This is a genomic window from Sorangium sp. So ce128 (genome assembly GCF_051525245.1).
Taxonomy (GTDB): Bacteria; Myxococcota_A; Polyangia; order Polyangiales; family Polyangiaceae; genus Sorangium; species Sorangium cellulosum_B.
On record NZ_CP150313.1, the window covers coordinates 3,732,501 to 3,790,171 of the forward strand.

At 71.6% G+C, this 57,671-nt stretch carries 38 protein-coding genes and 1 tRNA gene (2 of these 39 cut by a window edge); 20 read left to right on the forward strand and 19 right to left on the reverse strand.

Annotated elements, in window-relative coordinates; genetic code table 11:
* Nucleotides 1-1,746, forward strand: the 3' portion of a protein-coding gene (locus WME82_RS14545; RefSeq protein ID WP_438043315.1) for a transglycosylase domain-containing protein. It extends 543 nt beyond the left edge of the window; the window shows 1,746 of its 2,289 coding nt (coding positions 544-2,289); its start codon lies beyond the left edge, outside the window; its stop codon occupies nt 1,744-1,746.
* Between the two features lie 24 nt (nt 1,747-1,770).
* On the opposite strand, the gene tadA is transcribed toward WME82_RS14545, so the two are convergent.
* The 3 genes from tadA to WME82_RS14560 form a co-directional block, all read right to left on the reverse strand.
* Nucleotides 1,771-2,295 (reverse strand): tRNA adenosine(34) deaminase TadA, encoded by a 525-nt coding sequence (tadA, locus tag WME82_RS14550; protein ID WP_438043316.1) that lies wholly within the window; start codon nt 2,293-2,295, stop codon nt 1,771-1,773.
* A gap of 43 nt (nt 2,296-2,338) precedes the next feature.
* Nucleotides 2,339-2,412: transfer RNA gene (locus tag WME82_RS14555), tRNA-Arg, on the reverse strand.
* A gap of 861 nt (nt 2,413-3,273) precedes the next feature.
* Nucleotides 3,274-3,903, reverse strand: coding sequence for a hypothetical protein (locus WME82_RS14560; RefSeq protein WP_438043317.1), 630 nt, complete (start codon nt 3,901-3,903; stop codon nt 3,274-3,276).
* A gap of 69 nt (nt 3,904-3,972) precedes the next feature.
* On the opposite strand from WME82_RS14560, the gene WME82_RS14565 reads away from it, so the two are divergent.
* From WME82_RS14565 to WME82_RS14585, 5 genes are all read left to right on the forward strand, one after another.
* Complete coding sequence (locus WME82_RS14565; RefSeq protein WP_438043318.1) at nt 3,973-4,782, forward strand: redoxin domain-containing protein; 810 nt, start codon at nt 3,973-3,975, stop codon at nt 4,780-4,782.
* Between the two features lie 39 nt (nt 4,783-4,821).
* Complete coding sequence (locus WME82_RS14570) at nt 4,822-6,225, forward strand: VWA domain-containing protein (protein WP_438043319.1); 1,404 nt, start codon at nt 4,822-4,824, stop codon at nt 6,223-6,225.
* A gap of 16 nt (nt 6,226-6,241) precedes the next feature.
* Nucleotides 6,242-7,774, forward strand: coding sequence for an acyl-CoA carboxylase subunit beta (locus WME82_RS14575; RefSeq protein WP_438043320.1), 1,533 nt, complete (start codon nt 6,242-6,244; stop codon nt 7,772-7,774).
* An 89-nt stretch (nt 7,775-7,863) separates the two neighbouring features.
* Nucleotides 7,864-10,299, forward strand: coding sequence for a S8 family serine peptidase (locus WME82_RS14580; protein WP_437871627.1), 2,436 nt, complete (start codon nt 7,864-7,866; stop codon nt 10,297-10,299).
* Nucleotides 10,300-10,428: 129 nt separating this feature from the next.
* Entirely contained in the window at nt 10,429-11,697 is a 1,269-nt protein-coding gene (locus tag WME82_RS14585; RefSeq protein WP_438043321.1) for a pyridoxal phosphate-dependent aminotransferase, read from the forward strand.
* On the opposite strand, the gene WME82_RS14590 is transcribed toward WME82_RS14585, so the two are convergent.
* The 6 genes from WME82_RS14590 to WME82_RS14615 form a co-directional block, all read right to left on the reverse strand.
* Nucleotides 11,684-13,369, reverse strand: a complete 1,686-nt coding sequence (locus tag WME82_RS14590; RefSeq protein ID WP_438043322.1) for a L,D-transpeptidase — start codon at nt 13,367-13,369, stop codon at nt 11,684-11,686. The genes WME82_RS14585 and WME82_RS14590 overlap by 14 nt on opposite strands.
* A gap of 94 nt (nt 13,370-13,463) precedes the next feature.
* The gene (locus WME82_RS14595) at nt 13,464-13,622 is read right to left on the reverse strand and encodes a hypothetical protein (RefSeq protein WP_157906653.1); all 159 of its coding nucleotides are present in this window, start codon (nt 13,620-13,622) and stop codon (nt 13,464-13,466) included.
* A gap of 196 nt (nt 13,623-13,818) precedes the next feature.
* Nucleotides 13,819-14,553 (reverse strand): AgmX/PglI C-terminal domain-containing protein, encoded by a 735-nt coding sequence (locus WME82_RS14600; RefSeq protein WP_437746031.1) that lies wholly within the window; start codon nt 14,551-14,553, stop codon nt 13,819-13,821.
* Between the two features lie 86 nt (nt 14,554-14,639).
* Entirely contained in the window at nt 14,640-15,473 is an 834-nt protein-coding gene (locus tag WME82_RS14605) for a metallophosphoesterase family protein (RefSeq protein ID WP_437871634.1), read from the reverse strand.
* A gap of 203 nt (nt 15,474-15,676) precedes the next feature.
* Nucleotides 15,677-17,845 carry a DUF1565 domain-containing protein gene (locus WME82_RS14610; RefSeq protein WP_437746033.1) on the reverse strand — a complete coding sequence of 723 codons (2,169 nt, stop codon included), beginning with the start codon at nt 17,843-17,845 and terminating at the stop codon, nt 15,677-15,679.
* An 83-nt stretch (nt 17,846-17,928) separates the two neighbouring features.
* Nucleotides 17,929-19,635, reverse strand: a complete 1,707-nt coding sequence (locus WME82_RS14615; RefSeq protein WP_438043323.1) for a hypothetical protein — start codon at nt 19,633-19,635, stop codon at nt 17,929-17,931.
* A gap of 263 nt (nt 19,636-19,898) precedes the next feature.
* On the opposite strand from WME82_RS14615, the gene WME82_RS14620 reads away from it, so the two are divergent.
* Nucleotides 19,899-20,270 (forward strand): hypothetical protein, encoded by a 372-nt coding sequence (locus tag WME82_RS14620; RefSeq protein ID WP_437746035.1) that lies wholly within the window; start codon nt 19,899-19,901, stop codon nt 20,268-20,270.
* Nucleotides 20,271-20,532: 262 nt separating this feature from the next.
* On the opposite strand, the gene WME82_RS14625 is transcribed toward WME82_RS14620, so the two are convergent.
* On the reverse strand, nt 20,533-20,973 hold the full coding sequence (locus tag WME82_RS14625; protein ID WP_438043324.1) for a hypothetical protein: 441 nt from the start codon (nt 20,971-20,973) through the stop codon (nt 20,533-20,535).
* A 229-nt stretch (nt 20,974-21,202) separates the two neighbouring features.
* Entirely contained in the window at nt 21,203-21,928 is a 726-nt protein-coding gene (locus tag WME82_RS14630) for a hypothetical protein (protein WP_437746037.1), read from the reverse strand.
* A 112-nt stretch (nt 21,929-22,040) separates the two neighbouring features.
* On the opposite strand from WME82_RS14630, the gene WME82_RS14635 reads away from it, so the two are divergent.
* The 3 genes from WME82_RS14635 (at nt 22,041) to WME82_RS14645 (ending at nt 29,442) form a co-directional block, all read left to right on the forward strand.
* Entirely contained in the window at nt 22,041-23,045 is a 1,005-nt protein-coding gene (locus WME82_RS14635) for a 3-oxoacyl-ACP synthase III family protein (protein ID WP_437746038.1), read from the forward strand.
* Between the two features lie 181 nt (nt 23,046-23,226).
* A complete protein-coding gene (locus tag WME82_RS14640) occupies nt 23,227-25,440 on the forward strand; it encodes a glycoside hydrolase family 3 N-terminal domain-containing protein (RefSeq protein WP_438043325.1) in 2,214 nt (737 codons plus the stop codon).
* A 102-nt stretch (nt 25,441-25,542) separates the two neighbouring features.
* The gene (locus WME82_RS14645; protein ID WP_438043326.1) at nt 25,543-29,442 is read left to right on the forward strand and encodes a DUF2169 domain-containing protein; all 3,900 of its coding nucleotides are present in this window, start codon (nt 25,543-25,545) and stop codon (nt 29,440-29,442) included.
* A 132-nt stretch (nt 29,443-29,574) separates the two neighbouring features.
* On the opposite strand, the gene WME82_RS14650 is transcribed toward WME82_RS14645, so the two are convergent.
* Genes WME82_RS14650 through WME82_RS14660 form a run of 3 tightly spaced genes read right to left on the reverse strand, consistent with a single transcriptional unit; the run spans nt 29,575 to nt 32,823 of the window.
* The gene (locus WME82_RS14650; protein WP_438043327.1) at nt 29,575-29,985 is read right to left on the reverse strand and encodes a PAAR-like domain-containing protein; all 411 of its coding nucleotides are present in this window, start codon (nt 29,983-29,985) and stop codon (nt 29,575-29,577) included.
* Nucleotides 29,986-30,013: 28 nt separating this feature from the next.
* Nucleotides 30,014-30,889 (reverse strand): DUF3540 domain-containing protein, encoded by an 876-nt coding sequence (locus tag WME82_RS14655; RefSeq protein WP_437871645.1) that lies wholly within the window; start codon nt 30,887-30,889, stop codon nt 30,014-30,016.
* On the reverse strand, nt 30,886-32,823 hold the full coding sequence (locus tag WME82_RS14660) for a pentapeptide repeat-containing protein (protein WP_438043328.1): 1,938 nt from the start codon (nt 32,821-32,823) through the stop codon (nt 30,886-30,888). The genes WME82_RS14655 and WME82_RS14660 overlap by 4 nt, the downstream gene beginning before the upstream one ends.
* 268 nt (nt 32,824-33,091) lie before the next feature.
* On the opposite strand from WME82_RS14660, the gene WME82_RS14665 reads away from it, so the two are divergent.
* Nucleotides 33,092-33,886: a TPM domain-containing protein gene (locus tag WME82_RS14665; RefSeq protein ID WP_438043329.1), complete on the forward strand. Its 795-nt coding sequence runs from the start codon at nt 33,092-33,094 to the stop codon at nt 33,884-33,886.
* Between the two features lie 378 nt (nt 33,887-34,264).
* The gene (locus WME82_RS14670) at nt 34,265-35,977 is read left to right on the forward strand and encodes a hypothetical protein (RefSeq protein ID WP_438043330.1); all 1,713 of its coding nucleotides are present in this window, start codon (nt 34,265-34,267) and stop codon (nt 35,975-35,977) included.
* A 58-nt stretch (nt 35,978-36,035) separates the two neighbouring features.
* Here WME82_RS14670 and WME82_RS14675 read toward each other — a convergent pair whose 3' ends face one another.
* Nucleotides 36,036-38,978: a type VI secretion system Vgr family protein gene (locus tag WME82_RS14675; protein ID WP_438043331.1), complete on the reverse strand. Its 2,943-nt coding sequence runs from the start codon at nt 38,976-38,978 to the stop codon at nt 36,036-36,038.
* Between the two features lie 423 nt (nt 38,979-39,401).
* Between WME82_RS14675 and WME82_RS14680 the strand changes: the two genes are divergently transcribed.
* Nucleotides 39,402-40,262, forward strand: a complete 861-nt coding sequence (locus WME82_RS14680; protein ID WP_438043332.1) for an SDR family NAD(P)-dependent oxidoreductase — start codon at nt 39,402-39,404, stop codon at nt 40,260-40,262.
* Between the two features lie 57 nt (nt 40,263-40,319).
* Here the strand turns inward: WME82_RS14680 and WME82_RS14685 are convergent, their stop codons facing one another.
* The gene (locus tag WME82_RS14685; RefSeq protein ID WP_438043333.1) at nt 40,320-41,729 is read right to left on the reverse strand and encodes a hypothetical protein; all 1,410 of its coding nucleotides are present in this window, start codon (nt 41,727-41,729) and stop codon (nt 40,320-40,322) included.
* Nucleotides 41,730-42,644: 915 nt separating this feature from the next.
* On the opposite strand from WME82_RS14685, the gene WME82_RS14690 reads away from it, so the two are divergent.
* From WME82_RS14690 to WME82_RS14710, 5 genes are all read left to right on the forward strand, one after another.
* The gene (locus WME82_RS14690) at nt 42,645-43,409 is read left to right on the forward strand and encodes a hypothetical protein (RefSeq protein ID WP_438043334.1); all 765 of its coding nucleotides are present in this window, start codon (nt 42,645-42,647) and stop codon (nt 43,407-43,409) included.
* A gap of 295 nt (nt 43,410-43,704) precedes the next feature.
* The gene (locus WME82_RS14695) at nt 43,705-44,946 is read left to right on the forward strand and encodes a hypothetical protein (RefSeq protein WP_438043335.1); all 1,242 of its coding nucleotides are present in this window, start codon (nt 43,705-43,707) and stop codon (nt 44,944-44,946) included.
* On the forward strand, nt 44,943-45,182 hold the full coding sequence (locus tag WME82_RS14700) for a hypothetical protein (protein WP_437871662.1): 240 nt from the start codon (nt 44,943-44,945) through the stop codon (nt 45,180-45,182). The genes WME82_RS14695 and WME82_RS14700 overlap by 4 nt, the downstream gene beginning before the upstream one ends.
* A 367-nt stretch (nt 45,183-45,549) precedes the next feature.
* Nucleotides 45,550-46,308: an SDR family NAD(P)-dependent oxidoreductase gene (locus tag WME82_RS14705; protein ID WP_012235241.1), complete on the forward strand. Its 759-nt coding sequence runs from the start codon at nt 45,550-45,552 to the stop codon at nt 46,306-46,308.
* A 98-nt stretch (nt 46,309-46,406) separates the two neighbouring features.
* Entirely contained in the window at nt 46,407-47,402 is a 996-nt protein-coding gene (locus WME82_RS14710) for an aldo/keto reductase (protein ID WP_438043336.1), read from the forward strand.
* Between the two features lie 36 nt (nt 47,403-47,438).
* Here WME82_RS14710 and WME82_RS14715 read toward each other — a convergent pair whose 3' ends face one another.
* Nucleotides 47,439-48,830: a sigma-70 family RNA polymerase sigma factor gene (locus WME82_RS14715; RefSeq protein ID WP_438043337.1), complete on the reverse strand. Its 1,392-nt coding sequence runs from the start codon at nt 48,828-48,830 to the stop codon at nt 47,439-47,441.
* Nucleotides 48,831-49,076: 246 nt separating this feature from the next.
* Nucleotides 49,077-50,720 carry a ribonuclease J gene (locus WME82_RS14720; protein ID WP_438043338.1) on the reverse strand — a complete coding sequence of 548 codons (1,644 nt, stop codon included), beginning with the start codon at nt 50,718-50,720 and terminating at the stop codon, nt 49,077-49,079.
* A gap of 181 nt (nt 50,721-50,901) precedes the next feature.
* Here WME82_RS14720 and WME82_RS14725 point away from each other — a divergent pair, with 181 nt between their 5' ends.
* Together WME82_RS14725 and WME82_RS14730 are read left to right on the forward strand one after the other, a co-directional pair.
* Nucleotides 50,902-51,444, forward strand: a complete 543-nt coding sequence (locus WME82_RS14725; RefSeq protein ID WP_438043339.1) for an SPW repeat domain-containing protein — start codon at nt 50,902-50,904, stop codon at nt 51,442-51,444.
* A 270-nt stretch (nt 51,445-51,714) separates the two neighbouring features.
* The gene (locus tag WME82_RS14730) at nt 51,715-56,661 is read left to right on the forward strand and encodes an AAA family ATPase (protein ID WP_438043340.1); all 4,947 of its coding nucleotides are present in this window, start codon (nt 51,715-51,717) and stop codon (nt 56,659-56,661) included.
* A gap of 59 nt (nt 56,662-56,720) precedes the next feature.
* Here WME82_RS14730 and WME82_RS14735 read toward each other — a convergent pair whose 3' ends face one another.
* Nucleotides 56,721-57,671 carry the end of a YncE family protein gene (locus WME82_RS14735; protein ID WP_438043341.1) on the reverse strand. 1,761 nt of this gene lie beyond the right edge of the window, so 951 of the gene's 2,712 nt are visible here — the last part of the coding sequence; the start codon falls outside the window, past its right edge; its stop codon occupies nt 56,721-56,723.

Genomic DNA, 57,671 nt, shown 5'->3' on the forward strand with positions numbered 1-57,671 from the left:
GCCAACGTGGCGCTCCCGGAGGGGACCCCTGAACCTCAGGTCGTGCCTGAGCAGAGCGGGCGCACTCATCCGGCACAGCTGACGAGGACGCCCGAGCGCAGCGACGGGGCCGATGCGGGGCGGAATCGAGGGGCTGCGGTTCGAGATGCCCTTCTGCGGGCGGCGCAGGGCATCGATCTGGCGCTCGGCAAGGACGCCAAGGTCGACGTCGCAGGCGTCACCGCGCGCCTCCGGCGCGACGCCGATCACCTCAACCTGGGACCGGGGCACCTCGCTGTGCGGCGCGAGGCAGGCTCGCTCGTGGTGGAGCTCTCGCCTGGAGAGGCCGCGATCGCGGCCGCCGGCGCCGACGCCCAGCAAGCGCTCACCTTTCGCCTTCGCGTGCCGCTCAGCGACGCGAAGGAGACCCCGCAGGAGATCGTCGCCGACGTGCAGGGCGGACCCATCTGGCTCTCCACCCTCGGCGTCCATGAAGGGGACATGGGCCTGTTTGATGTGGCGCGGACGTCGATCGTCAGCCGCGCGCGGGTCGTCCTCTCCGCCGACGGCCAGACGCTTGGCGTCGACGGCGAAGGAAGGCTGAAAAACCTCTCCCTGCGGAGCGCGGCCCTGGCAGATGAGCCCATCGCAGGCCTCGACCTGGCATGGCGAGCGAAGGCGAACGGCAAGCTCGACGGATCCAAGCTCGTCGCCGAGGACGCCGAGGTCGACCTCGGTGCGCTGAGGCTGATCGCGCGCGGCGAGTACGAGCACGCCGGGAACTCACACCGGGTCCGCGGCACCTTCGAGGTGCCTCTCACGGCTTGCCAGTCGATGCTGGATTCGGTGCCCAAAGGGATCGTGGCGAAGCTCCACGGAATGAGGCTTGCCGGCTCGTTCGGTATCGAAGGGAAGCTCCGGTTCGATACCGCGAACCTCGACCGGAATTTTTTGCTTGACTGGGGGGTCTCCAACACCTGCCGCGTGACGGAGATGCCGCCGGAGCTCAGCGTCGATCGCTTCAAGCGCGCGTTCCGGCGCCTGGTTTACGGGCCCGGGGGCAAGCGCGTCGACATCGAGTCCGGGCCGGGGACCGCCGATTGGGTCCCCTACGAGGACATCTCCCGCTTCATGGAGGTCGCCGTGCTGACCACGGAGGATGGCGCCTTCCACCGGCACCACGGGTTCGACGAGGAAGCCATCAAGAACTCGATCCGCGAGAACCTTCGGAAGAGGAGGTTCGTGCGGGGGGCGAGCACCGTCAGCATGCAGCTCGCCAAGAACCTCTACCTCGAGCGGACCAAGAGCGTGGCGCGCAAGCTCCAGGAAACCTTGCTCACCATGTACCTCGAGCAGGAGCTCACCAAGGAGCAGATCATGGAGCTCTACCTGAACGCGGTGGAGTTCGGACCGCTGGTCTACGGTATCGGCGCCGCCGCGCGGCACTACTTCAACGCGTCAGCGGCGCAGCTCTCGCTCGGACAGGCGCTGTACATCGCGTCGATCCTGCCGAACCCGAGCGTGCAGCACTTCGATGCGAACGGTGAGGTCACCGCTGCATGGAGCGGGTACCTGCGCAAGCTCATGCAGATCGCGCACAGGCGGCGGCGGATCTCCGACGAGGAGCTGGAGAAGGGGCTCCAGGAGGTTGTGGTGCGAGGCTCCCCTGCGCCCCATCTGGCGCCCCGTCAGCCCTCCGAGGACGGCGGTGAAGCCGGCGAGGAGAGATCGGGAGAGGACGAGGGGGGCGCCTGGGCGGCGCCTTGACGCCTGCACGCGCGGGCTGGGCTGTCAGCGCTTCGAGGCGGCGGTCCGGAGCTTCGCGAAGAACGCGCGGAGCACGCCGGCGCACTCGTCTGCGAGCACGCCCGACGTGACCGCGAAGCGATGGTTGAGCCGGTTGTCGCGCCCGATCGCGAAGAGCGTGTCGACCGCTCCCGCCTTCGGGTCCGGGCAGCCGTAGACGAGCCGCGCAATCCTGGCATTGACGAGCGCGCCGGCGCACATGGGACACGGCTCCAGCGTCGCGTAGACGGTCGCCCCTTCGAGCCGCCAATGACCAAGCCGCCTGGCCGCCGCCCGCAGCGCGTCCACCTCGGCGTGACCGGTCGGATCCTGGTCGATCTCGCGGCGGTTTCGACCGCGCGCCAGCACCGTCCCCGCCGCGTCGACGACGAGCGCCCCCACGGGGACGTCACCGGCACCTGCCGCAGCCTCGGCCTCCGCGAGCGCTTCGCGCATCCACAGCGCGTCGACGTTCGCTGGTTCCTCCGGCTGTGCCACAGGGGAGAGGAGCAAATCCGCTCCGTCATCCATGACATCCATGAGAGGCTCAGGACCTTTTACACGACCGATCAGGCGCGCCCAGGAAGATTCGAACTTCCGACCCCCGGCTTCGTAGGCCGATGCTCTATCCAGCTGAGCTATGGGCGCTCTGGTGAAGACAAGTGCAAGACGTGGCTACGCCACCGCACTCCCGCGTCGCGCTCGGTTGCGCGAAGTGAGTGCCGGCGTTTATACGCCCCCGAGCGAGCTGTCAAAGGAAAAGTGATCGATGCCTGAGTGCGTCTGCTCGAATGCGCGGCGTTTGCCGCCGAGGTCGTTGCGAAGTTCGCTCCTTCGTCGCCCTCTCGCCTCGCGCCCTGGCGACTCCCCCGAATGGTCGAGCCTTCTCGCCCGCGAAGGCTGATCCCATCCGCAAGGTTGAGCCGCCGTAGGGCGAAGCGGGCTAGCGGCGCGGGCCATGCCGGCGACGCACACGAAGCCGGCGGCGGGCAACGAGCGCAGGACAAAAACAGGGCGCGCGGCGACTCCGTCACGGAATGGCCGCGCGCTTTCACACGCTCTCGAAGGGCAAGCGAAGCTCTAGAAGCGCACCACGAGATGAGCAGGCCAAGCTGACGAAACGGGAAGAAGCCGTAAGCCAAGCAGCAGCGGCGCCATGGAGAGGCGGGATGGCGCCCGCTGAACGACCAAGCACAAGCTAGTGAGGCCCGTTACGAGGGGAGGAGGACCGAGACACGCTGCAGCCCACAGCGCAGAACACGGTCAATTCCGCCTGGAGCAGCCTCTGTGCCATCTCGCGGCCTCCTCGTCGCTGCGTCCTCGCGCGCGCGTACGTCCAGCGGAATACTCACGTTTCGCCGCGGTTTCTTCGGCTGTGTGGATCCGTGTCCGACGAGGTGCTCGGGCAGCGGTGTCGCGTGCCATGCCGTGTTTCGCAATCTTTGCGGACCAAGAGCCCCGGCCATTGGACGCTGTGACGCGTCGCGCTGTCGAGGGCCACGCGAGCGCCTATCGGGGGCCGCCGAAGAGGTGGTCGTGCGGGGCGTCGGCATGACAGCGCTTGCAGAGGGGCAGAGCGCCGCGGTGGGTGGAGGTGCCCTGGGGCGTGAGGACGAGGTACTCCCAGTTGCCGCCGTCGGGGTCGTAGCCAGCCGGTCGCTTCACCATGGCCAGGAGCGTGTCCGGCTCCGATGCGCCCGCCCGGTAGTGGAACTCGACCACGGCCGCGCCGGAGGGGAGAACGCGATCCGGACCGAGCTGCGGGTAGGGCGCAGCCGCCGCGTTGATCCTCACCTCCGCCTCCATCTCGCCGGTGAAGTGCTGGGAGCGAGCTCGAGCCGTGACGGGCTGGAAGCTCGCGAGCTGCCCGGCGAGCTCCCACGCCGAGGGCGCCGCGGCCGGCGGTGCAGCGGGCGCCGGGGCCGGCGCCCGCGCCTCGGGGATGGAGCTGGAGCCGCGCCCGATCCATTCCGTGGTCTCCGCGACGTGAGCGGGGGACGCGGACGGCGGGGGCGGCGCACAGCCGAGCGGCAGGGGGGCCCACCCGGCGCGGACCCGCGCCTCCGTCGAGAGCGTCATCGAGGCGAGCGACGCCGCAGCGAGCGCGCACCACGCAGAGAGGCGGGTTCGGGACCGCACCGGTCGAGATGCTACACTGCCCGGATGTACCTGGCCTCTTCCAGGCGAGGCCGCGCATGGCGCGCCCTCTTGGCCGCCACGCTGGTGTCGCTGTCGGGCGCTGCGCTGCTGGGAGGCGCCCCGCACGCAGCCGCCGAGGAGGCGTCCCGCCGCGCCTGGCTGGGCGTGGAGCTGGAGCCAGGGCCGGCCGGGGGGGTGGTCGCGAAGCACGTCGTCACCAGCTCGCCGGCGGCCAAGGCGGGCATCGTGGACGGGGATCAGGTCATCGCGGCGGATGGCGTCGAGATCGACGAGCCAAAGCAGCTCGTCGCGCGTGTCGCGCTCGCGGGGCCTGGAAACGTGGTGAACCTCCGGATCCGGCGCGGCGGACGAGAGCGAGACGTCGCGCCGACGCTGGTGCCGTTCCCCGGGCACGATCAGATCCTTCGCCTCGACAAGATCGGCACGTTCGCGCCAGCCTGGAAGTCGCTCACCACCGTCGGAGGGACCGTCCCGGCGAACATCGGGACCCTGCGCGGAAACGTGGTGCTGCTCGATTTCTGGGCGACCTGGTGCGCGCCATGCCGCTTGATGGCCCCGCAGCTCTCGGCGTGGCACGCGGCGCACGCCGCGCAAGGGCTGCGGGTCGTGGGCGTGACGACCGACGACGTGAGCGTCGCGACGAAGACAGCGCAGGCCCTCTCGATGCGCTACGCGGTCGCGGCGGACGCGTCGGAGTCGACCTCCGCGGCCTACGGCGTCAAGGCGCTCCCCACGATGTTCGTGATCGACAAGAAGGGCGTCATCCGGGACGTGGTGGTCGGGTACGACCCGACCCGGCACGCCGAGGTCGAGAAGCTCCTCAAGGCGCTGCTCGCGGAGCCCGCGCCGGCGCCATAGCCGCCGCGGGGTCGCGCCGGCTGGACCGGTACGCTCTCCATGCTCCTCTCCATCGACGAGTTCCTCTGGGCGCTGCGCCGCGACGGCTTCGCCGTCTCGACGGCGCAGGCCATCGATGTCACGCGCGCGTGCGCCCTCGTCGGGTTCGGCGACCGAGGGACGCTGCGCGACGCCATCGGCGCGGTGGTCGTCGAGCGCGCCGCCGATCTCCGCCGGTACCGCGCCTGCTTCGACCGCTTCTTCTCTCCCGCGGGCGCGCACGTCGGCGATCTGTGGGGGCGCCTGCGGGAGCGAGGGTTCTCGGATGGGGAGCTCTCCGCCCTGCGCGATCTGCTGAGCGCGGCGGCGGAGCGGAGCGGCGCCTCGGGCGACGCGATCGCGTTCCAGGCGCTCGCAGGGACCGCGGGGGAGCTCGACCGAGCGCTCCAGGCGGCCGGGATCGCGCGCGTGCTCGCGCCGATGACGAGCTCGCTCCAGATCGGGTTCTTCGCGCAGCGGGTGATGGATCAGCTCGGGGTGCCGGCCGCCGCCAGCGCGCTGCGGCGGATCCGGAGCGCGCTCGAGGAGGCCCTCGGCGAGGAGCGGGGGAGGGCCCTGGCGGAGGCGCTCGCCGCCGAGCTGGAGCGGATGCGGCACCGCGTGCGCGAGCACGTGACGCTGTCGCTCCGGCGCTTCGAGGGTGAAGAGCCAGCTGCCCAGGGCCGCATGGATGTGCCGTTCGCCTCGCTCGGCGAGGGCGAGATGGAGGAGGTGCGCCGCGCCGTGAAGGAGCTGTCCGTGCGGCTCCGGGGCGCGGAGCGGCTCCGGAGGCGCCGCGCGCGACGCGGGAGGATCGATCCCCACCGGACGCTGCGGCGCAGCCTCCAGACCGGCGGCGTGCCGTTCCAGCCGGCGCGCCGAGCGCGGCGGCGCGACAAGCCGCGCCTGATGATCCTGTGCGACGTGTCGGACTCGGTCCGCGTCGCCGCGCGGTTCATGCTCGAGTTCGTCTGCGCGGCGCAGGAGCTCTTCGACCGGACGCGATCGTTCGTCTTCGTGAGCGAGCTCGCCGAGACGACCGAGCTCTTCGAGGCGTTCCCGGCGAGCTCGGCGCTCGAGCGGATCCAGCGCGGCGAGGTGGTGAGCCGGGCGCACAACTCGAATTACGGGCGCGCCCTGCTGGCCTTCGAAGAGCGACACGGGCGTGACGTGGACCGGCGGGTAACCCTCGTGATCCTGGGCGACGGGCGCACGAACTACTTCGCGGACGAGGCGGAGGTCGTGAGGAAGCTCCGTGACCGGGCGCGGGCGCTCCTGTGGCTGTGCCCCGAGGGGCCGGGCGCCTGGGGGACGGGGGACAGCGCGATGCCGCGCTACGCCGCGGCGGCGACGAAGGTGCTGGTCGCCCGGACCGCGCGGGAGCTCGAATCGGCGGCGCGGGAGGTGGTCGCCCGGCGCGCTTAGGGCTATGGGTCGCGCCATGTCGCTCGATCAGAAGCTGCGGGATCTCACGGCGCGCATCGAGAAGGGAGGCGCGCAGAAGTACCACGACAAGAACGCGGAACAGGGCAAGCTGTTCGCGCGGCAACGGGTCGCGCTGCTCGTCGATGAAGGCAGCTTCATCGAGGACGCGGCGCTCGCCAACGCGCTGGATCCCGAGCTGCCGGCCGACGGCGTCATCACGGGCACCGGGACGGTGGGCGGGCGCCCCGTGTGCGTGATGGCGAACGACTCGACGGTGAAGGCCGGCTCGTGGGGGCGCCGCACCGTCGAGAAGATCCTGCGCGTGCAGGAGACCGCGCGGCGCCTCCGGTGCCCGCTGCTCTACCTGGTCGACTCCGCGGGGGCGCGCATCACCGACCAGATCGAGATGTTCCCCGGGCGGCGCGGCGCGGGCCGGATCTTCTACAACCAGGTCGAGCTGAGCGGCCTCGTCCCGCAGATCTGCCTGCTGTTCGGCCCGTCGGCGGCGGGGGGCGCCTACATCCCGGCGTTCTGCGACGTGGTGTGCATGGTCGAGAGCAACGCGAGCATGTACCTGGGCTCTCCGCGCATGGCGGAGATGGTGATCGGCGAGAAGGTCACGCTCGAAGAGCTCGGCGGAGCGCGCATGCACTGCTCGGTCTCCGGGTGCGGCGACGTCCTGGTGAAGACCGAGGAGGAGGCGATCGCCTTCGCGAAGCGCTACCTCGCGCTGATGCCGCAGAGCTCCGCCGAGACCGCGCCCCGCGTCGAGCCGAGGCCGGAGAAGCCAGGGCAGCGGCCGCTCGAGGACGTGATCCCCGCCGACGAGAACAAGCCGTTCGACATCATGGCCGTGATCGACGCGATCATCGACGAGGGCAGCTTCGTCGAGATCAAGAAGCTCTACGCCCGAGAGATCGTCACCGGGCTCGCGCGCGTGGAGGGACGCGCGGTCGGCATCATCGCGAACCAGCCGAAATACAAGGGCGGCGTGCTGTTCGTGGACTCCGCCGACAAGGCGGCGCGGTTCATCTGGCTGTGCGACGCGTTCAACATCCCGCTCCTGTACCTCGCCGACGTGCCCGGCTTCATGATCGGGACCGTCGTCGAGAGGCAGGGGATCATCCGGGCCGGGGCGAAGATGATCGCCGCGGTGAGCGAGGCGAGCGTGCCGAAGCTGTCCGTCGTCGTGCGCAAGGCGTACGGGGCCGGGCTCTACGCGATGTGCGGGCCGGCGTTCGCGCCCGACGAGTGCATCGCCCTGCCCTCGGCCTCGATCGCCGTGATGGGGCCGAGCGCCGCGGTGAACGCCGTCTACTTCAACAAGATCCAGGCGATCCCGGCGGGGCCCGAGCGCGAGGCGCTCGTCCAGAAGCTGCGCGACGAGTACCGGGCCGACGTCGATCTGGAGAAGCTCGCGAGCGAGCTCGTGATCGACGCGATCATCCCGACGGCGAACCTCCGCCGCGAGGTGGCGCGCCGCTTCGAGCGGTACGCCGGCAAGGTCGAGGAGAGGCCGCGAAAGAAGCACCTCGTGCCGCCCGTGTGAGCGGCGCGCGGCGCGCTCCGGAGAGCGCGCGGCGAGGGCAGCGCCCTTCGTGACCTCGGCCGCGCGCGGACGTGGTGTAGACTCGCGGCGTGCTCGCCCGCAGGTTTCCGCTCTCCATCGCGCTGCTCGGCCTCGCTCTCGCGGCGGGTGAAGCGCGCGCCGACGTCCCGGCCCCGGCGGTGGCGCGCCTGCTCGGCTCGCGCCTGGGTCGGCACCCGCTCGCCGATCCGCGCGGGCGCATCCCCGTGACGGTGCCGCTGCCCGCCGGCGCCGACGCGCGAGCGCTCGGGCTGCTCCCGGTCGCGCCGGGCTTCGGGGCCATCCGGCTCGCGCCCGGCGACGTCGGCGCCTTCTCCGCCGCGCACCCGGAGCTCAGGCTGCTCACAGGGCCGCCGCGGCGGCCCCTGCTCGATCGCTCCAAGGGGTGGATCCGCGTCGAGCCGTACAGGAAGGCGACCGGCGCGGACGGCAAGGGGGTGGTCGTCGGCGTCGTCGATACCGGTCTCGACGTGACCCACCCGGATTTTCGAGACAAGGACGGCAAGACACGGATCCGATGGATGCTGCAGGCCGGAAGCCCGAAGGGGCTGCACGCGGCGCTCGAGCACACCTACGGGTGCGATGATCCGGACCAGTCGGCGTGCGCGATCTTCTCCGACGCCGACATCGACGCCATGCTCGCGCAGAGCAAGCCCGGCATCCTCCGCGATATCGCGGGGCACGGCACGCACGTGGCCTCCATCGCCGCGGGCAACGGCGGGCCGATGGTCTCGGAGCGGCCGCGGTACGTCGGCGTGGCGCCCGCCGCGACGCTGATCATCGCCGCGCCCGCGCGGCCCGGCGAGGGCTTCGACGATCCGGACATCCTCAAGGCGGTGCAGTTCATCTTCGACCGCGCCGAGGAGCTGAACATGCCGGCGGTCGTCAACCTGAGCGTCGGGAGCGATTTCGGGCCCCACGACGGGACGAGCCCGCTCGAGGCGGGGCTCGCCGCGATGGTCGGCAGCGCTCATCCGGGGCGGGCGATCGTCGTCGCCGCCGGCAACAGCGGCGCGATGTACGAGCTCGACGGCGAAGGGCCGCTCGGGATCCACACCGAGGCCCACGTGTCGGCGCACGCCGAGACGCGCGTGCCCATCCGGACGCCGAGCGCGGAGCGCGGCGAAGGATACGTCTGGATCACCTTCCGGCCCGGGGACGAGGTGTCGGTCGGCCTCGACGGGCCAGGCGGCGAGGCGTGGATCGGCCTGATCGAGCCCGGAGATGACGCCGGCTACACCGGCGACGACGGCGAGACGACCGGCGCGGTCATCAACCGGCTCGCGAACGGGAAGTCGCCCATCACAGCGGCGACGAACAGCGCCGTCGTGGCCTTCAGCGGGGCGTGGAAGGCGGGCGAGTTCGCGATCCGCCTGCGAGGCCAAGGGGACGCGCAGCTCTGGGTGACGGGGCTCGGCGACGTCTCGCCGTCGCACGATCTCGGGCTCCTGTTCCCGCGCGCCATCAAGCAAGGGACGATCAACGTGCCCGCGAGCCACCCTGGGCTGCTCGCCGTGGGGTGCACCATCAACCGCGTCCGCTGGCAGCCGCAGGGGAGCTCCACGAGCGTGCGCCTCACGAGCCTCGACGGCGTGGACATCGAAGAGGACAGCGCCTGCTACTTCAGCGCGGCTGGCCCCACGCCGTTCGGCGTGGCCAAACCGGAGATCAGCGCGCCCGGCGGCCTGGTCGCGGCCGCCATGGCCAGCGGCGTCGACCCGCGCGACGATCCCGGAGGGCTGTTCGATACGCCCGGGTGCCCTGGCGACGAGCCTTGCTTCGTCGTCGACGACCACCACGCGATCGCGTCAGGGTCGTCCATGGCGGCGCCGCAGGTCGCAGGGGCGATCGCGCTCCTCTTCCAGGTCAACCCGAACCTGAGCCAGGCGGAGGTCACGGAGGCGCTCCAGGCAGGCGCGAGGTATCCGAGGGGCGCCGTGCCGCTCGACGCGCAGCTCGGTCCCGGCGTGCTCGATCTCGAAGGCGCGCGCCTCGCGCTCGAGGCCGCCGAGACCGGCGGCAACGAGCCGGCGCTCGACAAGAGCTGGTACGTCCTGTCGAGCACCTACGCGAGGCCCGACCCGTCGTGGCCGGTCTGGGGGACGATCGAGCTGCGACGCCCTGACGGCGCCCCGGTGAGGGGCGTCGATGGGAAGCTCACGGTCGCCGTCCGCGGCGGGGTGATGCACACGCCGCTCCGGGAGGTGCGCCGCGGGCTGTGGCAGTTCGCGGTCGCCGCGCCGCGCGGCTCCGGAGGGGCGACGCTGGCCGTCGACGTGCTCTACGACGGCGCCTCGCTCGGCGCGCGCGAGCTCCCGGTGGGGAGCGACGTCTGGATGGCGAACGGAGAGCTCGAGGCGACCAGCGGCGCGTGCACCTGGGCCGCGGCTCGCCCGGACGGGACGCCGCCGTCGAGCCGTGCCGCCTGGGGCCTCGCGAGCCTCCTCGTGGCGGCGTCGGCGGCGCGCCGGCGGCGCCGCGGCTGAGCACCCCCGCAGGCAGCCCGCGCGCTTGCGTTGCCCGGGTGCACGTGCGGCTGCCGTCCGGCGCCGTCCGTGTCACGGTGGCCGACCGGCGGGGCGGGGTAGAGCACGACTGCGATGGAGCACGGACGCATGGATAAACGGGTGATCCTGGATCGACCTCCCGCGGCGGAGGCGGACGCGGAACACGCGCGCGCACCCAGGCCGCTGCGGTTCGCGGCGCGCACAGGCTGGGATCTCTCGGGCAACAGCCTCGCGTCCGTGCTCGCCGAGGCGCGCGGGGCGGGGCGCGCGCTCGTCGACTTCACGGAGTCGAACCCGACGCGCTGCGGGATCGTCGAGGCGGCTCACCTCATCGCGCCGCTCGGCGAGCCGCGCGGCGAGCGGTACGCGCCGCTGCCGCTCGGCGACACCGCGGCGCGCGCCGCGGTGTCGCGCTACTACCAGGAGCGCGGGCTCGACGTGGATCCGTCGAGCGTCGTGCTGACGGCCAGCACCAGCGAAGCGTACGGATGGCTGCTCAAGCTGCTCGCCGAGCGCGGCGACGACGTGCTCGTCCCCGTGCCGTCGTACCCGCTGCTCGAGTACCTGGCCTGCCTCGAGGACGTCGCGCTCACGCCCTACCCGCTCCTCAGGGAGGAAGGATGGCGCATCGACCTCGGCGCGCTCGAGCGCGCGGCCGGCGAGCGGACGCGCGCGGTGGTGCTCGTCCATCCGAACAACCCGACCGGCTCCTTCGTGCGCCGCGACGACGCGGCCGCGCTCGAGGCGTGCGCCAGGGAGCGCGGGCTCGCGCTGATCGTCGACGAGGTCTTCGGGGACTACGCCCATGGAGACCTCGCCCCGGACCGCTTGCCGAGCTTCGCCGGCGCGCGGCAGGCGCTGACGTTCGTGCTGAGCGGGCTCTCCAAGGTGATGGCGCTGCCGCAGCTCAAGCTCGGCTGGATCGCGGTCTCGGGGCCGCCGGAGCTCGCCGCGGCGGCGCTGGAGCGGCTCGAGATCATCGCGGACACCTACCTCTCGGTCGGCACCCCGGTGCAGCTCGCGCTGCCGGAGATCCTCGCCTCACGGGCGCCCGTCCAGCGCGCGATCCTGTCGCGCGTGCAGGCCAACCTGGCGGCGCTCGACGCGGCGATCGCCGCGCGCGCCGGGGGTGCGGTCCGGCGGCTCCCGATCGACGGCGGCTGGTACGCGACGCTGGAGGTCCCGCGCGTGCACGACGAGGACGGCTGGGTCGAGCTCCTCGTGCGCGACGAGGGGATCATCGTCCACCCCGGCTACTTCTTCGATATGCCGCGCGACGGCTTCCTCGTGGTCGGCCTGCTGCTCGATCCGGACGTGTTCGCGGAAGCCGCGCTGCGGCTCGTGGGCCGGATCGCGCGCGCGATCAGCGGTGAATGAGGACCACCGTGGAGCGGCCGGCGTCACGGGAGGCCCGCAGGCCGTGCCACCCCTCCGGCACCGGCGGGTCGGTCCAGGCGAACATCTGCTTCGCGTCGATGGGGGAGAGGTTGACGCAGCCGCCGCTCTTCGGCTCGCCCCAGGCGTCGTGCCAGTACGCGCCGTGCAGCGCGTGAGGTCCGCTGAAGTTCTGCACGAACTGCACCTCGGAGTGGACGATCTTGTCGTTCGTGCTCGAGACCATCGTCGCCGTCACGAACTTCCCGTCGATGCGGAAGCGCCCGGTCGGCGTCGCCGCGGTCTCGATGGCGGGGATGCCCTGCCTCGGGACACCGCCGCGCCCCGGTGAGATGAGCGTCGCGAAGACCGGGGTGAGCTCTTCATAGGCGACGAACCAGCCGCCGAGCACGCTGACCTCGATCCACTTGCGCGGCGACGACGGATCGCCGTCGCCCTCGAGCGGCGAGCTCTTCGCCGCCTCGATCACGACGGCGTCGTCCGCGCGCACGTAGACCCCCGGCTCCTGCGTCTCGAGGAGCCGCTCGCCGTCCTCGCTCTCGGCGCGACCGGTGAGCCCGACCGAGGCGAGCCGCGCGAACGACGCGCCGGTCGGCTCGAAGCGGCCGCCGGCGCCCCGCTGGTACTTCGGCCGATCGGTCTTGCGGAAGAACGCGAGCGGGAGCGAACGCCCGTCCTTCAGCCAGACGCCCTGGAAGCTCGAGCGCGGGTAGGGCTTCAGGCGATCCTTCGGCATGTACGCCTGGTCCGAGGTCACCACCCAGGTCCGATCCTGCGCGTCGAACGCGCGGGTGAACGCCACCGTCGAGCCGTTCACGATCCGGTCGCGCCCCTCGCGCACGAGGCCGCCGAATGGAAACAGCGCCGGGGCGGCCACCCCCGCAGGCTTCAGGTCGACTCCTACGAGGGCATCGTCGAGCTTGCGGATGGCTTCCTCGCCGGCACCCTCGGCGGCGCGCACCTTCGCGATGTTCGCGAGGTGCTCCTCGAGGTCCCACTCGGAGCGCCGCTGCTCCTTCGCGCTCGGGAGCTGCGGGTAGCGCGGCGCGCCGGTCGACTCCGCGTAGTCATAGGGCCACGGGGAGTCGACCCTGGGCGCGTGCGGCCGCAGCGCGGCCACGACCGGGTCGTTCGGGTCGACCGCGGCGCTGGCGCCAGCGCAGACGTAGCCCCGCGGCTCGATGGCGTACCACGCGTCGCACCCTTCGCCCGGCGTCCGCGCGGCCTCGACGCTGCCGCCGCGCAGCGCGACGGAGCCGCCGAGCCCCAGGTAGCCGCTCCAGCCCCGCGTCGGGTAAGGGCCAGGGTTGATCCACGCAAACCGCGCCTTGGAGTAGATGCGCGCGCCCTCCACCGCCGCGATGGCGGGCGGCGCCGTTGCCGCCGCGCTCGCCGCGGGCGGCGCGTCGGCCTCCGCCTGGGCCTGGGCCGGGGCCTTCGTGACGTGCGCCGCCTCGACGAGCGCGGCGCGCGGCGCGGCCGCTCCCGAGGACACGCGCGGCGCGTCCGCCTCGGGGGGCGTCCGCAGGGAGTCCGCCTCGAGCGAGGCAGGCGCCGCATCGGCGGGGCTCTCTTCGGAGCAAGCTGCGGCGCCCCCCGACGCGATCGCGCACGTCAGGGCCGCGAGGAGGAAGGAAGGCGGTGAGCTAGCCATGCAAGCGGGAGAGACTAGTTGCCGGATGCGACCGCGGACAAACGAACGACAGCCGCGCCGCCCGCGGCTGCCAGCCGGGGAGCCGCGCTCGCCGCTAAAGCCTGCCGAGCACGGCCACCACGAGCAGGATGACCCCGACGAGCGCCGCCGTGATCATCGCGAACCTCATGAGGCGCGGCTTCAGCCACTTCCACAGGACGAGGCGAGCCACCTTCCACAAGAGCACCAGGATCTGCCGGAGGACCTTGCCCACGACGAGAGCGTAGCGCAGTCCCGCGGCGCGCGCTGCCAGCAAGGGCGGTAGAATTCGCGGCCAATGGACGAGCCCTGCGACCCTCGCCGCGTCGGACAGGGCGGGACGCAGCGCGCAGCGGCACGCCTGCCGGACACCTCCGCCAGCGGCCAGCCCGGCGTGCAGGCGATCGCTGCGGGCGGTGCGTGGCGTCACGTCAATCGATGTCGACGCTCACCTTCGATGCATAGCTGCCAGGAGAGGGGAAGGTGATCTCGCGCAGCGCGCCGGCGACACACTCGGCCGCCTCCTCGCCCCGTTCGTCGTTGCTGGACACGCCCACGCTGAGCGGCTTGCCGTCGGTGTCGATGTAGAGCGTGGCCTTGAGCTGGCTGGCGCCCGCCTGGCTCCGGCACGACGCGAGCGCCGGCCTCGCCTTCTTGTACGGCGTCCCGAGCTGGTCGGGCGTCCAGGGCACGGGCAGGCGCTCGTCGCTGCTCGGCTCGAAGGTGAAGCTGTTCTCCGCCAGGCCCTCTCCGCCGACCGGCTTCGGCCACCTCGTCGCCTTCAGGACGCTCAGCATGCACGCCTCGGTCTCGCGATCGCCCAGGTTCGAGTCCTTCACGAACGCCCAGCGCGCCGTGCCCTCCTCGGTCACCCGGACCTTGAAGCGGATCTCGCCCCCGAGATAGGGGATCCGCTGGACGCCTTTCTGGTAGCAGCGCGAGAGCCGAGACGACGCGCGCTCGAACGCCGCTTGCACCTTCTCCTCGTTCATGCCGCCGATCTCGGAACGCGAGTTCATCTTCGGGCTCGACGTCTCGACAGGCTCGGCGTCGACCATCACCGGCGCGACGGACGTGGGCGCGGCGCCGCCGCAGCCCAGCTGGGCCGCGAACGTCGAGAGAGCAACGACGGTGATCGTACCCCTGAGTAAGCACGTGAATTTCATGATCGAACGAGGACTCTATACGAGCCGCGTCTTGGGCGAAAAGAGCGCGATGAGGGGAACGCGCGCTGCAGTGCGTGTGAGAGATTCTACGCCAGCGCGAACGCCGACGCGCCGCTCCGAACGCGGGCCCGCTCGGACAGGAGGCGTCCGCAACGCACACGGTAGAGGCGTAGCGGTGAAGGTCCGTCCACGAGCGCCTGAGCGCAGAAGATGCGAGGCGGCGCGCCTGAGCGCACCGGCGCGTCGTGCGCTCGGTGCGTATGGCCGTGGATCACGTGAAGGTGATCGTGCTCGTGGAGCAATGCCATGAGCTCAGCGCTGTTGATGAGCCCGTCCAGCCATTGCATCGCTCCGATCGGATGGCGGAGCGGCGGGTGGTGCTGGGCGAGCACGAGCGCGTCGCCCGAGCGGCGCGCCTCGGCGGCGAGCGAGGCGATCCACGAGAGCTCGCGGGCCGCGATCGCGCCCGCCGAGCGGGTCACCGGTTGCATCATGGCCGTCGAGACCCCGGCCACGACAGCCCCAGGCAGCGCGACGGCCGTCCCCTGCCTGCTCGTCGCCGCGAAGGGGCGGAGGCAGCCCTCCAGCGCGCGCTCCCACGCGCCTTCGGTATACGCGTCGTGGTTGCCAGGCACCAACGTGACGCGGGCCGGGTCCCAGCCGCTCTCCGCCAGGACGGCGGCGAGCACCTCGAACTGGGCAGGGGTCCCGTCTTCCGTGAGGTCGCCGGTGAGCACCAGGTGGTCCGCCCCGGTCCGCCACGCCTCGATGAGCGCCGCCAGCGTGCGACGGCGCCGTTGCGCTGCGTCGATGGGGCGGCCGAAGCTCAGGTAGCGAAGCCGCCACCGCTCGGCGCCGCGGCGCCGGTCGTGATCCGCCTCGAGGAGATGGAAGTCCGTGAGGTGCGCGATCGTCGTCATCGACGCGATCGTGAGCCCTGACCGACGTCGTTCTCGCGACATCGACGCAAGCTCTCGGCGACGCAACCCATCGCTGCGCGAGGCGCCTCGACGCGCGCTTCGCGATCTCAACACGACATCCGCGAGCGCGTCGTGCGCGTGTCGCCGCGGCGGCTCGACGTCCGTCCGGGCCGGGCGGGGCCGGGCCTTTCGGTGAGCGATCGTCACGGGGCGGGCGTGGCGCTGCTCGGGACGGGGAGCGCGCCTTCGGCGAGCTGATCGCTCTCCTGGTTGCCCTCGAAGCTGTTGTCCTCCGACACCGACGGCGCCTGCGCGCCCTGCACGACGAGGCCAAACCGGTTGCCGGTGGACTCCGAGCTCGCGAGCGCGCCGCCGCTGTCGCTGAACAGCAAACCGGCGCGCGCGCAGCGCTGCACCTGCACCGTGCTCACCTGCGCCGTCGAACCCAGGACCACGAGGCCGTCGCCCAGGTCCGGCACCGATTCCGTCTGCCCACCGGAGCTCAGGGCCGAGAACGTGCCGCCCTCGACCCCGAGGATGACCGTGTCCTCCACCGTGCTCGGCGAGGCCAGCAGCAGGCCCGCCACGCGGCTCTCCAGCACGGCCGACCTCTGGACGAGGACATGCGCCGCCCCGGCGCTCAGCAGGCCGACGCCGCCCGTGCCGTCGCGCTCCTCCGGCAGCGAGCGCTCGATGAGGCTGTCCGCGATCTCGAGGGTCGCGCCCCGGGACGCGGACACGCCCGCGACGTGGGGCTCGACGATATACGTCGACGCAAGCGTGGCGCGGCCACCCTGCACGAGCACGCCGGCGGCGCGATCCCGGTGCAGCGGGTTCGCGCGCGTGCCCTCGATGACCACGCCGCTCGCCGAGAGTGTCCCGCCCGAGACGAACAGCCCGGCGTCGCCGGCCTGGCGCACGAGGCTCGACGACAGCGAGAGCGCTCCGCCGCGCTGCTCGACGGCGACTCCGAGGTGACCGCTCTCCGAGGCGGCCGCGCCATCGAAGAGGTTGCCAGATGCCTCGACCTCCGTGCCGGCGTCCGCGACGGCGAGCAGCGCGTCGCACGCGCCGGACAGCACGCTGGACGCGAGCGACGCGCGCGCGCCCTGCTCCACGGCCAGGCCGCCGGCTTCGGGCGCCGGGTCCGCCGCGGCGGCGATGAGGTTGCGCGCCGCCACGAGCTCCGCGCCGGCGCCCGTCACCAGCGCGCCCAGGTGATGGTGGACGAGCGCGTTCGCGTCGAGCCGGAGCGTGCCGTCCTCGAGGTGCACGCCGACGCCGTCTCTCGTCGCCGACGGCAGCGCCGCGGCCTCCAGCAGGTTGCCCTCCGCGACCACCTCCGCCGCCTCGGAGCTGATCCGCAGGTTGATCGTGCCGCCGACCAGCGCGTTCTCGGTGAGCCGCGCCTCGGCCCCGGAGACGACGAGCACGCTGATCCAGCCCTCGCCCGTTCCATCGTCCGCCCACGACGACTGGACGAGGCTGCGCGACAGATCGAGGCTCGCGCCAGGGAGCGCGACCACGAGCCCCTTGCCGCTCTCGCCCGTCACCCGGATGTCGCGCACCGAGACCGCCGCTGACTGGATCAACACCCCGATCGATGGGCTGAGCAGGCTCACGCCGCGCACACCGGCGTGGTCGACGTCGTGGATCCAGACCGCGCTGACGTTGCCGTCGGGATCGCTCTTCTCGCCCCGGAGCACCACCCGCGAGGCGCACCGCCCGACGATCTCGATGGGCTTCGCGATCTCGATCGGCTCGTCGTACTCGCCCTCGGCCAGGACGACGCGCCCGTCCGCCTGAACGCCCGCCAGCGCCTCCGCCAGCGTCGTGAACGGCCTCTCCCGCGACCCGTCGCCGTCTCCGCCCTCGTAGCCAGGATCGACGTGGAGATCGCCGGGCGCCTCGACGATCTCGCCCCACGGCGCCGAGCCGCAGCCGTCCGGGCCGTCGATGGAAACACAGCCCTTCTGCGGGACCGCGAATGTCCCCTCCGGGCACCTGGCCATGGTGGGATGGCAGGCACCGCCCTCCACGAACTCCGCCGCACAGCCGGGGATCCCGACTTCGATGCAGCCCTCGTCGTGCTTCGGGATCGTCCCGGGCGAGCACTTCGCGAGCGCGGGGCGGCAGAAGCCGTCCTCGTCGACGAAGGCGTCGGCGCAGCCCCGAATGCCCACCTGCGCACATCCGCTGGCGCCGCTGATCTGCCCCGGCGCACACCCCGAGCCGCCGCCGCCTTCCCCCGGGAGGTGGGTATACGGGGGCAGGTCGGTGCTCTCACAGCCGAAGAGCGAGACCGCGTACAGGCTGGAAGCGAGAGAAAAAAGACACCAGGGCGCCGAGTGTCCAAGCTTTGCGCGCAACACCCCACCAACCTAGCAGATGGTCCGATGCGCACGCCGGCAATGCGCGCCTCTCTCGCCGTCTCTAGCCGCTCGAGACCGGACATTCACGGGCGTGACCCGGACAGCCGCACGTCGGCTCGCGCCCAGGCGCGCTTGAAGCGCGCGTGTGCGGCGTCCGCTTCCTCTTCCCTGCCCTGTGCGCGGAGGCTGCGCTCGAGCCCGCACAGCGACCAGCCGTTCTGCGGGTGCTGGAGCAGGTCCTCCCGGTACGTCGCCTCCGCGTCGCGCGCGCGGCCCGCCGTGAGGAGCACCGCGCCGAGCGTGTGGCGGACCGGCTCGGGCCAGTCCGGCGGCTCGAAATAGCGCAGCTCGTCCTCGATGCGCGCGGCGTCCTCGAGCATGCGAGCAGCGGCGCCGGTGTCGCCGCGCTCGGACGCGATCTGGCCCTCGAGCACGAGCGAGGCGATCTCGAGCAGATCCTTCGCGCGGTTCCTGCCGATCGTCGTGTCCTCCCGGCTCTCGGACGCTATCGCCCGGAGCACCGCCGCCTCGCGCGCGGCATCGTCATGGCGCCCCGTCGCGGCGAGCGCGCGGCCGCGCGCATAGCGCCATATCCCCGCCGTGTACCGCAGCTCGGGCGGCGGCGCCGGCTCTGCGAGGACGTCGTCCCACCGTCCGAACCGGACGAGCGCGAACAGAAGCGCAGGGCGGAACATCTCGAGCATCGGCATGTGTCGGACGTTGTGGTCGGGCACCGCCGCGGCCAGCTCTCGCGCGGCGCGCACGGCGACGGCGCTGCGCCCCTCCATGCTCGCCGAGACCGAGAGGAAATGGAGGTTGTGCGGGAAGTACATCATCGGATAGATGCCCTCCGGGCGCCGCTCGCGGATGTACCGGCGATCGGCCAGCACCGCCTGCTCGTTCGCGTCAGAGGCGTCGGCGTAGCGACCGACGCGCATGAAGATGTGCGACGCCATGTGCACGAGGTGCCCAGCGCCAGGGGCCAGACCGCCGAGCCGCTCGGCGCTCGGCAACGCCCGCTCCGGCGCGCGCGACGCTTCGACCGCGTGGATGTAGTAGTGATTCGCGCCGAGGTGCTCTGGATCTCGCCGGAGGACGCCCTCCAGCGTGGAGACGATCTCCTCGGTCCCCGGCTGCGGCCGGCCGTCCTGCGTCCAGAGATCCCACGGGCGCAGATCCATGAGCGCCTCGGCGAAGAGGACACCCGCGTCGAGGTCGTCGGGGAAGCGACGGGCGAGCTCGCGCATCGCGCTCGCGTAGGCGCGGTCGAGGTCCGCGCGGTCGCGGCCCGGCGTGCGGCCCGACGTTGAAGCGTGGCGCTCCGCCAGCGCGTCGATGTACGCGCGCTCGCGCTCGCTGGCGGGCGCGGCGAGCGCGCGCGCCTCCTCCACGGCCTCGAGGGCGGCCCGCTCCCGCGCCGCGTCGGCCGGCTGGTTGATGTTGGGGCCGAGCGTGAGCGCGATGCCCCAGCGGGCCATGGCGAGGCCGGGATCGAGGCGGGCGGCCTCCCGGAATGCCTTCCTCGCCTCGTCGTGGTTGAACGCGTAGACGAGCCGCAACCCCTGATCGAAATAGCGTTGCGCGAGCTGCGATGACGTCGTCACGGGGTGATGGAGAGCGCCGATGTCCTCGAACAGAGGGATGCGCTCGGCGTCGGGGGCCTCCGTAGGCGCAGGGCCGGTCGGCGGCTCCGCTCCGGGCGAGGCTGGGCGTGGCTCCGCGCCGCACGCCGCGAAGACGGCGCAGGCGCAGAGCAGGGGCAGGCTGAAGAGCGCGCGTCGAGCTGTCATGGGCAACCTCCCTGGAGCCCGGATCGCCACGGGTTCCGACGGTCCAACATCCCCTCGCGGGGTCGCTTTGCCTCGGGCGCCTCCCTCCGGCGCGATCGCGGAGGTCGAGCCGAGCGAGGGCCATGCACGCGCGGTTCCCGCGGCGCGGGAAGGCAGCGCACAGAAAGCCCGGACGTGGCCGGGCCATCGACGCGCCCGCGCGGTCAGCGCGGTCAGCGCGGTGCTCGATGGACGGACGGCGCGACTTGCGGCAACCTCGGGATATGACGACGTGCAGGGATGAAGCTCTCCGCTGGGTTCACCGCTACGCGATCGGCGGGGCGGCGTTCGCCGCGCTTCCGCTCCCGATCTCGACCTCCACCGGGCTCGTCGCGATCGAGACGCACATGATGGCGATGGTCGGCGAGATCTACGGCGAGAACATGGGATCCGTGGTGACGACCGCCGCCGGCGGGAGCTTCGCGATCCTCGGGCAAGGCCTGAAATTCCTGGCCACCCGGGCGGTCGGCTTCGTCCCCCTGATCGGGCCGGCCATCAAGATGGGCATCGCAGGGCTCACCATCGAGGCGATCGGCCGGGGCGTGGTGGGGCACTTCGAGCGAAAGTACCCGGGCAAGATCTTCGACAAAGCGTGAGCCGACGTGGCGTGCCCGGCGCGCGTGCGAGGCGCGCTGCGCGCGACGCGCTGCCTGCGGTGCACACGAGGCGCGGCGCGCGGACGAGGCGCGCTGCGCGCAGTGCGCCGGCGCGCGGAGCTGCCTGACGCGCACGAGCGGCAGCCCGCGCACGAGGCGCGGCGCGAGCAATGCGCCGCCTGCCGTGCGCACGAGGCGCGGCGCGAGCAATGCGCCGACGCGCGGCGCCGCCTGGTGCGCCGCGCGCCGCTATCGACGTCCGTCAGTTCTCGCAGCCGCTGCAGGCGAGCGGGCAGGTGCCGTTCGCCGTCGCCTGACAGTGAAGGTCGGGCGCGCCGGCGCTGTCGCCGTAGTCGCAGCAGATCTCGCCAGCGTCGCAGCATCGCACGCCGCAGCAGAGGCCTTCTTCGCAGCCGAAGCCGGGGGCGCACGCATTCGCGCACTCGCCCTGGATGCAGACCTGAGTCTCGGTGCAGGTCGTGCCGCACGACCCGCAATTGCGCGGATCACCGGCCAGGTTGACGCACTCCGCTCCACAGCACGAGAGCCCGGGCTCGCACATGCACATCGTGCCGCCCTCGCCGCCCATGCCGCCCTCGCCCCCCGTGCTCGTCGTCGCGACGGTGGAGGTCGCTCCGCCTTCTCCGCCCGCGCCCCCGCTGGAGGAGCTCGATGCGGTGACGTAGATCGGCAGAACGTTCACGGTGCCCGGGTCAGCTTCACATCCAGCGACGGCGAACAATGCGGCCCACAACAGCAACGTGATCACCCGATGACAGGGCATGAGCACCTCCAAGCCGAAAATCACACTACCACGGAGGGGCGCGGCCACACGAGGGGGGCATGGCACACGGCGAAGCGCCGGCTGTATGCACTGCGTCGTACGCCGCTTCACGCGCGTCACGACGATGAACGCAGCGGCGCCTGCGACATCAGGGGGTGATGAGCTTGCAGTCTGACAGGAGCCCCGTGTACCAATCATCGGTCCTGTCGAGCCATGCGCCCTCGCTGGACCAACGGATGCCGGGCCGCTTCATCCTGCCTTCGACGGTGTAGGTGCATTTCACCGCGAACCGTGCGGACGGCAGCTTGCCTGCGGTGAGCGCGGACTCGCTCCAGAGGCCGGCGGCGAGGAACTGGACGCGGTCCGTGGTCGTGTAGGGACGGAGCAGCTTTTTGTCGTCCGCATCCCCCTTGGACCAACCCTGGGTGGGCGACTCGAACGCGCAGTGCCGGCCGCTGACTTCCTCGGCCGACCAACAGGCGAGATCCTTGATGTCGGTGGACACGAGGGTGACCTCGACCTGGGACTTGTCCCCGGGTTTCCACTTGGGGCCGGCCGTGCCGGCCGCAGGCTCACGCCCGAAATAGGCGAAGGCCGCGGCGAGGCCGCCGATGATGATGAGGAACAGGATCATGCTCTTGCCGAGCGAGCCGCCCTGCGGTTGGGCGGCGGCGCGAGGCCGCGCGCCGGGCTTCTTGCCGGCCGGGCGCCGCGCTGCGCCAGCCTGCTTTGCAGGACGCGAGGCTCTGGCCGGCGCGGCGCCGTCGGCGCGGCCCTCGCCGTCCTCCTCGCTGCGGGTGTCCTGCGCGTCGGCCTCGCCGGGAGGCGCTTCGTCCGTGTCGGGGCGGTCTCTGTCTTCGGAGCTCGTAGCCATCGAGGCGCTTTATGTACCGGAGCGCGCCCGCGACTCAAGCATTCCGTGGACCGAGCGGCAGGGCACGATCGCCCGTTCCAACGAGCAGCCCTTGATGTAGGCTGCGGCCGCGATGACGTTCGATGCCAGAAATCCACGCGCGCGCATCCTCGGCACGGGCCGCTCCCTGCCGCTCGCCGTCCCGACGAGCGAGGCGCAGGCGGGCGCGCCGCCGGCGGACGGCGCGGCGGGCGACCCGGGCGCGAGCGACGAGCGGCGCCGCGTCGCGCCCGGCGAGCGGACGAGCGACCTGGCGGCGCGGGCGGCGAAGGCGGCCCTCGAGGCGGCCGGCGTCGGGCCGCGCGATCTCGAGATGATCATCCTCGCGACCTCGAGCGGCGACGCGCCGATGCCGGCGACCGCGGTGTACGTGCAGCAGAAGCTCGGCGCCGAGCACATCCCGTCGTTCGACCTCTCCGCGTCGCTGACGGGCTTCCTCTACGGGCTGTCGGTGGCGAACCAGTTCGTGACGGCGGGGACCATGAAGCACGTGCTCGTCATCGGCGCGGACCTGCTCTCCCGCCGCCTGGATCCGCGGGACAGGGTCTCGGCCCAGCTGTTCGGCGATGGCGCCGGCGCGGCGGTGATCGGGCCGGCGACCGGCGACGGTCGGGGGATCCTGAGCGTCGGCTTGCGCGCCGACGGGAAGAGGGCCGATGTGCTCCAGGTGCCCGGCGGAGGATCCGCGGAGCCGCTCACCGTGGAGCGGCTCGCCGACCGGCGGCACTACCTGCGCGTGAAGCAGCACGAGCTGCGGCAGGCCGCGGAGGAGCACCTCGGGGCCCACGCCCTCTCGGCGGTCGCGGCCGCCGGGCTTGCGCCCGCGGACGTCGACTGGGTGATCCCGCACCACGCCGACCCGCACCTCGTCGCCCTCCTCGCCGAGCGCCTCGGGTGCTCGCCCGAGCGTGTCCTCGGCGCGGTCGACGGCGCCAGCGCGGCCGGGACCTGCGCGGGCTCGGTGGCCATGGCGCTCGACGAGGCGCTCCGCGATGGCCGGATCGTGCCCGGGAATCACGTGCTGCTGTGTGCGCTCGGCGGCGGCCTCACGTGGGGCAGCGCCGTGCTCCGCGTCTGAGTCGACGAGGGCCGGGGTCTCTGGCGGCGGGCGGCCCGGCGGGCACACGGCCCTCGAGGGAGCGCGCGCGCTGCGCTCGGCGGCGGGGTGGGGGGATTTCCCCACCGCCACGCTCGCGACGAAGGCGACGAGCGCGACGGTGGACTTGTCGCCGTGCGCTCCCCATCGTGCAGGAGAACCCATGAACGACGCTCCTCTCTACAAAGATGCCAAGCAACCCGTGGGAAAGCGGGTGGAAGACCTCCTGAGTCGGATGACCCTGGACGAGAAGGTGGGGCAGCTCATGCAGCTCGACGCCCAGGGAGATCTGGAGGACGCGATCGGGCGGATGAAGGTCGGCAGCCTCCTGCACTGCAACGGGAAGGACGCTGACACGGCGATCCGGCGCGCGCTGGACACCCGCCTTGGCATCCCGGTGCTGATGGCCGACGACGGGATCCATGGCCATTCCTTCTGGGCGGGCGCCACGATCTTCCCCACGCAGCTCGCCATGGCCTGCAGCTGGGATACGGGGCTCCTGGAGCAGGTCGCGCGGGTGACCGCCGCCGAGATGCGGGCGACGGGACTCAAGTGGACGTTCTCTCCCGTCCTGTGCCTCACACGGGATCTCCGCTGGGGCAGGGTCGGGGAGACCTTCGGCGAGGATCCCTATCTGATCGGCGAGTTCGCCTGCGCGATGATCAAGGGCTATCAGGGCAAGGGCCTGGACGATCCGGACGCGGTGCTGGCGACCGCCAAGCACTACGCGGGGTACTCGGAGACGCTGGGCGGCCGTGACGCCTCGGAGGCGAACATCTCGCGGCGCTACCTGCGCTCGTATTTCCTGCCGCCCTTCGAGCGGGCCGCGAGGAGCGGCTGCATGGCCTTCATGACTGGATATCAGTCCATGGACGGGATCCCGGCCACCGCCAACCGCTGGCTCCTGACGGAGGTCCTCAAGGAGGAGTGGGGGTTTGAGGGGATCCTCGTGACCGACTGGAACAACGTGGGCAATCTCGTGCTTGATCAGAAGGTCTGCAAGGACATGGCCGAGGCGGCCACGGTGGCGGTCCAGAGCGGAAACGACCTGATGATGGCGACACCGCAGTTCTATGAGGGCGCCCAGGAGGCGGTGCGCCGCGGGCTCCTCGCCGAGGCCGAGATCGACGCGGTCGTGCGGCGCGTCCTGTCGCTCAAGTTCTCCCTGGGGCTCTTCGAGGACCCCGGGTACAGCAGCGAGCAGCGCATCCAGGAGATCATCGGGTGTGCGGCCCACCGGGAACTGAACCTGGAGGTCGCGCGGGCGTCTCTCGTGCTGCTCAAGAACGACGGCCTGCTGCCGCTCGCGGAGGCGGCGGCGTCGAGACCCTTGCGGCGGATCGCGGTGATCGGCCCCAACGCGGACGACACGATCGCCCAGCTGGGCGACTGGTCGCTCGGCTCGGGCCAGATGAGCGGCGGCAACGGGCCGCAGCACCCTCGCTCGAGCATCGTCACGATCGTGGATGGGATACGGGAGCTCGCGCCCCTGGGGTGTGAGGTGGTCTATGCTGCGGGCTGCTCGGTTCTCGGCGAGGACGAGTCGGGCATTCCTGCCGCGGTCGAGCTGGCCCGGGGCGCAGACGCGGTGGTGCTGGTCCTGGGGGACAGGATCGAGCTCATCGGCGAGACGAAGAGCACGGCGACCCTCGAGCTCATGGGCGGACAGAGGGCCCTCTCGGACGCGATCGCCAGGACCGGCGTGCCCACCGTCGTTGTCCTCGTCAACAGCAAGCCGCTGGTCCTGCCGCGCTCGGCGCTCGGCGCGGCGGCGATCCTCGAGGCGTTCAATCCGGGGATGATGGGCGGGCGGGCCGTGGCCGAGGCGGTGTTCGGGACGATCAACCCCTCTGGCAAGCTGACGATCTCGTTCCCCTACCACGTGGGCCAGCAGCCGATATTCTACAACCAGGCCCGCGGCCAGCACGGGAGTCGCTACGCCGACCTCACGCAGGAGCCGGCGTTCGCCTTCGGCTTCGGCCTGAGCTACACGCGCTTCACCTACGGCGATCTGAAGGTCCTGACGCCGAGCGTGGAGCGAGGCGGCACGGCGTCGTTCGAGGTGACGATCACCAACGCTGGCGGGCGCGATGGCGTCGAGATCGCCCAGCTGTACGTCGAAGATCTGGTGACGTCGTCCACGTGGGCGCAGAAGGAGCTGAAGGCCTTCCACCGCGTGAGCCTGGCCGCGGGGGAGGCGCGCAAGGTGCGCTTCGACCTGCCCGTGGCGGAGCTGTCCCTGGTCGACGCGGAGGGGCGCCGCGTGGTGGAGCCGGGGGATTTCCGTGTCCACATCGGCTCGTCGTCCCGGCCGCAGGACCTGCTCAGCGCCGGCTTCGCCGTGCTTGGCGTTCCGCTGGCTCAACGTATCTTCTGAGGATCACTGCCCCTCACCGCACGCAGGTCGAAGCGCGGAGCGGCCCCGCGTCGCCGAGGGGGCGCATCCGCCGGCGCTCTCGGCTAGGGTGCCGGGCCGTTCATGCAGCTCATCTCCCTGTCCCCCCTGGCCGCGTCGGCGTTGCTCTGGCGAACGGCGAACGGACCCTGTGTGACCGTCGCCGTGAAGGCGACCTTCCAGCTCTCGCTTGACGGCGTCGCCGCGCTGGCCGCGCCGCTGCCGCTCTTCCACGACGTCCTCCACGAGCAGAACGCGGGCCGGAGCCTCTATGTGGCCTCGGATGCCGTGCCCCACAAGCCCCGCGCCGACGTGCTGCTCACCGGCAGCGCGTACGCCCCGCCCGGCCAGCGCGTGAGCCACCGGTGGGTGCGCCTCGCCGTCTTCCACGCGCACGCGCAGGCGCCCGCGGTCGTCGACAAGCGGCTCCAGATCGTGGGCGAGCGGCAGCGCGATCCCGCGACCGGCCAGGCGACGGCGCCGGCCCCGTTCTCCAGGCTGCCCGTGCGCTACGAGCTCGCCTTCGGCGGCGCGCGCTGCCCCGAGAACCCTGTCGGAAGGGGGGCCGATCCCGCCGACCTCCGGCTGCCGAGCATCGTCAACCCCGCTGCGCCCGACGCCCCCGACGGCTTCGGGCCCATCTCGAGCGCGTGGCCGCAGCGGCGGCGCGCGCTCGCCGCGTGGGATCCCGCGAAGCTCCTGCTGCCTGTCCCGGAGCTCCCGATCGCCATGGACTGGGGCTACTTCAACGCGGCCCCGCGCGACCAGCAGATACGCTACCTGCGCGGGGACGAGTGGATCCTGCTCGAAGGCCTCCACCCCACGGCCGCCCAGGTGCGCTCTCGCCTGCCCGGCGTGACGGCGCGCGTGCTCCTCCGCGCGCCGCGGCTCGCCGACCCCGCCGGCGTCGAGCTCACCGTGCGCTGCGACACGCTCTGGATCGACGCCGACGCGCTCCGGTGCACCCTGACGTGGCGCGCGTCCCTGGCCGTCGCCGAGCGCGCCCTGGAGGCCGTCGAGCGCGGCAGGATCCTGGTGACGCTGACGCCCCTCGACGAGCGCGCGGCGTGGCCTGCGCCGGAGCCCGCGGCCGCGGCCGCGCCGCCGGTCGGCGCGACGACGGCGCCGCTGCCGGAGGGCGTGAGGCCGCCCGCGGGCGCGCGGCCGTCGCTCCCGATTCCCGAGCCGGATCCGTCGGTTGCCCGCGGCATGAGCGCCGAGGAGTGGGCCGCGCGCGGCGCGGGCGCGGAGGCGTTGCGCCCGTCGCTCGACCTGACGCAGACGCGCCCCCTCGACCCCGCTGCCTTCGCCGAGGCCCTCCGCGCGTTCGACCCGGCGCCGCCCGGCGCCGTCGCCGCGGAGGCCTCGCAGGCGGGTCCCGGCGCCGGGGAGGCGGCCGGAGGCGCGGGCGCGCCGCCGGTGTCCGGGCAGCCGCCGGTGTCCGGGCAGCCGCCGGTGCTCGCGGACACGCGCGAGTTCAATCTCCAGGACGTTCTGCGCGGCGCGCGCCAGGAGGACGCGCCGTTCCCGGTCGCGCCGCCCCGGCCCGCGGAGCAGGCCGAGCCCGCGCGGGCCCCCGCCCAGGTCTCGCTGGAGGCCCTCCGGCAGGCCTTCCCCGCCATGGCCGCGCACATCGCGGCGCACGCCGGCGCGCCGCTGCCCACGGCCACGCTGCCGCTGCCCGAGCCGGAGCCGTCGAAGCCGACCAGCGAGGATCTCGCCGGCTCGCCCGACCTGCCGCCGCCCGCGAGGACCACCGAGCACGTCCCGATCCTGAACCTCACCCCGTTCGCCGCCTTCACCATCCCCTGGCAGGCCCGGCCGCCGAGGGACTCGCTCACCGTCGTGGTCAAGGGCACCTTTGACCTCGTGCCCGGGGCGCCGGCGGCGATCGCGGCCGATCAGGAGCTCCCCGGCGGCGACGTCCACGTCGACGACGACCCCGCGAAGAGCCTCCGCTACCCGTCCGATTTCGCGATCTTCAAGCCGAGAGCCGACGTCCTGCTGGTCGGGCACGCGCACCGCGCCAGCGACGGCGACGCCGCGGCGCTCGTCCGGCTGCGCCTCGGCGACGCGCTCGACCGCGCCGTCGCGGCCATCGGCCCGCGCCGCTGGGACGCGCTCGGCGCGCCCACCGCGCCCGGGCCGTGGGACCGCATCCCGCTCCGCTTCGAGAGCGCCTTCGGCGGCGCCGGGTTCGGCCCGAACCCCGTCGGGACCGGGTACGGCGCGCGGGCAGGCGGCCCGCTCCCGTCGCTCGAGCTGCCGGATCGGGTGATCCGCTCGGCGGGCGACAGGCCCTCTCCGGCGTGCTTCGCGCCGATCGCGGCGACGTGGGGCGATCGCCTCGAGAAGATCGGGTCCTACGGCGAGCGCTGGAGGAAGACGCGCTGGCCGTTCTTTCCCGACGACTTCGACTGGACCTTCTTCAACGCCGCGCCCGCGGAGCAGCAGATCGCCTATCCCCGGGGGGACGAGCCGTTCGAGCTCTGGTCCGTGCGCCCGGAGGGCGAGGTCGTCCGGGGGCGGCTGCCCGAGCTGCGGGTCCGCGCGTTCAAGCAGGCGACGGAGGAGGCCGGCGGCGGGTTCTCCGAGGTCCCGATGCGGCTCGACACGGTGTGGTTCGACGCCGACGCGCTCCGGCTCGTGCTGGTCTGGCGGGGCCTGCTCGACGTGGCCGACGAGGACGCTTCCGAGATCGCGTCGCTGTTCGTCCTGAGCGAGCCGATGGCGCAGGGCGGGGCGAAGAGCGAGCCGGCGGCGAAGCGCGACGCGCGGGCGCGCTTCTTCGCGGAGCTCGCGGCGCGCGAGGCGGCCGAGGCGCCGGCGGCAGGCGAGGAGGGGGCGGCGAACGACACCGCGGCCGAGGAGGGCGAATCGGCCCTCGAGGCGCGCATCGCCGAGGCGCTCGCCCAGGCGCGCGCGCGGCGGCGCACGGCGGCCGGGAGCGGCGCGGCGGCGGCGGGGGCCGCCGCGGCGGCGGCTGCCGCAGCGCCGGCGCAGGCGGAAGGCGGCGTCCCCCCGCGAGGAGAGGCTGCTCCCGGCGATCCCGTGGCGGCGCCGCCGACCGCCGGCCGCGACGCCATCCTCGAGCTCCTTCGCCTCGGCGAGCCGCTCGCCGCCATGGACCTGACCGGCATCGACCTGTCCGGCGCGGACCTCGCCGGGGCCGACCTGGGCGGCGTCATCCTGAAGCGGGCGAACCTCCGGGGCGCCCGCATGGACGGCGCGCGGCTCGTCGAGGCCGTGCTCGCGGAGGCCGACGCCGAGGGCGCGCGCTTCGAGGGAGCCGATCTCACCCGGGCCGACCTCACCGGCGCGAACGTCAAGGCCGCGCGCTTCGCCGGCGCCGTCCTGGAGCTCGCGGCCGCGGCGGAGGCGCGCTGCGAGGGCGCCGTCTTCGAGGGGGCCCGGGCGCCCGGCGCCAGCTTCGCGGGGGCCACGCTCACGAGGGCCTGCTTCGATCGCGCGGACCTCACCGGCGCCGAGATGATGCAGGCCGCCCTCGACGAGGCGAGCTTCCGCGACGCGACGCTCGATGATGTGAAAATTTACGGTGCTACCGGGGCGCGCGTCACCCTGGACGGGGCCTCGCTCGCCGACCTCCGCGCCGACGACGTGGTCCTCCGGAACGGGTCGTTCCGTCGCGCGCGGGGCCCGGGCTCCGTGTGGGAGGGCGCCGACCTCACCGAGGGCGTCTTCGCGGGCGCGGCGCTCCCGGAGGCGAGCTTCACCCGGGCGACGCTCGACCGGGCCACCTTCGAGGGCGCCGACCTTGTCGACGCCCGCTTCCGCAAGGCGCGGCTCCGCGGCGCGCGCCTGCGCCATGCGAACCTGATGCGCGCCGCCTTCGACAGCGCCGATCTCGAGGGGGCCGACCTGCGCGGCGCCAACCTGTATCAGGCGGAGACCTGGAAGGCGCGCACGGCCGAACTCCACATCGCGGAGGCATTCACGGCAGGGACCAAGCTGGAGGAGCGATGAGCGGAACAGCCATGCTGAACCTCCTTCTGCGCCTCTCCCCGCTGCGCCCCGCCGTCCGCCTCGAGACCGCCGGGCGGCGCGACCTCACCGAGGACCCGCTCGCGGGTGGGCTCCTCCGCGGCGCGCCGCGGATCACACCGCCACGAACACCTTCACCTGCGAAGGCGCGACGTGGGCGCCGGCGGGCATGTTCGCGTTCGAGCCGTTATGGGCCGACATCGCGGTGTGATAGACGATCTTCTTCCCCTTGGCGTAGACCTTCGAGCTCGCGCGCTTGAAGGTCACCTGCCCTCGGTTCACGTTCGAGACCATCCCGCCGAGCGTGCCGGCCTCATCGCCCTTGCTGCTCGGCATCTTCGATGCCTCGGTCACGGTCTCCTTCTTCTGGACGAGCACCTTGGAGACGGTCGACTCGCAGCCGTTCAGCGTGCCGATGTTCGGGAACGGCGTCGGCACGGGGGGCGCCGGCGGCGCTGGCACCTTGCACACGTCCGGCATGGCGAAGCACATGCCGCCGGCCTTCGTCGCTGCGGGCAATCTCATCTCGGGATCCCTCCACTTCCACGCTGGCTCATCCGAGCAGCACGCGCTCGCCGTCGATCGATGTCTCCTTCTTCGAGACCATCGATGTCCGTTCGCTGACGAGCTGATACGCCTCGCGGATGAGCGAGCGCGCGCGCCTCGCCCGGGTCTGGAGCAGCCCGTCGACGTCGCGGTAGGCGTCCCTTGCCCGCTCGATCAGCCGCTCGGCCTGGATCTCCATCCGGCCGGCGGTGGCGGCGATCTGCGCGGCGGTCGTGGCGATCCGCTCGGCGAGCACGGTCGCCTCGGTCGCGTGGAGCGACGCCCTCTCGGAGGTGACGTCGACCGCCGCCGCGGACACGCGCACGGCCGCCCGCTCGATCACGAGCGCCGGCTCGCCGCCCTCACCGACCTCGCTCGCCACGCGCCGCCCCGCCCGGTGCCGGACATCGCGCCGCGCGCGGAGCTCCACGTCCGTGGCCGCCTCCACGACGACCTTCCCTCGCGGCGCCGCGAGCGTCAGGTCCCCCGCGGGGGCGGCGACGCGCGCCGCGCCCGTCGCGGCGTCGTACGTGACGGCGACAGCGCCCGACGCGTCCCGGATCGCGATCGTGCTCCCCTCGGCCGACGCCGTGGCCCCCTCGGCCGTGTGGATCACGGGCCCTCGGGCGGCGAGGAGGATGCCAACGATGTAAAAATCTGATGTGGTTGCGTGTTTTGAGACGAGCACCCGGTCGCCGGGGGTGGCCTGGTAGCCGGGCACGGCGAGCCGCGCGCGCGCCGTGGCGCCCTCGGCGCCGGGGGCGCCGGGCCGGACGAGGCGCACGACGGCGCGCGCGGCGTCTTCCAGGTCGACGAGGGTGGCCTCGAGCACGCCGCCCGGGGAGGGCTCGTGTTCCAGGGCGACAGCGTCGTTCGCGTTCATCGGGGCTCCGTCCGGAAATCTTCCGCGCGCGCGCGGTCAGGGTCGGTGTTCTTCATGTTGCGGGTGCGCGCCCCGAGCAGCTCGGCGTCATCGAGCCTGGCCCGGTGCAGGTCGGCGCCCTCGAGGTTGGCGTTCACGAGGTGAGCGCGCTCGAGGCGCGCGTGCGAGAGATCGGCCAGCGAGAGATCGGCGTTCGCCATCACCGCGTCGCGCAGGTCCGCGCCCGGGAGCCTCGCCGCGCCGAGGCTGGCCTCGCGCAGGTGGGCGCGGCGCAGCACGGCGTCGTTGAGCGCGGCGTCGGAGAGGTCGGCGCGGGAGAGATCGGCGCCGTCGAGGAACGCCCTCCTGAGGTTCGCGGCGGGGGCGCGCAGGCCCGCGAGCTTCGCGCCCTTCAGATCGGCGCCTTCGAGGTTGACCTGAGAGGCCTCCACCGAGGTGAGGTTGGCGCCGCGGAGGTTCGCGCCCGACAGCGTGGCATTCGTCAGGACGCAGCCGCGGAGATCGGCGCCCTCGCCGTTCGCGTCGCAGAGGAGCGATTGTTCGATCACCGCGCCGGCGAGCTGCATGGCGCGGAGATCGGCGCCGGAGAGGTCGGCCGCGAAGAGCCGTGTCCGGCGGAGGTCGGCCCCGGCGATGGCGGCGGTGGACAGGGCGGCTTCCGAGAGATCCGCGTCGGAGAGATCGGCCCCGGTGAGGTCGACGTCGGCGAGCTGCGCCCCGCGGAAGGTGGCGCCGCCGAGCTTCGCGCCGGCGAGGCAGGCGCCGGAGAGGTCGGCGTCCGAGAGGTCGGCGCCCGCGAGGGAGGCGCCGCGCAGGTCGGCCTCGGCGAGATCGGCGCCGGAGAGGTTCACGCCGGTCCACGAGAGGCCGCGGAGAGCCGCCTTGCCGAGGGACACGCCGGCGAGGTCGAGGCCGCGCAGATCGACGCCCGCGAGGCGGACGCCCTCGAGCGAGCAGCCCTCGAGCTTCGCGCCGGCGAGGGACGCCTCGTCGAGGGTGGCGCCGGCGAGGTTGGCGTTGCGGAGATCGGCGCCGTCGAGGGAGGCGCCCGTGAGGTCCGCCCCGGCGAGCGAGGCGCCGCGGGCCCGCCAGCGCTGGAGCTGGGCGCCCCGGAGCGAGGAGCCGTCGAGGACGAGCCCGTCGCAGCTCGCGCCGGACAGGTCGGCCCGGGCGAGGTCGCACTGGACGAGGCGCGCGCCCTCCAGGGCGGTGCGGCGGAGATCGATCGCGGTGAGCCGGGAGGCGTGGAGCTCGGCGCCCGCGAGGGACGCCGGGGGGCCCGAGGCGGAGAAGTCGAGTCCGGTGGCGGCGGCGCGCAGGAGATCGGCGCCGCCGAGGAGGAGGCCTGTCGTGACGGCGGCGCGGAGATCGACGTCGCGGAGCGAGGCGCCGGTGAGGTCGGCGGAGGAGAGATCGGCGCCGTCGACGGCGGCGCGGTCGAGGCGGGCACCCTGGGCGTCGCAGCGCTGGAGGCGCGCGCCGGAGAGGACCGCGTCGAGGAGCTCGGCCTTGTGGAGGCGCGTGGCGCCGAGATCGGCTCGCTCGAGCAGGGCGCCGGAGAGCTTGGCGCCGGTGAGGTCGACCTGGTGGAGGGAAGCGCCGGTGAGGACAGCGTCGCGCAGATCGGCGCCCGCGAGGCGACAGGCCTCGCCGGGAGGGCCGCCGAGGAGGGCGCCGGTGAGGTCGGCGTCGATGAGGTCGGCGCCCTCGAGGTTCACGTTGCGGAAGATGGCGCCGGAGAGCGTGGCGCCGGAGAGGTTCGAGCCGCGCAGATCGACGTCCTGCCAGAGCGCCTTCGAGAGATCGGCGCCGCGGAGATCGATGCCGGGGGCGACGGTGCCCGAGATGCGGCTGCCGGCGAGCTCGCCGCGCTGGCTCTTCTGCAAGAGCTCGGCAGGCGTCGGGGCCGATCCGTGGTTGCGCTCCGCAGGCATGGTTCGGGCGAGGCTAGGCCATCGCGCGGCGGGTGTCACTGAGGTAGCGTGCGCGCTGGCACGGGTTCGTCGGAGTTGTCCGGGAGGGGCCGTGGCAGGGGCGCGGGAGCGGGGGAGGTGGGGAGAGCGATGATCCGCGGACCCCGCCGTGGCTCACGGCTGCCGGAGAGCGAACTGCTCGGGGAAGAGCGGAGCCGCTCACTATCATGAGGTGGCGGCCTACGCGACTCGGGGTACGATCTGCTGGAGCGTGCAGGAGTGACTCAAGATGAAACGATTCCTCTGTCGAGCACGCATTCATCCCGCCGCATGGCTCGCATGGTTGGCCCTCACGCTTGCCGTGCTTCTGGTCTTCGAATCGGTAGGGGCGACCGCCATCCCGCCGCTGAACGGCTACGTGATGGACGCTACGGGCACGCTGACGGAGGCCGAGCGTGCAGAGCTCAGCCTTCGGCTCAACCGCGAACGCCAGCGGGGAGGGCCCGAGGTCGTGGCACTCGTCCTCGGCTCGCTTGGACGTGAAGGCAGGAGCATCGAAAGTGTCGCGGATGCGGCCTTTCAGCAGTACCGGATCGGAAAAGCCGGTGCGGATGGCGGTGTCCTTCTGCTTATCGCTAAGGAAGAACGTAAGGTCTGTATTCGTACAAATGCGATCGCCAGGGTCGTCTTGACGGACCAGGTGGCCGCGGCCGTCATCGAGACCAAGATCGCGCCGCTGCTCCAAGCGGATAGGCTTCGCGAGGCTATCGCCGTCGGCACAGAGGCCATCCTGGAGCCGCTGCGTGCCGACCGCGAGGCGCGAAGCGGAGAGCAGAAGCGCCGTGCCATGACCGGCTTGTACATTCTTGCCGCGATCATAGGTGTTCCCATCATACTGGTGGTTGCTCTGCCGAGGCGGTTTCTGCCGAAGGGCAACAGCCGCACGGAAGGAACGGACCGGTGGGACTATCATCGGCATAGAGCATGGACGCGAAGCGTCGGAACTCCTGGCGGTGCACCGCACCAACGCGGCTCCAGCGACGGTGATGATCCCCCGGTCGGAGGAGGGACAGGTTCATACTGACCTGGCCGTCGGGCACGTTGTAGCTGAGGGGGGCCATTGCTTGGAAAGCATGCCCCCGATATGGGCGAGCGTGTGCGCCTGCTCGCCGTCGAGCCCGAACCGGAGGCGGAGCACCTCGCGCTCGCGCAGCGTCAGCGACTCGAGCAACGCGCGGACCCCCCGAGATGTGGCTGCCGGTGAGCTCGTCGCGCTGGCGCCTCTGCAAGAGCTCGGCAGGCGTCTGGGCTGAGCCATGGTTGCGGTCCGCGGGCATGGTTCGGGCGAGGCTAGGCTATCGCGCGGCGGGCGCCACTGAGGTAGCGTGCAGGCTCGAGTGCCTTCGCCGGGTCGCTGGGGGGCGTTGGCTGGGAGCGGGGGAGGGGAGAGGAGCGGAGAGGCATGATCAGCGTCGCGGTGAGGATCGAAACGGAGTGCGGCACCTGCAGGATGCCGATGCCGGTCAACACATTGGCTCGCGAGGTGGGCTGCCCGAGCTGCGGGAGGCCGACGGAGGTGAGCGACGACGTCTGGCAGGCGCTGCTGCGCGATCCGGTCTACGACGGGCCGAGGATGCTAACGAACGAGGGGCGGCAGTGCTCTGCGAGGAAGCTCTCGGCCGCTTACACCCGGCGCGGCCCGTGCTGCCAGGGATGCGAGGAGGAAATCTCCGTCGCGAGCATCGTGGAGGTGCGAGAGCAGGCGATGCTCCGGTGTGACCGTTGCGCCAAGCAGACCTGGGTGCGAGCGGTGCCGGTGGAGCTCGCGGGAGCGCTCCCGAACATCACGCACCTCGTGGGCGAAGATCCTGACTCGCCCGCCATGGCGCAGGCAAATGCGGCGGAGGCAGCGACGTTTCCATGCCCGCAGTGCGGCTCACCGGTCGCGTTCGACGGCGTGAACCGAGCGTACACGTGCCGGTTCTGCAGCGCGAACGTGCACGTGCCGGACGACTTCGTATATCGCGGGCGAAGGAAGGTGGCGGCGGACTGGTTTCTCATCTTTCATCCGTCGATCGCCGACAGCGCACCGGCCCCGCAGGCCGTCGCCGCAGGGCTGTTCGACTGGGAAGAGCCGCCTATGGCGGCGGTCGACGCGGAGGGCAACCTCTACTGCGCGGCGAGGCAGCTGCACTGGGTCTCCGTTGGTACACATCTCGCCCGGGAAAAGCACGAGAGCGTACTCTGGTGCATCGATCCATCGATGAACGTCCGCTGGCTGCAGCGCGGTCGATCGCGCGCTGTGCACTTCGTGCTCTCTCCGAAAGGCACACTCCTCGTCACGGATCGGCAGACGTCAGTCCAGCCCTGGCTTTCGGGCAGAACCGGTACGCCTACCGGAGAACCAGCACGTATGGTGAAGGAGAGCGATGGCGGTTTGTCCGATTGTGACGACTTGGCTTGCGATCGCGATGGCTCCCTCTTGATCCTGGACGGTGGTGTCCTTCGGCGGCTCTCGCCGGATGGGGCGGAGTTGCCTCTCTGGACTGGCGGCGCTCCAGGGAGTGTGGATCTCACCGAGATCACAGGCGGGCTCAAGCGTCTTCAGTGCGGGACGGACGGGTCGATCTTTCTCCTGTGTAGCGCGTCGATCGTGCGTTTTGCTGCGAATGGGCGCGAGATCTACCGCGCGGAGTTCTCCTCGGAGCCTCCAGAACCTCGATATCGCACGTTCGGCGTCGACCGCAACGGCAACGCCTACGTCCTCAGGAGCGGACAGCTCGCGCGGATCAGCGCGACGGGTGAGCTTTCCGTCGTCTTGGAGTCAAAGCGCGACAGGCTGCCGCAATCAGAGATGAGCATTGCTGTGTGTCCCGATGGATCGTACTGGCTCTTTGGTAGGGAGGGGCGCGCCTGGAGGCTTGACCGCGACGGCGAGCTTCTCTTCGCGAGTGAAAAGGAGTCCAGACCCAAAAAGTTGACGTACCAACAAGTCGTCGAGCGACAGATGGATGCGGTTAAGGCCAAGACCCAGGCAGAGCACGAAGCATCGGAGCGGCTCATGGGTGAGCGGAGAGCAGAGGCGGCGAGAGTTGAGCGGATCGTTGGGATTGTTGCAGCTATCGTTGTGCTGGGGCTCTTGGCGCTATTGATGGTCGCTGCTGCAATGTCGTAGATTGGTCTCTGGTGCAGGAGCGTGGGGCTCCTGTTCAATCAGATCCTGTACGCGTCCGCTAGCCGAGGTCGATCCGGCCGCCACTGATAGTTACCCTGGAAGAAGAGCACGCGACGCTGGTCCCGCCTTTTACCAGCTTGGCTGCGCTGGCCCCCAGGACACACTGGGAACCTCCGTTCTTTACCGACACAGTCCCGCCCTTGACTGACAGACCGTCGGTCCTTGAGCCGACCATGACGTTGCCAGGCTTTGCGCTCATTCCCCATCCGCCGCCCATGACTTCCGCGAATTTCCCCCCGTGGACCTTCGCGTCGCCGGCGGCAGCGAGATGGATGTTGGCTCCCTTTTCCTGGAGGTCTCCCGCTGTCTTTATGCTCGTGTTTCCGGTCGCTTGTATGTCGAGAGTGGCCTTCGACTTGAGTTGAGCGCCGCCCACTGAGCTTATGGTGAGCGAGGAGGCTGTCGTGATTCGCATGACACCTCCGCTGTGCGTCTTGGAAGTGCCCACTGTTTTGGATACGTAACTGTCGAGCGCGAGGATGTCGACCTTTTTCCCAGTGATGAGCGCCGCGGCGGCGCCTGCAACGGAGACTTTGCCCAAAGATTTCAGCATGGCGATCGCGCCGCCAGAGACGATGGCGTTGCCAGCGGAGGAGAGCGCAGCCGACGCGGCGCCGCCGACGAACGCGTCGACCTTGCCCATCAGCACCGCTGAGTTGTCCCCGCCACCGAGGAAGAAGGGGGCGCCCATGCCAGGTATGACCGCCGAGACGCGAGGGACCGCGGCGATCCCGTTGGCCGCGCCAATCATGCTGTTCGCAATTCCGACTTGCGCGGCTTCCATCGCCTTCCCGGCCTTCTTCGCGGCGTCGCTCAGCAGTTCGACTCCGGCCTTCTTGCCCTCGCGGATCGCCTTCGCGGCCCCGCTGGTCCCCGATACGATGTCATGCAAGATCCCGGCTTTTCGTCGCGTCTGTTCTTCTTCGGCGATCTTCTTCGCCAGGTCCTCGGCTCTCTTCTTCGCGTCAGCGTGTTGTTTTGTGGCTTCAACCGCTGCCGCGTATTCGGGGGTCTCCTTCTCCCATTCTTCCTTCGTCATGGCCCTGAGCAACCCGTAATGATCCTTCTTCGGCGGCGGGTTGGTCTCCGGGTAAGGAGCCTTCGCCTGGGCCGCCGCGAGCACCCTCTTCATGTGCTCCTCCGCGATGACGACCTCCTCGTTCGCCTTCGCCTGCTGCATCGCGTCCCATTTCTTCGGTATGTCGAGCGCGGTCTTCGCGACGCCGAGGATGTCGTCCACGATCTTATGATGCTTGTCATCGGTCAGCGCCTTTGAGAACGCTTGCGCGGCAGTTGCGTACTGTGTGATGCTCGAGGAGGCCACGACGGACGCGATGTCCGTGAGGGTCGTGGCGACCGACGTCAATGTGCTGACGCCGGCAGCGCCGAGCGCCGTGATCGCCTCCTTCGTGGTGAGCGCCGCGCCGGACTCTGGCGTGTTCGGGGATCCGAGCTGGAAGGTCGCGCCGCCGTACGGCGTCGAGAGCTTGATCCGCTCCTCGCCCTCGTTGTCATCGATGTTGATCTCGTTGCCGCCGCCGGTCCGGATGACGTTCCTGCGCCCGTTCTTCGCGTCGACGGTGCTCGGTGTGCGGGGGTTCGGCACGGCGCCTGCGATGATGGGCCGGTCTGGATCGCCATCGATGAAGGTGAGGATCACCTCCACCCCGCTGCGAAGCGGGAAGTGGAACCCGTAGCCTGCACCGGTATGGGGCTGGGCCATGCGGATGAGCCTCGATGCCTTGCCGTCCTCGGCGCTGCTGGTGTCGAACAGGAAGCGCACGCGGTAGCGGCCGCTCTCGTCGACCTCGGCGTACTGGCCTTTGGCCGCGGCGTCGATGACGCCCGTGATCACGCCGTGAACCTTCGGCTTCGGCGTCACGCGCGGCGGGCGGTACGTGGTCGCATAGGGGATCGCCCGGAAGTCGTTCTCGTAGGCGCGCTCCTCGCCCGTGCCCGCGTTGAGCGTGGCCTGCTGGAGCCGGTGGCGCACCTCGACGAGCAGCAACTCGATGTCGCCGCGCGGGTGTCCCTCGAGCGTGAGCTTCGCCCCGGCGCCGAGGGCCTGCACGTCGCTGGCGCCCTCGAACACCCTGCGGCCGGCGCGCAGCTCCTCCGCGCGGAGGACCGCGATGCGCTCGCCCTCATCGGGGGTCTTGAAATGAGCGCCGTACTCGACGATGTCGCCGCCGGACGCCTCCGAGACGGTCGCGGCCGCCATGAGCGGCACGTGCGGCGTCCGGTAATTGTAGTCCTTCACCACGTACCGGCTCGGGACGGTGCGCGTCGTGCCCTCCAGGCGGTGGACGCCGATGCGATCGCCGCGCGGGTAGAAGTGCGCGCGCCCGTCGCCGGCGACCGGCTGAAAGCCGCTGTTCGTGTCGGAGAAGACCACGACGTCGCGGCCGTCGCGGTGCTCGAAGAAGAACGAGATGCCGAGGTGCTCGGCGAGGCGCGAGACGAACTGGAGGTCGGTCTCCTTGTACTGCACGACGTACTCGCGCGGCGGGTACGTCGAGACCAGGCGGAGCTCGAAGTCGTCGCCCTCGTGGAGACCGGCCCGCTCGAGCTTCTTCTTGATGATCTCCGGGACCGAGAGATCCATGAAGATCTCCGACGTCTCCGTGAGCGTCAGCCGGAAGGCGCGGGGCACGAAGGTGAGCGTGTACGCCATGTGCAGCGTCTCGGTGTGGAGCGCGTCGCGCACGACGGAGATGACGCCGAAGAGCCGCCGCTCCTCGCTGTCGCCCCTCAGGAACACGAGCGCGGTGGGCTCGGCGAGGAGCGCCTCCTCGTCGAGCCCCTCGGGGCTCTTGCACACGACGTGGAGCTGGAACTCGAACGGCTGCGAGATGACCTCGCGCCCGGTGAGGTCGTGGAGCTCGACCGCGTCGGCCGAGAAAGCACGCGATTCCAGGCGAGCAGAGAGGATGTCCTTCATGAGCGTCCTTCGGGTGAAGAGACGCTACCATCGCCCGCCGGCGAGCTCTCTTTCAAGCTGCTCGTGCAGCGGAGCACCGCCGCGTCGCCCCGCGACACAGCTCGCGGAAGCCCCTCAGCCCTCCAGCGGCACCTCGCGCGCCTGCCGTCGCGACAGCATCCGGAGGTTGCTCAAGGCGTTGTTCTCGATCTGCTGGACCCGCTCGGCTCGTCGTCCCGGCCATAGGACCTGCTCTGCGCCGGGTTCGCCGTGGCATAGGGCGTGTCGGCGGCCACCGCCGGCGGCTCCGGCTCGAATTTCAATCCTGGCTGGATGGTACCGTACACCTCCGTCTGGAATTCCAATTTTCTCCGGGTCGTGTATCACCGTCGATGGGGCAACGAGCGTCGGGTGAGGCCTCGGCGCCCGAGGAGGCAAGGACCGATGACGGCGAAGCGGGTGGCGCTGGTGACGGGCGCGAGCACGGGGATCGGCCGGAGCGTGGCGGAGACGCTCGCGAGGAACGGGTATGTGGCCTTCGCGGGCATGCGCGATCCCAACGGCAGGAACCGAGCGGCGCGCGACGAGGTGGCTGGCCTGGCGACCGCGGGGATCCCCATCGAGGCGGTCGCGCTCGACGTGACGGACGACGCCTCCGTGGCCGCGGCGGTCGCGACGGTGGTGGAGAAGACGGGGAAGATCGATGTGCTCCTGAACAACGCGGGCGGCTGCCTGATGGGGCTGACCGAGTGCGGCAGCGTCGATCTGCTGCAACGGCTCCTCGACACCCACGTCCTCGGGACGCAGCGCGTCTGTCGCGCCGTGCTGCCGCACATGCGCCGGCGAAAGACCGGGGTGCTCGCCTTCACGTCCAGCGTGGCCGGGCGCGTCGTCCTACCGACCACGGTGCTCTACTGCGCGGCCAAGGCTGCGATGGAGATGATGGCCGAGGGCTACAAGCGCGAGCTCGCGTCCTTCGGGATCGACGTCGTGATCCTGGAGCCGGGAATGGTCCAGACGAAGATCTTCGACAACATGTGGCTGGACGACGACACGGCGCGGGCCGCCGAGTACGGGGCGCTCGGCGGCGTGGCGCGCGCCACGCTCGAGATGGTCAAGACCATGAAGGGACCATCCCCGGAAGAGCTCGCGGACGTGCTGCTCAGGCTGCTGGAGATGCCGCACGGGCAGCGGCCGCTGCGCACGACGTTCGGCGCGGACGCGGCGCTGGTCGGCCCGGTGAACGTCGCCGCCGATGAGGCCACGCGGGCGCTGCACGCCCTGTACGGGGTGGACGGGGGATAGACGATGTGCAGCCGTTCGACGCGCACCGCCGAGGCCGACCCACCCCGGCCTGTCCGACTAGAGCGACTTCAGGTATTCCACGAGGTCACGCTTCTGGCTGGAGTCGAGCCTCAGATCGAAGCGCTCGTTGTAGCTGCGCACGACGTCCAGCAGCGTCTCGAAGCGGCCATCGTGGTAGAAGCGACCCTTGTTCTTCGGCTTCATGAACAGCCCTAGCTCTCGGACGAAGAGGGCGGCCAGGTTCATCGTCTTGTACGAGTTGCCGGGCGCGCGGTTCGCCTGGAAGGCGTCAATTTCCATCTCGTCGGGTGTGTGCAGGTTCCAGCCAGCGTCGGTCCAGAGCGGCTTGTTGTGGCAGTCGGTGCACTTCGCGTCGCCGGTGAACAGCTTCGCGCCGCGCTCGGCGGCCTCCCTGTCGAAATCGAGCCCGGGCTCCGGCTTCGGCGCCGGGAGCGCGAGTTGATAGAAGTGCAACGCCGGGAGCTTCGACGTGACGAGATCTTTCTTCGGATCCACGATCACATTCCAGATCCCGGTGGCCGCGGCGTTCGGGTACTTGTCTTTATCGTTGAGCCTCGGATCGAAGAAATTACCCTTCCCATGGAGCTGGGTCACGGCGACGTACGCGTTCCAATAGGGCACCGAGCCCCAGTTGCCCGTCCAGGTGTGCTCGTTGACTCCGCCCATATCGAACGCGTTGGGGAGCAAGGTCGCGGCGGTCTTTCCGTCAGGCCGGAACGCCTTCCCGTCGAGGAGCAACTGGGCGTCGTACTTGCCCGGCCCCCAGCTGCGCAGAACTCTCCTCACGCCTTCCTCGTTGATGCCCTCGGGCACCTTCGGCAGCAGGGCGACGATCGGCTGGACCGTCGGGGCCGTAGCGATGATGGCGCCGACGTCCAGGTCCCGGTTGGCCCAGCCGTCGAGGCGCGTGCCGATGCCTGGACGCACGGAGTCGTTGACCGTGGAATGACAGAGCGCGCACTGGAGCCCGATAGAGCTCAGGTTGCCGCTGTCGTCGAAGAAGCCCGTCACCCCGAGGATCGCATCGAGCTGCAAGAGGCTCAGCGTGACGGCGGGATCGTCGAGGTTGACCTGGCCGCGCGCGATCTTTTCTCGGAGCCGCGACGGGAGCGCGTCCGCGTCCACCTTCAGCCCGAGCCCCAGCGCCTGAGCCGGCGTCACGTTGGCGATGCTCTGGTGCAACCGGAGCTTGCCGCCCCAGAACTCCTCGTCGCCGAAGGTGTCGAATCGGAAGATCTCCTGTCCCCGCTGGAGCAAGTTGCGCGTATTTCGTTCTATGGTGGCGTCGAAGTTGCTGAATCGCGCGCGGCGCGGCAGTTCGTCCTCGGCGGAGGCGACGTGCTCTGCCCCCTCGCCCCGATCGGCCGAGCTGCAAGCGAGCGCGGCCACGCCGAGCGGGACCGTCGCTCCAACGAGCACCAAGAGCATGGTGAGATGTGTCGTCATGGTAAGACCTTTCGGTGTCTTCGCGTCATACTGCGAATCCAAAAGTGGTTTGTATGCCTTCGTGGGCAAGTAAGAGAGTCCATGAACGTTTCGTCGGGTGAGCTGCTCGTGTGCGGGTCGTGAGCCGGCGACAGGCGTCGAGGGCAAAGGTCTCGTGGCGTTTGTGGGTGTTGTTTCCCGTTTGTGCCAACCGGGGATTCGATGAATTGGGAGATGATGGATCGAGCTTCAGGTGATGGACGTCGTGCGCCCTGCACACAAGGGGCTGCGTTCGGCTTGGTATCGGCAGCCTGGGTGCGGTCACGCCCCGTTGTCGCTTGCCGTCCTGGCGAGGTGCCCGGTCGGCCGGGGCTCGCGGAGAGGCGCCAGTCGGAACGAGCGAGCTAGCGCTGCCCTGCGCTCCGCGGCCGTCCGCCGGGCCTCGCTGCGGCTCCTTGGCCCGCGAGGTCCTGTGGCGTGGGCAGGTGCTCGAGCGTCACCCAGGTCTCGCTCCCCGCCGCGTGTATCTTCACGAGACCGACGACCGCGAGCCTGGCGAAGGATCAGAGAAAAGCGAATTCCGTACGCTCTCGCGGCATCCCGGCTATCGTAGGCGACGCCGGGCCGATGTCGATCCCACACGACCGCAAGCGAACGCGCCACGGTCCCTTCGCGCTGGCGCTCCTCCTGCGCGGCCTGCCCGTCCTTCTCCTCGCGGGGGGCGCCGCGATCCCGGCGAGTGCGGGGACGGCCCTCACGGGGGCTCGCCGTTCGTGACCTCGCTGCTCGTCGACGGCCTGATGGACGCATGGCTGCTCCTCCGCGACCCGCGTATCCCCGAGATCGTGGTCAGGGCCGCGGCGTGATACCGCGACCACGCGAGCGGCGGTCGCCCGCCGCGGAGTCGGGGTCATCCCGGAGCCTTCGGAGCCCTCCATGTTGAACCTCCTTCTACGACTTTCCCCGCTGCGCCCCGCCGTCCGCCTCGAGACCGTCGAGCGGCGCGACTTCACCGAGCCGCGCCTGCGCGAGCTCCACGCCCTCTCGAACGCGCTCATGGCCGAGGACTTCGGGCACTTCTGCGTGCACGCGAGGACCAACGATGTCGTGCACGTCTTCCGCCGCGCCGACACGGGGGCGATCGTCGGCTTCCAGTTCTGGAAGACCGCGCCGCTCACCTTGCCCCGCAGCCGGGCCATCGTCGGCGGGAAGCTCAGGATCTCGCCGGACTTCCGGACCCGCGGGCTGCACCTCGTCTCCGGCCTCCTGTTCTTGCTCGAGACGAAGCGCCGCGCGCCGCGGACCCGCCTCTACCGGCTCTCGATCGCCAGCCTCTTCGGGTTCGTCTCCATCACCGAGGCGCTCGCGCGCTACGATCTCTTCGATCCGAAGCACCGGGGCGCCGCGGAGGACGAGGCGGTGCGGGAGGCGTTCTTCAGGCTCGCCAGGGAGAGCAACTACCACGTCGACGACGAGACTGGCCTCTTCCGCGTCAACATCTTCATGACCGAGGAGACGGTGAGCCGGTATCCGCCGCGCTACTTCGAGCGCCCGGCCGCGCGGCGCTACGCCGCGGCCAACCCCGGCTTCCGCACGAACGGCTGCTACGCCGGCTTCTGGTTCCGCTTCACCAGCGATAACCTCCTCGCCATGACCCGCGCCGTCACGCGGAGGCTCTTCCGCCGGGACACCAAGCGTTGAGCAACGGGGTCGCGCAGCGACCTGCCGGCCCTATCGGGCGTCCGCAGCCAGGCTCGTCAGAATCTCCTCCATCTGATTCACGATGAGGCTCACGTGCCTCTCCGCTTCGAATTCCTGGAAGCGAGCGCCCCTCAGGATCTTGGCCGCCCGCCTCGAAGGGCGGCGGCGTGCCAGAGCGCTCCCCATCACCGCCGTATGCGAAATCGGCCATCCGGTGAGAAAATCCCCGGAGCCTCCCTCGATCCGCCACATCTCGCGCGCAGCCCGGCCACGGCGCCGCGCCACGCTCCGTCCCATGACCGACCTCTCCTCCACCGCCGGCGTCGTGGTTCGCCCTGCGGCGGCGGGCCGCCTGCGCCGGCTCGGCGCCGCCGCGCTGTCGCTGCTGGTCGCCACGGCCGTATGGCTCCCGTGCCTCCACCTCTTCTTCCGGAGCGAGCCGGGCGAGCACCGCGCCTCGGGCGCGCTCTCGCCGCGTGGCCAGGCGCTGCTCGCGCATCAGCTCTCGCTCTGGGAGGAGGACAGCGCCGCGCAGGACGCGGCGCTCGCGCGGATGCGGGCCGCGAACGCCGAGTGGGACTTCATGGGACGGACCTTCCTCGTCCTCGGCCTGGCCAACGCCGCGCTGCGGGATCCGGGCGCCCAGGCGCGCCACCTCGCCGTCATCGACCGGATCGTCGACGAGACCCTCGCGATCGAGCGCGAGCGGGGGATGCTGCACTTCATGATGCCGTACGCCACGCGGCGGCCATTCGTGCAGCAGCCTGGGCGCAGCCTCTTCGTGGACGGCGAGATCGCGCTCATGCTGGGGGCGCGCGCCCTGGTCGCGCGCCGCGCCGATCACGAGGCCGAGCTCGACGCGCGCGTCGCCGAGATGCGGTCCCGCATGGAACAGAGCCCCGTGCTGTCGGCCGAGAGCTACCCCGACGAGTGCTGGACCTTCTGCAACACGCTCGCCCTCTCCGCGATGCGCATGGCCGACGCGCTGCACGGCGAGCGCCGCGGCCTCGATCTCGGCCGCCGCTGGCTCGCGGCGGCGCGCGCCCGGCTCCTGGACCCGAAGACGGGGCTGCTCGTGTCGAGCTACACCCACGACGGCAGGATCCTGGACGGCCCGGAGGGGTCGTCCCTCTGGCTGGTCGCGCACGCGCTGCTCCTGATCGACCCTGATTTCGCGCGCGATCAGTACGCGCGGGCGCGCCGCGAGCTCGGGGCGGAGCTCCTCGGCTTCGGCTGGGCGCGCGAGTGGCCCCGCTCGTGGGCCGGCCCGGAGGACGTGGACTCGGGTCCGATCGTGCCGCTCGTCGGGGCGAGCGCCGGATCGAGCGGCCTCGCGCTGCTCGGCGCCGCGGCCTTCGGCGACGCGCCGTACCTCGGGGGGCTGCTCACCTCGCTCGACCTCGCGGCGTTCCCGATCCGCGAGGGCGACCGGCTGCGGTACGCCGCAAGCAACCAGGTCGGCGACGCTGCGCTGCTCTACGCGCTGAGCTTCGGCCCGCTCTGGGAACGGATCGCCGGCGCGGGAGGTGCCCCGTGAGCCGACAGCTGGCCCTCGGCGCCGCGATGCTCATCGCGGCCTTCGCTGCCTGCCACATGCTCGGCCTGCGCGAGCATGTGTCGGTGCTGAGCGGCACGCCCCCGCCCGCCGGTGGGGGCGATCCGTTGCTCGGCGTCGCCTACGCGCTGGCGTGGTTCGGCGGCGTGATCTTCGCGCCGATCCTCGCGATCGCGGCGGGCGTGCTCGCGGTCGTCGACCGGCTCCGGTCACGGTGACCCGCGCCCTCTCGGACGGTTCGCCGCCGCGCTGAGCGGCAGCCTGCGCCGCCTCGGCGGGCTCGCGCAGGGCGCCCTCGCGCCGCGCGCTCGCTCCGCGCGCCTCGGAGATGGGCGAGCTGCTCCGCCCGCAGCACGGCGCCAGCAGGCTGCTGCCTGCGAAGCAGACACGCCGCCCGGCGTGCCGGCGCGCGCGGCACCGCCAGCAGTGCCCGGCGGGCGCCGGCAGGGCGACGCGGGCGCTGGCGCGCGCCATCCCCTCTGCGAACACGGGGCAAGCACCGGGTGGAATGAAACGTGCTTTGGCGCGGCTCCCTCGGCGCGAGAAGACACACGACCTCGTGTCTGCCGATGGAAGGAGCTGATCGTGGATCTCGAACTCACCGGCAAGCGGGCCATCGTCACCGGCGGCAGCCGCGGTATCGGCAAGGCGATCGCGCGGGAGCTCGCGCGGGAAGGCGCCGACGTCGTGATCGCCGCGCGCGGCAAGGACAAGCTGGAGGCGACCGCCGCGGAGCTCTCGGCGGAGACGGGCCGCCGCGTCGTCCCGCTGGTGGTCGACACCGGCAACGAGACCTCGGTCAACGCGCTCGTCGAGCGCGCCGTCGCCGCGCTGGGCGGCGTGGATATCCTCGTCAACAACGCGGCCGTGCCGGGCGGGATCTCGACCGCGACGCGCCTCGACCAGATCGTCGACGCGCAGGTGATCGAGGACATCAACATCAAGGTCGTGGGCTACCTGCGGACCGCGCGCGCCGTCGCGCCGCACCTCATCGCGAACGGCTGGGGCCGCATCATCAACATCGGCGGGCTGGCCGTGCGCAAGGCCGGCCGCCCGGTCGCCACCCTGCGCAACGTCGGCGTGGCCGCGATCACGAAGAACCTCGCGGACGAGCTCGGTCCGAAGGGGATCAACGTCACCGTCGTGCACCCCGGCGCGACGCGCACCGAGCGCACCCGGCCCGAGCCCGAGAAGGACCTCGCCGCCTCGGTGAGCATCGGCCGGATCGTCGACTCCCGCGAGGTCGCGTGGGTCGTCGCGTTCCTCGCCTCGCCGAGGAGCGTCGCGATCAACGGCGATGCCGTCGTCGCCGGCGGCGGCAGCGTCGGGCCGATCTATTATTGAGCCCTGAACCGACGGGCCCGCGCCCCACCCGGGAGCGGGAGGCGACCGCGCCAGCGCGACGCCACGAGCCAACCTAGCCAAAGCACCAACGGAAGATCATGAGCATCCCGACGACCCGACTCGGCCGTACCGGCCTCACCGTTTCTCGCCTGTGCCTGGGCACGATGACGTTCGGCTTCCAGACGGACGAGGAGACCTCCCGCGCCATCCTGGACAAAGCCGCTGCCGCCGGCGTCAACTTCCTCGACACGGCCGACGTGTATCCGCTGGGCGGCGGTTTGCCGAACGCCGGGCGCACCGAGGAGATCGTCGGCCGCTGGCTCAAGGGCAAGCGAGACCGCTTCATCCTCGCCACCAAGTGCGTCGGCCGGGTCGGCCCGAACCCGTGGGATCAGGGCGCCTCCCGCAAGCACATCCTGGACGCGATCGACGCCTCCCTGCGCCGGCTCGGCACCGATTACGTGGATCTCTATCAGCTCCACTCCGACGACCGTGACACCCCGATCGACGAGACGCTGGAGGCGCTCGACTTCGTCGTTCGCTCGGGCAAGGCGCGGTACATCGGCGTATCCAACTACCTGGCATATCGCCTGGCGCGCGCGCTCGGCCGCGCCGACGTGCGCGGGCTCGCGCGGTTCGTGTCCGTGCAGCCGCGTTATGCGCTGCTGTTCCGGGAGATCGAGCGCGAGCTGCTCCCGCTCGCGCAGGAGGAGGGCCTCGGCGTCATCCCGTACAACCCGCTCGCCGGCGGGTTCCTCACGGGCAAGCACAGCCGCGGCGAGCCGACGGCGGGCACCCGCTTCACGCTCGGCGCGGCGGCGTCCATCTACCAGCAGCGCTACTGGAACGAGCGCGCGTTCGCGACCGTCGAGAAGCTCTCGGGCATCGTCGCCGAAGCAGGCCAGTCGCTCACGACCGTCGCCGTGGCGTGGGTGCTCGCCAACCCGGCCGTCACGTCGGCCATCATCGGCGCCAGCCGGCCCGACCAGCTGGACGCCACGCTCGCCGCGGCCGAGCTCTCGCTCGATCCGCAGCTCAAGGCCCGGCTCGACGAGGCGACCGCGGAGTTCCGCCACGGCGACTCGCCGCGCTGAGCCGGGGTCGAGGCGCGGGCGCGACGGCAGCGCCGGTCAGCCCCCGAGCGGCGTCTCCAGCGCCTGCCTCCGCGACAGCGTCCGCAGCTTGCTCAGGGCGCTCTCCTCGATCTGCCGGACGCGCTCCCGGCTCACCGAGAACATGCCGCCGATCTCGGCGAGCGTGTGCGGCTGCCCGCCGTCGAGGCCGAACCGGAGCCGCAGCACGTCGCGCTCGCGCGGCGTCAGCGACTCGAGCAGCGCAGAGACCTGCGCGTGCAGGCGGCGGTGGACCAGCAGCTCGTCCGGCGCGGCGCCCTCGCTCGCGAAGAAGTCACCCTGGCGCGCGCCGTCGTCGTCCCCCACCGGAGCGTCGAGGTACACCGGCGGCAGCGCCATCTCCCGCAGCGTCTGGAGCTTCTCCATCGACAGCCCGCTCCGCTCGGCGACCTCCTCGGGCGCCGCCTCGCGCGCGTGCTCCTGCTCGAGCTCCCGCCGCGCCTGCAGCGCCCGGCGCCGGGTCTCGGCGATGTGGACCGGCACCCGGATGACCTGGCCCTGATAGAGCAGCGCGCGAGAGAGCGCCTGCTTGATCCACCACATCGCATAGGTGCTGAACCGATAGCCGCGCCGGTAATCGAACTTCTCCGCCGCGCGGATCAGCCCGAGATTGCCCTCCTGGATGAGGTCGAGCAGCGGCACGCCGCGGTGCCGGAGCTGCCGGGCTGCCGCCGCCACGAGCCGCAGGTTCGCGCGGACCATCTCGGCCCTCGCCTCCGCCGCCTCCCGGCGGGCGGCGCGCATCGCCGAGAGCGTCCCCCCGATCGCCTGGCGCCCGAGCCTGTCGACCGCGGGGATCGCCGCGCTCAGCGCGCGCTCGATCCGCGCCCCCACCAGGGGGCCCAGGCGCACGTCGGAGAGCCCGGCCGAGAGCGCGGCGCGCGCTCGCTGCCCGCTCGCCTCCGTCCGCCCGGCCTCCGCCAGGGGCCGCGCGAGCCCGAGCAGCCGCGCCATCCGCACGGACGTCGCGTCGCTCGGCGCGTCGCCTCCGTCCGCGTTCAGCAGCAGATCGCCCATGTCCACCCGCCCCGCCCGCACATCATCCGCCAGCGCCGCGAGCGCCCGCAGCGCGACGGGCGACGCGACCCAGGCCTCGATCATCGCGCGCTCCGCCGACTCGATACGACGGCCGAGCTCCACCTCGAGCTCGCGGCTCAGCGGCGCGCTGCCGGAGATCTCCTGGAGATAGACCGCGGCGACGTCCTCGCTCGGCCGCGCCGGCGGCGCGGCCCGCCGGCTGGCGGGCGCTCCACGCCGCGACGACGGGGGAGGGGGGGTGTCGGCGCCGATCGGCTCCTCGGCCCGCGTCTCGGCGACAGCGTCCCTTCCCTCCATGATCGTCGTCTCCGCCTCGCCCAGAAGGCGCGAGCTCGTGGGACTCTCGTTCATCTCGCCTGCTCCACCGTGATGCCGCGTCGCGCGGTGATCGGCCCGGGCGCTCGCCGGGACACGCGGCCTGAGGGCAACCCCCCAGGATGGACCATGAAGCGACTCCGGTCATGCGGCGACAGAACAAAGGGGCTCCGCCGGTCCGCGCGATCCAGCGCCGGCGACAGCCGCGCTCACTCCAGATCGCCTGTCAGCGCGGCCAGGCGCCTGGGCCGCCCGGGCCGCCTGGCCGAGAGGCGCCGGACCTCACAGCAACACGGCCAGCGGGAGCACGGCGGGGCGCCGCGAGGCCTCGCGCCGGAACACCCGCCGCACGCCGCGGCTGAGCGCATCCTCCAGCGCCGGCGCCAGCGTGCGCGCCGCGGGTGACAGCGCGGCGAGCGCGTCGCGCGCGCTGTCGAGCGCGGCGGCGTACAGCGGGCCGCCCTCCTCGAAGTGCGCCACGCCGCGCCCCAGGAGATCGGGGCCGCGCAAGATCTCACCTGTCTTGCGGTCGGCCACCACCAGGACCATCACGAGCCCCTGGTCCGAGATCTGCTCGCGCTCGCGGAGCACCAGCTCGGAGACGTCGAGCCCGCCGCGCGCGTCGAGCCACACCCGCCCGCTCTTCACCGTCTCGCCGAGGCGCATCCGGCCGTTCTCGAGCATCAGCGAGTCGCCGTCCTCGACGACGAAGACCCCCGACGCCGGCACGCCCATCCGGAGCGCCGTGCGCGCGTGGGCGAGCAGCATCCGGTACTCGCCGTGGATGGGCACGAAGTGCTCCGGCCGGACGGCGTCGAGGAGGACCTTCTGCTCCTCGGCCTGCGCGTGGCCGCTCGCGTGGATGGGATCGAGGCCGCGATCGAGCACCACGGCGCCGCGCTTCGCCAGGCGGTTGGCGAGCTGGCTGACGGCGATCTCGTTGCCGGGGATCGCGCGGGACGAGAAGATCACCGTGTCCCCCGGATCGACCCGCAGCCGGTGGTGATCGCCCATGGCCATGCGCGCGAGGGCGCTGTTCGGCTCGCCCTGCGCGCCCGAAGCGAGCACGACGAGGCGCTCGGGCGGGAGCGAGGCCGCCGTGGCGTCGTCGACGAGCACGCCGGGCGGGACGCTCAGGATGCCGATCTCCTGGGCGATCCGCGTGTTGGTCGCGAGGCTGCGCCCGGCGAGCACCACCTTGCGGCCGAGCTGGGCGGCGAGGTCGAGGACGCTCTGGACCCTGTGAACGTTGGAGGCGAACAGCGCGACGAGGATGCGCCCCTTCGCCTCGCGAAACCGCCGGGTGAACCCTTCGGCCACCGCGGTCTCGCTGACCGACCAGCCGTCGCGCTCCGAGTTGGTCGAGTCCGAGAGGAGCGCCGCCACGCCGGCCCGGCCGTACTCGGCGAAGCGGCCGAGATCGAGCCGCTCGCCGGCCACGGGGGTGAGATCGATCTTGTAGTCGCCCGTGTGGATGAGGATCCCCTCGCCCGTCTCGATGGCGTAGCCGACCGCGTCGGGGATGGAGTGGGTCACGCGGAGGGGCTCGGCGCGGAACGGCCCGGCCGCGAAGTGCTGTTGCGGCTCGACCTCGCGGAGCGGCACGTCGATGCCGTGCTCGGCGAGGCGCTCGCGCACCAGCCGGAGCGTGAAGCGCGTCCCGTACACGGGGACGGGGAACTCGCGCAGCAGCGACGGCAGCCCGCCGATGTGATCCTCGTGCCCGTGCGTGAGCAGCACCGCGTCGACCCCGCCCGCCTCGCGGATGTAGCTGAGGTCGGGGATCGCGACCTCGACGCCGAGCACCTGGTCGTTGGGGAACATGACGCCGCAGTCGACGAGCACGCGGCGGCCTTCCTCCTCGATCAGCATCGCGTTCATCCCGACCTCGCCGAGGCCGCCGAGAGGAATAATCCGGACTCCCATGGGCGCAGCCTAGCATCGCGGATCGCACGAACAGAGGCCTCCGTGGGACGCGCGGCGCGCGCGGAGCGACCTGCGCGAGGCGCGGGCGGGGGGGGCCGAGCTCAAGAGAGCTGGGCCCCGAGCCGCGCAGGAGGCCTGTCCCCGGTCTGCGGATTGCCTCTGCGCAGAGCGGGAGGACCTCATGGCACAATCCAACGTTTCGCTGGGCGCATACGAGCTGCCGACGACCTACCTGCCGCCGGACGACGTACCGACTGCGGAGCTCGCCTCGCTCGCCCCGAGCGTGGGGGAGGCGCAGCGGACGACGACGATCCCCTCGAGGCCGCTCCTCGGCGCCGCGCCCCTCGCGCGGATCATCCCCGAGGACGTGCACTCCGCCCTCGATTACTCGAACGGGCTCATCGTCGCTGTGGCCGGGCTCTCCGCGCGGACGAAGGCCGCGAGGATCGCCGGCGTCGCGCTCGGCGCGTCGGTCATTTTTGTCTCCCTGCTCACCGACTACCGGCTGAGCCTGGCAAGGCGGATACCGATCGAGGCGCACGAGGTCATCGACCATGCCTTCGGCGTGTCGGCGATCGCGGCGCCGTTCGCGCTCGGCTACGCGAAGCGCGACCCGCTCGCCGCGGTGATCCACGTCGCCGCGGGGGCGGTCACGATCCTGGGGTCGCTCCTCACCGACTATCGCGCGGTGACGGGCGCCGGGCGCCGGCCGAGGCGGGCGTAGCCGCGCGCGCAGCCGGGCAGCGCCGGCACCTTCCCATGTGCCGAGTCGCCCCACCCTCGGTCCCACCAACGCTCCCCAAGGCTTTACGCGAGCCGCTAATTTCCACCCATGGGACTCGCGATGTCCGTGCCAAGGCGCACATCGCACACCTGCAGCGCTGATCCTGAGAGGTTCTCCAGGCACTTGCCACAGGCGTTCTCCCCATGCAACCATCAAAAACCTATGCGCCAGACCAGGATTGGTGATCTGCCCTTCACACTGGTTGAGCTGATGTACGAAACGGCGGATACCGTCCTCTACCGCGCGCAGCGGGACGCCGACGGCGCCCCCGCGACGATCAAGGTGCTGAGGGGTGAGCACCCCGGCCAGCGGCACGTCGCGCAGCTCCGGCACGAGCTCGAGATCTCACGTCACCTCCAGCTCGAGAGCGTCATTCGCGCCGACCGCCTGGAGAAGGTGCCGGGCGGGGCCGCGCTCGTGATGGAGTACTTCGCGGGACTGCCGCTCGACATGCTCGCCCGCTCGACCCCGCTCGACCTCAAGGCGAAGCTGCGTATCGCGTCGTCGCTGGCCGGGACGCTGGCGGAGGTCCACGGAAAGCAGGTCATCCACAAGGACGTCAAGCCGCAGAACATCCTCGTCCACAGGGAGACAGGCCAGGTCAAGCTGACCGACCTCGGGAGCTCGACGCGGCTCTCCGAGGAGGCGCTGGCGGCGGAGAGCCCGGATCTCCTGGAGGGGACGCTGGCCTACATGTCTCCTGAGCAGACAGGCAGGATGAACCGCGTCATCGACTACCGGACCGATCTCTACTCCCTGGGAGTGACGCTCTACGAGCTCTTCGCGGGGGTGCTCCCGTTCCAGGCGACCGATCCCGTGGATCTCATGCACAGCCACATCGCGCGGGTAGCGACGCCGCTCTGCGAGCGGTCGCGGGAGATCCCGAGAGCGGTGTCGGACATTGTACAGAAGCTGATGTCCAAGGTCGCCGAGGAGCGGTACCAGAGCGGCACCGGCCTCAAGGCGGATCTCGATGCGTGCCTGTCGGCGCTCGAGGCGACCGGGCGGATAGAGCCGTTCGAGCTGGGGTCTCGCGACGTACCGAGCGAGCTCAGGCTGCCGCAGAAGCTCTATGGCCGCGATCCGCAGATGGCCGAGCTGCTCGCCGCCTTCGAGCGGGCGCGCGGGGGCAGGGGCGAGCTCCTGCTCATCGCGGGGGGGCCGGGCATCGGCAAGTCGGCGCTCGTGAACGAGATCCAGAAGGAGGTCGCGCAGCGGCGCGGGCACTTCGTCGAGGGGAAGTTCGATCAGCTGAGCCGGAACATGCCGCTCGCGCCCCTGGCGGGCGCGCTTCGCCAGCGCGTCCGCCAGCTCCTGACCGAGCCGGCCGAGTCGCTCCGGCACTGGAAGGACAAGCTGCTCCAGGCCGCGGGGAAGAACGCGCGGATCCTGGTGGAGCTCATCCCGGAGCTCGAGCTCGTGCTGGGGCCGCAGCCGCCGGTTCCGGAGCTCGGGCCGAGCGAGTCGCAGAACCGCTTCAACCTCGTGTTCCAGGACTTCCTGCGCGCCGTCGCCACGGCCGAGCGCCCGGTGGTGCTCTTCCTCGACGATCTCCAGTGGGCCGACCCGGCGTCGCTGAAGCTGCTGCAGCCCGTCGTGACCGATCCGGCGGGGGCCTACCTGCTCATCATCGGCGCGTACCGGGACCAGGAGGCGATCGCGGGGCAGCCGCTCACGATCTGGCTCGGGGAGCTGCGGGCGGCGGGCGTCGCGCGGCGCGAGCTGCTGCTCCCGCCGCTCGCGCTCGCGGACGTGCGCCAGCTGCTCGCGGACGCGCTCGGCGCGCGCGCGGAGCAGGCAGAGGCGCTCGCCGAGGTGCTCTACGCCATGAGCAAGGGCAACCCCTTCTTCTTGAGCCAGCTGCTCAAGGAGCTGTACGCGGCGGGGCTCGTGTCGTTCGACCCGGGGGCCGGGCGGTGGGCGTGGGACCTCGAGTCCATCCGCCAGCGCTGGGGCGCGGTGAGCGTGCACGATCTGCTCGTGGACAAGATGCAGCGGCTCTCGCCCGAGACGCAGCGCGTGCTCCAGCTCGCGGCGTGCATCGGTCACCAGTTCGACCTGAAGACGCTGTCGACCGTCCGCGAGCGGCCGCCCGCGGAGGTCGCCGCGGATCTCTGGGAGGCGCTGCGCGAGGGGCTCGTGCTGCCGCTGGACGCTGACTACCGGCTGCTCCACGCGTCCGACGGCGCGCACGCGGAGCAGCCCCTGTCGGTGAGGTACCGGTTCCTCCACGATCGCGGGCAGCAGGCGGCCTACAGCCTGATCGAGGACGCGCAGAAGCAGGAGGTCCACCTGCGGATCGGCCGGCTCATGCGGGCGCAGCTCAGCGGGGAGCCGCGCGACGAGGACCTGTTCAAGGTCGTGAGCCACGCGAACGTCGGCGCGGCGCTGATCGAGGAGCGGGCGGAGCAGCTGGATCTCGCGCGGCTCAACCTGACCGTCGGGCGGCGGGCCAAGGCTTCCATGGCGCACGCGGCGGCGGCCGAGCACTTCAAGACGGCGCTGTCGCTGCTCGGGCCGCGGGCGTGGGAGGAGGAGTACGAGCTCTGCTTCGCGCTGCACCGGGAGCGGGCGGAGTGCGACTGGCTGAGCGGCAACGAGGCGCAGGCCGAGGCCCTGATCCGCGAGCTCCTCGAGCACGCGCGATCGCGCCGGGAGCGCGCGGAGGTCCATAACCTCCGCATCCTCGTGCACACGATGCGCGGGGAGTTCGCGGAGGTGCTCCGGGTCGGCCGGGAGGGCGTGGCGCTCTTCGGGATCGAGCTGCCGGAGCCGACGGAGGCCATCTACGCGGCGTTCGGGGCCGCGCTCGCGGAGATGCCCGGCCACCTCGCGGAGCGCCGCATCGAGGAGCTCGTGCACGCGCCGTGGGTCGGCGGCGAGGAGCAGCTGGCCGTCCTGCGGCTCCTGGCGGCGATGATCCCGGGGGCGTACACGCTGGACCCGGCGCTGCTCGCGCTCATCGCCGCGACGCAGGTGAACCTCTCGCTCCGGTACGGCAACTCGCCCGCGGCGGCGTGCGCCTATGGCCTCTACTGCTTGCTGCTCGCGGGGGGGATGGGGCGGTACGAGGAGGCGCGGCAGTTCCAGCGCGTCTCGCTCGCGCTCTGCGAGAGGTCCGAGGGGGTGGAGCTGCAGTGCAAGGCGTACCTGGTGTGCGGCGCCCCGTCCCACCTCTTCGAGCCGGTCCGCGCCTCGGTGACGTGTCTCACGAAGGCTTACCAGGCCGGGCTGAGCTCGGGCGACTTCAGCTTCGGGGCGTACGCCTGCCTGAACATCGTGACGATCCTGCTGTCCTCGGGCCACGAGCTCGGCGCGCTCCGGGAGGAGCTGGCCGTGTTCATGCGGTTCCTGCAGCGGACGAAGGATCCGCTCGCCACGCCGGTGCTCGTCGTCGCGCGGCAGATGATCGCGTGCCTGGAGGGCAAGACGAGCGGGCGGAGCAGCCTGACCGACGCGTCGTTCGACGAGGGCGCGTTCCTCTCGGGGCTCGTGCCCGCGCAGGAGCTGCCGCGGTGCTGGTACTTCGTGAACATGCTCGTGCTCGCGGTGCTCTACGGCGATCACGCGGGCGCGCTGCTGATGGCGGCGCGGGCGGAGAAGCACAGCGCGAGCGCGATGGGCCTGTTCCTGGCGAACGACATCCCCTTCTACGTGAGCCTCTCGCTGCTCGCGCTGTGCGCGACGGCGACGGAGGAGGAGCGGGAGCGGTACCTCGCCTCGGCGGCGGAGCACCGGGCGAAGATCGCGGGCTGGGCGCAGCACGCCCCGGAGAACTACGCGCACAAGGAGAAGCTCATCGGGGCGGAGGTGGCGCGCGTCCTCGGGAAGGACGCGGAGGCGGCGGAGCTCTACGATCAGGCCATCGAGGGGGCGCGGCAGGCCGGGTTCACGCACCAGGAGGCGCTCGCGAACGAGCTGTGCGCGCGGTTCTACCTGCAGCGGGGGCGCGAGAGGATCGCGCGGTGGTACATGGCCGACGCGTACAGGGCGTACCTGCGGTGGGGCGCGACGGGCAAGGCGGAGCACCTCGCGAAGCAGCACGAGCCGCTGCTCGACGCGGCGTCCTTCGGCGACGCGCAGCAGCCCAGGGTCGTCGGCACGACGGTGACGCGCAGGGGGAGCACCGAGTCGTTCGACGTCGCGACCGTGGTCAAGGCCATGCAGGCGGTCGCGAGCGAGACGGTGCTCGACCGGCTCCTCGATCGGCTGATGCGGAGCCTGGTCGCGAACGCGGGGGCGCAGCGCGGCGTGCTGCTCCTGGAGCGCGACGGGAAGCTCACGATCGTGGCGACCATGCGCGTCGACCCCGACGCGGTGCAGACGGGGCTGTCGATCCCGGCGCTCGAGAGCAAGGAGCTCGCGACGAGCGTCGTCCAGCTGGTCGCGAGGACGCGGGAGCCCGTGGTGCTGAACGACGCCCGGCAGGACGGCCGCTTCGCGGCCGATCCGTACGTCGTGGAGCGGAGGCCGCGCTCGATCCTGTGCCTGGCGATGGCGCACCAGGGGCGCTCGGCGGGGCTCCTGTACCTGGAGAACAACGTGGCCCCGAGGGCGTTCACGCCGGGGCGGGTCGAGGTCTGCGGGCTCCTGGCCTCGCAGGCGGCCATCGCGCTGGAGAACGCGCTGCTCATCGCGAGCATCCGCGCGGGCACCGAGGCGCTGCAGCGCTCGAACGAGCAGCTGCAGCGCGAGCTCGAGCTGCGCGAGGCGTCCGAGGCGGAGCGGGAGCTCCTGCAGCAGGAGATGCTGCGCCGGCAGACGCCGCTCATCCCCATCACGGACGACGTGCTGGTGATGCCGATCGTCGGCGCGATGGACGGCGAGCGCGCCCAGCGGGTGCTGGAGACCGCGCTGGAAGGGTTCCAGTCGAGGCAAGCCAAGGTGGTGATCCTGGACATCACCGGCGTGGCGCGCGTCGACGCCGCGGTGGCGGAGGCGCTCATCAAGACGGCCAAGGCGCTCCAGCTGCTCGGGGCCAAGACGGTGCTCTCCGGGGTGCGGCCGGAGGTGGCCCGCGCGCTGGTGGAGCAGGACGTCTTCCTCGGATCGGTCGTGACGATGGGGACCCTTCAGAGCAGCATCGCGTATGCGCTGGGGCCGCGCGGCCTACCGGGGTCGGTCGCCCGGCGAGCAGGGGCGACGCGGCTCGCCTGACGCGCGCGGCGCCGCTGCGCGCGGCCGCGAGGCGCGCGCGCAGCGGCGGGGGGGCCGCGTCAGGGCGTGCTGCTCGGATCGGCGGGGTCGCTGCCGGAGTCGCGCTCGTCCCCGTCGAGGTAACCGTCGCTGTCGCGATCGATGCCGGCGCGGGCGCCGGAGCCGGGCGGCATGCACGTGTACGTCAGATCGTGGTGGGTCTGGGTGGCCAGCAGCCGGAGCACGGCGTCGCTCATGGGCGGCACGACTTGCCGATCGGTGAGGAACAAGCCGCCGCCGACGTAGAGGAACCCGATCTCGTGCAGGAACCCCTGGGTCTTCGCCACGAGGTCACACTCCCCGGCGTCCGCGCGGTCCATGAGGAGATCGATGCGCGGCGCGGCGATCGCGCCGTTCGCGTGGCTGAGCGTCACCTGCTGGCCCACGATCGGGGCCTGGTTGGTCTCGATCGCGAGCACGTAGGACTCGAGCTGCCGGCGGACCACGTCGCCTGCCTGGGTGAAGGGGATGCCCGTGGGGTTGTTCGTGAACTGGTCGGAGAACCCGAACGCGGAGAAGAAGCGGAACATCGTATCGACGGTGCCGTTGTTCAGGATGCCGATGCCGCGGATCTGGTCGCCCATGTGATCGTTGTCCCGCGCGAGGAAGACGAACGGGATGTCCGGCAGGCCGAAGGCGCCGACCTTGGTGTAGACGTTGCGGAGCTGGGGGATCTTGAAGAGCTGCGTCTGGAAGTCGAAGACGGAATCTCCGCTCGTCCCGAAGAGGCCGGGGAAGTCGTCGCCCGGGTTGGCGTCGGGGTCGACCACGTGACACCCGCCGCAGCTCGAGATCGAGTTGACCACGGGGCCATTGAAGAAGTCCTTTCCTGCCTGCTGATCGGGCGTGAGCGAGTTGTCGAGCGCCCTGATCGGGTTGGGCGGGTAGGTGACCTGGAGCATGAAGTCGGTGAACGCCTCCATGTCCTCGGCCGGTATGAAGTCGCTGCGTCCGAGCAGGCCCGGGTACGC

Excerpts from the sequence above, each read along its gene's own strand:
- tadA (WP_438043316.1), bottom strand. The coding sequence starts at position 2,295 with ATGGATGACGGAGCGGATTTGCTCCTCTCCCCTGTGGCACAGCCGGAG.
- WME82_RS14570 (WP_438043319.1), top strand. The coding sequence starts at position 4,822 with ATGCTCCTCTCCATCGACGAGTTCCTCTGGGCGCTGCGCCGCGACGGC.
- WME82_RS14575 (WP_438043320.1), top strand. The coding sequence starts at position 6,242 with ATGTCGCTCGATCAGAAGCTGCGGGATCTCACGGCGCGCATCGAGAAG.
- WME82_RS14585 (WP_438043321.1), top strand. The coding sequence starts at position 10,429 with ATGGATAAACGGGTGATCCTGGATCGACCTCCCGCGGCGGAGGCGGAC.
- WME82_RS14590 (WP_438043322.1), bottom strand. The coding sequence starts at position 13,369 with ATGGCTAGCTCACCGCCTTCCTTCCTCCTCGCGGCCCTGACGTGCGCG.
- WME82_RS14600 (WP_437746031.1), bottom strand. The coding sequence starts at position 14,553 with ATGAAATTCACGTGCTTACTCAGGGGTACGATCACCGTCGTTGCTCTC.
- WME82_RS14605 (WP_437871634.1), bottom strand. The coding sequence starts at position 15,473 with ATGACGACGATCGCGCACCTCACGGACTTCCATCTCCTCGAGGCGGAT.
- WME82_RS14615 (WP_438043323.1), bottom strand. The coding sequence starts at position 19,635 with ATGACAGCTCGACGCGCGCTCTTCAGCCTGCCCCTGCTCTGCGCCTGC.
- WME82_RS14620 (WP_437746035.1), top strand. The coding sequence starts at position 19,899 with ATGACGACGTGCAGGGATGAAGCTCTCCGCTGGGTTCACCGCTACGCG.
- WME82_RS14630 (WP_437746037.1), bottom strand. The coding sequence starts at position 21,928 with ATGGCTACGAGCTCCGAAGACAGAGACCGCCCCGACACGGACGAAGCG.
- WME82_RS14635 (WP_437746038.1), top strand. The coding sequence starts at position 22,041 with ATGACGTTCGATGCCAGAAATCCACGCGCGCGCATCCTCGGCACGGGC.
- WME82_RS14640 (WP_438043325.1), top strand. The coding sequence starts at position 23,227 with ATGAACGACGCTCCTCTCTACAAAGATGCCAAGCAACCCGTGGGAAAG.
- WME82_RS14645 (WP_438043326.1), top strand. The coding sequence starts at position 25,543 with ATGCAGCTCATCTCCCTGTCCCCCCTGGCCGCGTCGGCGTTGCTCTGG.
- WME82_RS14650 (WP_438043327.1), bottom strand. The coding sequence starts at position 29,985 with ATGAGATTGCCCGCAGCGACGAAGGCCGGCGGCATGTGCTTCGCCATG.
- WME82_RS14655 (WP_437871645.1), bottom strand. The coding sequence starts at position 30,889 with ATGAACGCGAACGACGCTGTCGCCCTGGAACACGAGCCCTCCCCGGGC.
- WME82_RS14660 (WP_438043328.1), bottom strand. The coding sequence starts at position 32,823 with ATGCCTGCGGAGCGCAACCACGGATCGGCCCCGACGCCTGCCGAGCTC.
- WME82_RS14665 (WP_438043329.1), top strand. The coding sequence starts at position 33,092 with ATGAAACGATTCCTCTGTCGAGCACGCATTCATCCCGCCGCATGGCTC.
- WME82_RS14670 (WP_438043330.1), top strand. The coding sequence starts at position 34,265 with ATGATCAGCGTCGCGGTGAGGATCGAAACGGAGTGCGGCACCTGCAGG.
- WME82_RS14675 (WP_438043331.1), bottom strand. The coding sequence starts at position 38,978 with ATGAAGGACATCCTCTCTGCTCGCCTGGAATCGCGTGCTTTCTCGGCC.
- WME82_RS14680 (WP_438043332.1), top strand. The coding sequence starts at position 39,402 with ATGACGGCGAAGCGGGTGGCGCTGGTGACGGGCGCGAGCACGGGGATC.
- WME82_RS14685 (WP_438043333.1), bottom strand. The coding sequence starts at position 41,729 with ATGACGACACATCTCACCATGCTCTTGGTGCTCGTTGGAGCGACGGTC.
- WME82_RS14690 (WP_438043334.1), top strand. The coding sequence starts at position 42,645 with ATGTTGAACCTCCTTCTACGACTTTCCCCGCTGCGCCCCGCCGTCCGC.
- WME82_RS14695 (WP_438043335.1), top strand. The coding sequence starts at position 43,705 with ATGACCGACCTCTCCTCCACCGCCGGCGTCGTGGTTCGCCCTGCGGCG.
- WME82_RS14710 (WP_438043336.1), top strand. The coding sequence starts at position 46,407 with ATGAGCATCCCGACGACCCGACTCGGCCGTACCGGCCTCACCGTTTCT.
- WME82_RS14715 (WP_438043337.1), bottom strand. The coding sequence starts at position 48,830 with ATGAACGAGAGTCCCACGAGCTCGCGCCTTCTGGGCGAGGCGGAGACG.
- WME82_RS14720 (WP_438043338.1), bottom strand. The coding sequence starts at position 50,720 with ATGGGAGTCCGGATTATTCCTCTCGGCGGCCTCGGCGAGGTCGGGATG.
- WME82_RS14725 (WP_438043339.1), top strand. The coding sequence starts at position 50,902 with ATGGCACAATCCAACGTTTCGCTGGGCGCATACGAGCTGCCGACGACC.
- WME82_RS14730 (WP_438043340.1), top strand. The coding sequence starts at position 51,715 with ATGTACGAAACGGCGGATACCGTCCTCTACCGCGCGCAGCGGGACGCC.